This is a genomic window from Brevundimonas sp. Soil_N_31 (assembly GCF_057655995.1).
This window is the reverse complement of record NZ_JBDGLE010000010.1, coordinates 1-55885: the sequence shown is the minus strand read 5'-3', so window position 1 is coordinate 55885 and position 55885 is coordinate 1. Positions and strand designations below refer to the sequence as shown.

The window sequence follows — 55885 nt, the reverse complement described above, 5'->3', positions numbered from 1 at the left end:
AATGTCCCGACGCTATCGCGTCAGGTAAAGGGCGCCGGCACAGGCTGCCGGGCAGCGATGATGATGACGCCACGTCGCGGGTTCAGCAGCGGCCATATCTGTGATCTTCTCTAGGTCCTGCGACCGGCGAGCCTCAATATCCGGCGCCATCTTAGAGGCGTGCGGCGATTATCTGCGGCGGCGTCAGGACCCTCTGGCCGGCATCCGGGCTCTAGGGGGCGTTGATCGTGTCGATCCCCTCGTTTGACGGCGGCAAACCAGATCACAGCGACCCAGGGCGTTCCGACGCCTGACTACACGAAGACGTTGGCTCGCGCCCGGGAACGCTCAGCTCATCCAGGGTCTCATTCGGACCGTATCAGGCTCCGCCCGAAGATTCTCTCCAGACCCAGTGCACGACTGCAGTTTCCGAGTTCAATGATGACCCGTACGTCCCGCCTTACCGAACTCCGCCGGCTCCAACTCAATGCCGAAAACATGGCGAGGTTGTCGCCCTTCAAGGCTGATCGTGAGAGGTTCGCAAGGGTCGCCGAGCGGGACAGACGAGAGGCCGATGCCCTGGAGCATGAAAGCGAGCCCGGGGCTACCTGCCGATAGGAGGGCGCTTGAACGGCGGCCGAGGCGTTTGCCATGTCGGCTGGCCGCGGGCGCCGACAGGGCGGCTCAGGCCTCGATCATGGTTGTGACCTTGGCCGCCAGATCCATCATCGCGAATGGCTTCGTCATGACCTCCATGCCGGGCTCCAGCAGTCCGTTGCCTACGGCGGCGTTCTCGGCATAGCCCGTGATGAACAGGACCTTGAGCTCCGGGCGCCTCATGCGCGCGGCGTCCGCCACCTGACGCCCGTTCAGGCCGCCAGGAAGACCGACATCGGTGACCAGAAGATCGATCCGGTGCTCGCTCTCCAGGATGCGCAAGCCCGAAGGCCCGTCGCCCGCTACCAGCGTGGCGTAGCCATGCTCGCGCAGAACCTCTGCGACGAGGCTTCGGACAGAGGGCTCGTCGTCGATGACCAGCACGGTTTCACCATGACCGGACCCTGGTTCCGGACTCGCGACGAGCGGGTCTGGTTCGGCCAGACTTCCGTGATGGCGCGGCAGGTAGAGGCACATGGTGGTGCCCAGACCCGGTTCGGAATAGACGCGGATCTGTCCGCCGGACTGCCTCACGAAGCCGTGGATCATGGACAGACCCAGGCCGGTGCCCTGTCCGATCGGCTTGGTGGTGAAGAAGGGTTCGAAAATCCTCTCGATGATTTCGGGGGACATCCCCGAGCCTGTATCCGTGACACAGATGGAAATGTACTGCCCGGCAGCGAGATCGCGCTCGCGGGCATGACGATCGTCGAGCCACTTGTTCGCCGTTTCGATCGTCAGCCGTCCTCCGCCGGGGGCCATGGCGTCGCGGGCGTTGATGCAGAGGTTGAGCAAGGCGTTCTCAAGCTGGGATTGATCAATCTCGGTCAACCAGAGACCGCCTGCGCCGACGACCTCGAGGTCGATGGCAGGCCCGACTGTACGACGGATCAGATCCTCCATGCCGCCGATCAGGCGGTTCGCATCCGTCGGGCGAGGGGCCAGGGTCTGGCGGCGGGAAAAGGCCAGAAGGCGTTGGGTGAGGGTGGCCGCCCGCTGCGCGGCGCCCTGCGCCGCTTCGACGTAGCGCCCGATTTCGGCTCCGCGGCCTTGCGCCATCCGTTTGGCGATCAATTCCAGGCTGCCGGAAATTCCGGCCAGAAGATTGTTGAAGTCGTGAGCTATGCCGCCCGTCAACTGACCGACAGCCTCCATCTTCTGGCTCTGACGCAAGGCGGCATGAGCGGACTGCAATTCTTCGGTCCGCGCCTCGACCCGGGCTTCGAGCGAGGCGTTGAGATCCGCCAGCGCTCTTTCAGCCCGTTTTTTCGCCGTCAGGTCCTTGAAGAGAACGGCGACCTGACGACCTCCGGCCGGTCCGACCTTGAAGGCGGCCAGTTCCAGCCATCGGCCGGTGGCTTCCAGTTCCTTTTCAAAACGGATCGGCCGGCCTGTTTCGAGCACGTCCCGATAAAGCGAAACCCAGCTGTCGGCCTCGGCCGGAACCATGTCGCGGACCCGGCGGCCGACCACGTCGCCGATCCCGGCGTGTTCGGCGTAGGCGGCGTTGGCTTCGACATGGACGTAGTCGCTGAGCGGCCCGTCGGGCCCATCGATGAATTCGATGACGCAAAACCCCTCGTCCATGGTGTCGAACAGGGTCTGGTAGCGTTGCTGGCTTTCGGTGCGCTCGGCTTCGGCGCGAAGACGTTCCAGGACGTTCCGGGTTCGGGCGGCTACATCCTGCAGGAAGTCCAGATCGAGTTGGCTCCAGGCGCGAGGGCGGGCGTCTGTGACGAACAGCATGGCGACCAGTTGGTCCCGCTCCAGCAGGGGCACGGCTGCGAAGCCGTGGATGTCCGCAGCGGTCAGGGCGGCGCCCTCGCCGCGCGTGAGGGCGTCCTGAACGACATCGGCGACAGCGACGGCGCGCCCCTGGGCCAAGGTCGCGAATACCTCGGGATGCTCTCGCGGCGACCAGGCCGGCCTCGGCGGCTTCGCGCCCGGCGCCACGGTCCGATCCGGCTCAGACCCGCAAGGCTTCGCGCCCCTGTCGAGCGAGACATAGGCCGCAGCCAGGTTCAGAGTTTCGCCGACGACGCGAGCGGCGGCGGCCGGGATCTGCTCCGGGTGGTCCAGGGCGGTGAGTTCGTCGTGCAGGCGGAGCAGGGCGGCTTGCCTGATCTCGACCTGCTTGCGCTCGCTGATGTCGAAGCTGACGCCCGGAAGACGGCGGAGACGTCCCTCGGCGTCAAAAACGCACCGCCCCTCGGCGACGACCCACACCGTTTCGCCATCGGGCTGGACCAGACGGTATTCTTCGCTGAAGGCCGAGCGGGCCTCAATGGCCCGCGCAATAGCCGCCTGGACCGCCGGAAGATCCTGGGGATGGATGGCGCTGAAGAAGACCTCAAGCGGAGCGCCTTCTCGGGCGACAACGGGATCGACGCCGTAGAGACGGGCGAAGCGTTCATCGGCGCGGACGAGGTCGGAGGCGATGTCCCAATCCCACGCCCCGACGCCGCGACCGGCCGACAGCGCCAGCTCGAGCCGTTCAACCGCCTCGGCCTCGTGAGCGGCGAGACGGATGCGTTCGGTGATTTCGGACACGAAGACCATGACGCCGGCGGGCTGGCCGCTTTCATCGGGGACAGGAGCGTAGTGGAGGTCAAGCCAGGCGGATTCCGGACCGGCTCCCCGATCCAGCACCAGCTCCTGCCGCTCAAGCGACCAGGACTGTCCTGCGAGGCCGCGTCGAATATTGGCGTCGTTGAAATCCGCGATTTCAGGCCAGCCCTCGCGGGCGCCCATCCCCAGGAGCTCAGGATGCCTCTTGCCGGCGAAACGCGCATAGCCGTCATTGTAGAGGAGGACGCCCGACGCGCCCCAGAGCAGAACCATGGGGTTCGGGGCAGCGATCATCATGCCGACCATGGTGGTCAGACTCTGCGGCCATGCAGACCTGGCGCCGAGCGGCGTCGTCGACCAGTCATGATCCCGGATGAGCCGGGCCATTTCGCCCGGACCATTCAGGAAGCTCGTGTCTGCAGCCGTGTGAATCACAAATCCCCCTGATCGCGCGCGACCGTCCGTCTACGTGGTTTCGCCGATCAGGCTGTCGAAAGCTCTCGCCATATTCTCCAGGGTGTAGGGCTTTTGCACGATCGGGCGCCCCCTGTGCTCGATCGGCGGGTTTGCCTGTTCGCCGTAGCCGGTCGCGAAGATGAAGGGAACGCCGACTTCGGCCAGCCTGTCGGCGATCGGATAGCTGTGCCGGTCGCCGAGATTGATGTCCAGCATGGCCACGGTGGGCCGAGCGGCGTCGATGAATTCGAGCGCGCCTTCCACGGTGGCGGCCGTGGTGACGGAGGCCGCGCCCAGGCGATGGGCGATATCCTCGGCGTCCAGCGCGATGATCAGACTGTCCTCGACCAGCAGAATGTCGTGATTGGCCAGGACCGCGTCCGGAAGGAGCTGGGGGTGGCCGATGGCGGGACGCGGGTATTTGATCGTCTTGGCTCCGTCCGTGGAGCGCGGTTCCGACAGATGGCGCGCCGGGATGCGGAACACGGCGTGCACGCCCCCTGGCTCATAGGCGACGTCGGCTGATCCGCCGAGATCATAGGGAACCGACCGGCTGATGATGGTGGTGCCGAAGCCCTGGCGCGTGGGCGGGGTCACCGGCGGTCCGCCGATCTCCCGCCACTCCATGACCAGATCTTCGGCCGCATTGCGGCTCCAGCCGATCACCACCCGCCCGTCCTGCGTCGAAAGACTGCCGTACTTGTTGGAGTTTGTGACCAGTTCGTGCAGGACCAGAGCCATGGTCGAGTAGGCGTTCGGGTTCAGGAGAACCGGTTCTCCCTGAAGGGTGATGCGTCCTCGCTCATCGACGAAGGCGGCCGCTTCCGCGTCGATCAGCGCCTGGAGGGGCGCGGGTCCCCAGTGGTCGTCGGTGATCTGGTTATGGGCGCGCGCCAAGGCGTGGATGCGTCCGTCCACGACCTTGACGAAGTCGGCGATGCTGGCGCTGGTCGGTTCCGACTGGCGGATCAATCCCCGTATCAGGCCCAGAATATTGCGCACCCGATGATTGAGTTCCGCAATCAGCAGCTCTTGGCGAGCGCTGGATTGCTGGCGCTCGGCGGAAGCTTCGTCGGCGAGACGCAAGACGACCTCGATGAGGGTCGCCCTCAGAGTTTCCGCCACCCGGATTTCTGAGGCCGTGAACGGCTGGGATCGTCCCTCAACCAGTTCTTTCCACTCTGCAAAGCTCTCACGCGGCGTCAGGCGAGGGCCGTTGGGTCCAAAGCTCACCGGCTTGTGCGGGTCGCCGCCCCAGCGCACGGAATGGACCAGCTCCCGGCGGAAGAGGATGACGTAATCGCGCGGCGAGCGAGAGATGGGAATGGCCAGAAGGCCGGCCGCACCCGACGCGAAGGCGCGCGCCTCCGGGACCAGCGCCCCGATGTGATCCGTCGCGAACACGCGGCCTGCGGCCGTGCCGTTCAGCGCGCGCACGATGCGACGGAAATCCTCCAGAGGGGGCGTCTCGCCGGAAAAGGCGTGGTTGCCGCCCAGCCAAACGCCGACGCCGTCGGCCGGTATGGCGTGGGTGAGAATGTCTGCGAGCCAGTCAGGATCCTTCAACAGGGTTTCGTCCGACGCCACGGCCCCCAACAACTGATCGGAAATGTCTCGCGCGCGACGTTCGTACTCGACGGTCTCCTTACGCTCGCGGCTTTCCAGGCGCATGGAGAACATCTGGGCGAACAACTCGCTGACCGATCGCCGCTCGAAGGTGGGGCGGCGCGCGGCGTAGTGATGGCAGGCGAACAGACCCCAGAGCTTGCCGTCCACGATGATGGAAATCGACAGCGAGGCGCCGACGCCCATGTTCTTGAGATATTCAATGTGGATCGGTGAGACCGAGCGAAGCGTCGACAGGGAAAGATCGAGCGGGCGGCCGTCCTGGTTGCGCGCGGGAATGATGGGCACCGGCACGGCGTTCACGTCCGTGATCAATCTCAGGAGATTGCGTCTGTACAGTTCCCGCGCCTGGGCGGGGATGTCGGTCGCTGGATAGCGAAGCCCCATGAACCGACCGATGCCTGACCGAGCCGCTTCAGCCACGACCTCGCCGGACCCATCCTCGGCGAACCGATAGACCATCACCCGATCATAGCCGAGCAGGGCGCGAACCTGTCGGGCGCCTTCTCTATAGAAGGCGGGAAAATCTGCTGCCTGATCCAGTCGCGACATCATGGATCGGACGGCGCCGCTGGCGTCGCCGTGTTCGCCGGACGCCGGCTCGGCTTCAATCACGACCTCCCCGGCGGAGACATGAACCGCGACGTCGAAGGCCGGGCCGCCGTCCACGAGCACGCAGCTGAAGAGGCGTTCAACAGCGTCGCGGCCGCCCAGCATGGCGACCCGGTTGCGCAGGTCGTGAACCGCCTTGGGCGTGAACAGGTCCTGGATCAAAGCTCCGAGCACAGCCTCCGGCGACTCATCCAGGAAATCCCCGACGTTCGCGGAGACGCGCGCCACCTGCCAGTCGGCGGTTAAAGCGACCAGGAAGCCGATCGGTTGGATGGCTCCGGGGATGTGGATGGGTTCGCGATCGCAATTGGTCAGGTCGACCGAGGCGGCGGGGGTCGTCACTTTCGGTCGGCTCCGGGATAGGCGCGTGCGGCGTTTTCGAACACGGCGAACACCGAACAGGCCGCCCTTGCGGCGCTGTCGAAGCGGTCCGGCGAACTAAGCCGTTCATCAAGAACAGACGCTAATGCGCGCCAGGCGGCCGGGTTCCCGGACGAGAGGAAGGATTTCGGAAGACCATCGGGAACCGAGCGGATGAGAACGGCGCCGCCGAGACGAGAGCCTTCAAGGACATAGATCGCGCCCAGGACCTCCGCCTCTCCGCGAAAAGGCGTGACCTGGGCCGGTTCAGGGAAGGCCAGGCCCATCAGGTTCAGGTCGGATCGCAGCGCAATTGTGCGGCGCCGTTCATGCCAGTCCGGCAGATGGGTTTCGGCGTCGGCTTCATCGAGAGCGGCCTCGACGCCCATGAAGGCGCCGGCCTGCGCCTGGAGAAAGGCGCCATAGTCGGCGCGACAGGTCAGATCATAGCGAGACATCCATCCGTCCAGACGGTCATGGGCGGCGGCGGTGGCCGCCTTGAGCTTGAAGCGCGCGCTGATTGCGGGGGCCGGTCCAGAGGAATTGAGCAGGCTGGCTTCCTTTCCGTTTTCCAGGGGCGCCCACTATTGGGAACGCTCTCGTTGGAGAGTCTTACGGTTTATCAAATGCTTGACCGGAACAAGGCCGGAACCTCGCCAGCCGTTGCCTCGCAGGGATGTTCAGGAGGCGGTTGAACGTCCACCGAAGCATCTTCGGGCAGCTGGTCCCCGCCATCGGCAATACCTGTCAGACCTCGAACACACGATATGGAAGGTCGCCCAGGGTCCGCAGAACGGGCAAGGCGACATTGTAGACGGGGACGCCTCGTGCCGTGCGGCCTTCAGGCGCGCCGCGGTGAGCATGGCCGTGGACCACAAGTTTGACGTTCTCGTAGCGATCCACGACCTCCCCCAGGCGAGAGGAGCCGAGGAAGGGGTGAATCTCCGGCGGCTCGCCGATCACCGTGTCCACGATAGGCGCGTAGTGCAGCAGCACCACGCTGCGTTCGGTACGAAGGGTGCGGATGGAATTCTCGATCAGGTTGGCGTCTTCGACCGCCTCCTGGACGAACTGCTTGATCGAAGCCTCTCCGAACGAACTGAGCATGTAACGACCGAAGCCGCCGACGAAGCCCTTGCCGCCGGCGAAACCGACGCCCCCGATCTCATAGGACTCTCCGGTCAGCATCCTGACGCCCGCCTCGGACATCAGTCGGGCGACTTCGTCGGGCTGGCCGCATTCATGCTCATGATTGCCGAGAACCCCAACCATGGGGATGCGGCAGGCGCGCAGGTCTTCGAGCAGGTTCTCGACCTCGCCTGTCTTGCCGAAGTTGACCAGGTCGCCGCAAAGGCAGAGGACGTCCGCGTCTTCGTGAACGCGGTCGAAGAGGTCGCGATAGACACGGTGCGAAGTCTCGCCCACGTGCAGGTCGCCAACGGCGGCGATACGCAGCTTCCTTCCTGGTCCGGCCTCCATGCCGGGTTGAGGCGTCTGGATGTCAGGCGACGGGGTCATGGCGTTCCTCCAGGCCTTTGCCGACAACGTCGCCGAAGCCCCATTCGCTGATGTCGGCGATATAGTCGCGAGGGCTGAACAGACGGCCGCGACAGACCCTGACGCGCGGCGTGGGCAGATCGACCTGGGCCTGAAGTCGTTCCAGGAGCTCAGTCATCAGCCATGCCGGCACACGGCCGCGCTCTGTGGGATAGGCGAAGCGGAAGTTCAGGAGGTGAGCCATCAGGACCTCCCAATAGAGGTCCATCTGATCCAGCATGGACTTCCAGTCGATGGCGTCGGACTGCTTCAGGATGACGTGGTTCACGTCGGCGCCGTCGTATCGATACCGATCCTGGATGAAGACCTTGGACAGGATCAGGGCTGTCGGCGACGTGATCATGACCTCATGGCCGTAGACCGTGATCCGGTCCTCGCCAAACCAGCTGTCCGACACCGCGATGGTGCCGTTCGACATGGCGAAGATGACGTCGAAGAAGTGCTTGTCGTCCTTCCAGACCTTGGCGATCCAGCGCTCGTCCTCGACATCCGTCCGGTAACCGCGGGTCTGGAAGTAGGCGAGAATGCGAGGGTAATCGCCAGGCTTGCAGAAGACGTCCAGGTCCTTGGTGGGACGGCGGATGCCGGTGTAGGCCGTCACCGCATACGTGCCGGAGAGCAGGAAAGGCACGCCGGATTCCTTCAAAAGCCGCAGGCTCTCCTCGTAAAAGGCCATGGCCTCAGGCGGAGGTTCAAATGCGGGCTCGGAGACGGTGTCAGACATGCAGCGGGTTCCTGAACAAGGTCAGGGAAACGGAGGCGCAAAGGCGAGGGTTCTCTCCCGGCAAGCTCTGACCAAAACCGGCATGGTCGATGATCAGCACCTCACCCGGGGACGCCGGTCGCCGTCTGAGAGAGGACAAGGCGCCGCTAGCCGCGCCCGCCGCGATCGAAACCGGTCGAAACGCCGTCGGGCTCAACTGACCAGACCCATTCTACCGAGCGGTTGAACCATCTCGCGGCCAAGCAGTTAGCCAAAGCCAGGCTTTAGGGAGAGGGCGACATGACCATCGATGAACGATCCGGCGGGGTGGTGCGACCCCTGCACCGCATATTGCTGGCGTTTCCGATCAGCCTCTTCACCTTCGCCCTGTTCACCGACATCGCCTATCTGAAGACGGCGGAGATTCAGTGGACGAACTTCTCGGCCTGGCTGATCACCGGGGCACTGGTGTTCGGCGGGATCGCAGGCGTCTTCTCCATCATCGATTATGTCGTTCGCGCGCGGCGGGGTCGGTCCCGCCTCAGCCTGATCCATCTGGTTGCGCTTGCCCTGGCCTGGGCGCTGGGGCTGGTCAACGCCTTCAAGCACAGCCAGGACGCGTGGAGCTCGGTCGGCGCTTTTGGCCTGATCCTGTCCCTCCTATGCACATTGCTGGTCATGATCGCCGGCTGGATCGCCTATTCCGCGCGGGAGACAATCTGATGGACAAGAACCTGCTCGCCGCCAGCGCCGCGACCCTTACAATGGCTCTAACCGTCGCGTCCTGCGGCAACGCCAGCGATCCCAAGCTGAGCCAGACCGGACAGAATCCTGATCTGCCCAAGGTGAACGAGACCCTGGTCCCAGCGATGAAGATCAGCCCGCCCGCCGGCTGGAACGGAGAGGCGCCGACCGTTCCGCAGGGCTTTACCGTCAGCGCCTTCGCGACCGACCTCAAGATCCCGCGTCAGATGCTGGTCCTGCCGAACGGCGACGTGCTGGTGGCCGAAGGGCGTGGCGGTCACGCGCCGCCCTTGCGCCCCAAAGACGTGATCGCCGGTTTCATCAAGAAACAGGGCAACACCAAGATCAGCGGCGGCGACCGCATCACCCTGCTGCGCGACGCCGATAACGACGGCGTCCCCGAACTGCGCGCCGTCCTGGTCGATAATCTGGATGCGCCATACGGTCTGGCCTATGTCGAGGGCTACCTCTACGTCGCCGAGCAGGGCGCGCTGACCCGTTTCGCCTTCCAGCCCGGCCAGACGGGTATCGCGACCCCGCCCGAGCGGGTCACAGCTCTGCCCTCGCGCGTGAATCACCACTGGACCAAGTCCCTGGCGGTCAGCCCGGACGGGACCAAACTCTATGTCGGCATCGGCTCCAACTCCAATATCGGCGAACGCGGCATGGCCTTGGAAGAGGAGCGGGCCGTGGTCTGGGAAATCGACCGCGCGACCGGGGCGCGTCGCACGATCGCCACCGGCATTCGTAATCCGACCGCTCTGGCGATTGAGCCGACCACCGGTCTCCTGTGGTCGGTCGTCAACGAGCGTGACGAACTCGGCCCTCAACTGGTGCCTGACTATCTGACCCAGGTTCGCGACGGCGCCTTCTATGGTTGGCCCTACAGCTACTGGGGCCAGAACGTCGATCCGCGCGTGATGCCGCAAAAGCCGGACATGGTCGCCAAGGCCGTCAAGCCCGACTACGCCCTGGGCTCGCACGTCGCGGCGCTTGGTCTTGATTTCGCGCGCAGCGGCGGCTTCGGCGGCCAGTACGCCGACGGCGCCTTCATCGGCATGCATGGGAGCTGGAACCGTCAGGACCCGTCCGGGTACAAGGTCGCCTGGGTCCCGTTCAGCGGCGGCCGTCCCGTGGGACAGCCCGTCGATTTCGCCACCGGCTTCCTCAAGGACGGCGAGGCCCGTGGCCGTCCGGTCGGCGTGGCCTTTGACCCGGCGAAAAGGATACTTCTGGTGGCAGACGACCTGTCCAATACGGTCTGGCGGATCGCCCCCTCGCGGTGAGGGCGTCACGGTCGCGAAGCAGGATTGAACCGTCGCCGTTCCGGGTCGTTAGCCGACTATGACGATGACGCCCTGGACGCCCTATTGCGGGCCCGCGCCCGATCCCGAGGATGTGCTGGGACGCTGGAACGGCGATCCGGTGCTTCTGGTGGCGCTGGGGCTCCTCGTGGCGTGCGGCGTGTTTCTTGCGGTGCAGAGGCGTCCCGGATCGCCGTTCTTGCTGGGTGCGGCGGGGGTGCTGGTTCTCGTCTTTATCTCGCCGCTGTGCGCACTGAGTTCCGCCCTGTTCACGGCCCGTACGCTGCACCATCTGTTGCTCCTGCTCGCTGCGGCGCCCTTGGCGGCTCTGTGGCTGCCCAGGCTGAGGGCGCCGCGACTGGCCTTGGCGACGGCTGTCCAGGCCGTCGTCTTCTGGGCCTGGCACGCGCCTGATCTCTACGCTGCGGCCCTGTCGAACGACCTGGTCTATTGGGTCATGCAACTGACCATTCTGGGCAGCGCCGTCTGGTTCTGGGCGGCGGTGCGGGCGTCCAACGCGGCCGCCGCCGTGGCGGGCCTGCTGGCGGCCATGCTGTTGATGGGCTTGCTGGGGGCGCTGATCGTGTTTGCGGGTGAGCCGCTGTATACGCCGCACTTCGCCACGACCCTGGCCTGGGGCATGAGCCCGCTGGAGGATCAGCAGGCGGCGGGCCTGATCATGTGGGCGCCCGCGGCGGCGGCCTATCTCCTGGTCGCGCTCTGGCGGATCAGCGAGCTGTTCAGGCGCGGGGAGGCGGCGCGTACGGCATGATTGACCGGTTGATCGCACAGGCGCTGGAATGGGCGGCGGGCCATCACGACGAAGGCCGCTATTCGCCGGTCGCCATCGTCTTTCACTGGACCATGGCGGGCCTGGTCTTCTTCCAGCTCGGGTGGGGCTGGTGGATGGGGCGGCTGCCGGTGGGCGGGGCCAAGGCGGCGGCCTATGACGTGCATTTCGCCATCGGCCTGCTGATGCTGATGCTGGTCATCGGGCGGCTGTCCTGGCGACTGGCGGCGCCCAATCTGATCAATGACGCGGATAAGCCGGGCTGGGAGAGCCTGGCGGCGCACATCACCCATTATGTCTTCTACATCTGCCTGTTCGGTCTGCCGCTGTCAGGATGGGCCATGATCTCCGCCACCGCGCGAGACACCCAGCTGGCTGCGGCGGGTTTTATCCCCTGGCCCTTGCTGCCGATGCAGGAGGTCTCCAACACCCAGCGATGGGCGATCGAGGCCGGGGCCGAATGGATGCACTGGGCCATGGTGGCGGCCTTGCTGCTGATGATCCCGATTCACGCGGGCGCGGCGCTCAAACACCATCTGATCGATCGGGACGACGTGTTTCACGCGATGCTGCCGGTCGCGCCGCAGCTGCGGCCGAAACGGACGCGCTGGCAGAGGCGCTGGCGGGCGTTGGAGAAACAGATTGGCCGGACAGCCACTGGGCTATGGCGCGCGCTTCTGCGTCCGTCAGCCTCTGGACGGCGGCGGCCATGACGCCGCGTGGATCGTTGCGGCGCTTGCCGGACTTCCAGCGGTCGATCTGCTCGAGCGTATAGGCGAGAGGCTGGCCGGCCACGATCGGCTGGCCTTCGCCCGCGCCCTGTCCATTGGGGCCGTGACAGGATGAGCAGGCCGTGATTCCGCGAGAGGCATCGCCCGTCCGCCAGACCGGCGGAGGTGCGGCGGCTGAAGGGGAAGCGCTTGTCGACGTCGACGACGGCAAGCCGGCGTAGAAGAGGGCGACGGCGCGACGGCTGTCGGGATCGAGCCCCTTGGCGATGCGGCTCATCACATCATCCGGCCGCAGGCCGCTGGCGTAGTCCTCCATCTGTTTTTGCAGATAGCCGGCGTCCAGCCCGGCCAGGCGCGGCGTCGAGACGCCGTCGCCCTGACCCTGAAGTCCATGACAGGTGAAGCAGGCGTTCGCCGCTCCGCCCGCGCCGCCGCTCATGGCGATGACCTTTCCCGAAGACGAGAAGACGCGGTCGGTCTCGCCGGGCGCGGCGTCGCACGCGACAAGTCCGGAGCCGGTCAGGATGAGGCCGAGAAGCGTGAGGGGAGGGAGAGCGCGCACCCTGTCCCAACACCGACTTATGGTCTCGGTTCCGGGGCGGGAACCCCTCAGGCTGCGAAGGATTGGGTTCTGGTGAAGCTGAAGAGGGGCGGGATGCGATCATGTTCGGACGATGCGGACCATAGAGACCTTGCTGCTGGCGACGGGGCTGTGCGCCGCCGTGACGGCCTGCGCCGACAAGGCGAATGCGCCGCGCCCCCTGGCCCAGGCCGATGCAGCAGAGGGGCTCAGACTGATCGAACGTCATGGCTGCGCCGCCTGCCATGCCATACCGGGCGTTCGGTGGCCGCAAGGCCGTACGGGCGGGGACCTGACAGGTGTGGCGTCGCGACCGATGATCGCGGGGCGACTGCCCAACCAACCCGCAGTGATGGCGGCCTTGGTTCGGGACGCGCCAGCCCTGCTGCCCGATACGGGAATGCCGCCCATGCCTCTGACCGACGCCGAAGCCCGCGATGTGGCGGCCTATCTCTATACGCTCGATGACGATTGAGACGCCCGCCGTTCTCAGCGGCTGGCCGCCGCCTGTGCTGGATCCGGCCGGCCCCTTCGCCGGGCCGGTGGCCACGGTCGCCTGGGTCCTGTTCATCATGGGCGCCGTGGTGCTGACCCTGGTGCTGATCGCGCTCGGCGTCGCCCTGTTCGGACCCCCTAGATGGAAGCGGCGGGTCGCGGGCGAGAAGCTGGTCTGGATCGGCGGCCTGGCCTTTCCCGTCGTCGTGCTGACCGGCCTTCTGATCTACGGGCTGAGCGTGACAGCCCGCGTGGCTGACGCCCCGCGCGCCGGTGAAATGCGGGTGCGCGTCACGGGCGAGATGTGGTGGTGGCGAGTGGCCTATCTCGATGATCAGGGCCGCGAACTCGTCCAGGACGCCAACGAAGTCCATATTCCCGCCGGTCGTCCGGTGGTTCTGGAACTGGAAAGCGCGGATGTGATCCACAGCGTCTGGATTCCGCGTCTGGGCGGCAAGACCGACATGATCCCCGGCCGGCGCAACTTCATGCGTCTGCAGGCCGACGCGCCGGGCGTCTATGCGGGCCAGTGCGCGGAATACTGCGGCGGTCCCCACGCCCTGATGGGACTGGTGGTGGTGGCCCATTCGCCGGCTGATTTTGCGGCATGGCGTCTCAAACAGGCCGCTCCGGCGGCGGTGTCGGGCTTGCCTGGCGCAGCGGTGTTCACCGCCTCGGGCTGCGGCGCGTGCCATACGATCCGGGGGACGGAGGCCAATGGTCTGGCTGGGCCGGACCTGACCCATGTGGGATCGCGGCAGACCCTGGGGGCGGGCATCCTGCCCAATAATCAGGGCACGATGGCGGGCTGGATCGCCGACAGCCAGGGCATCAAGCCCGGCAACCGCATGCCCTCCTATTCCGTCCTGAGCGGACAGGAGCTGCGTGATGTCGCGGCCTATCTGGAAAGCCTGAAATGACGTCGGAAACCGGCTTCGACGTCGACAAGTACGACCGCTTCCCGACCACGGAACCCCGGCCCGAGGGGGAGCTGGAGCAGCTGGAACAGGCCTGGTGCGGGCCGCGCTCGCCGTGGGAATGGATCACGGCCACCAATAACAACATCATCGGCGTCTATTATGTCGGCGCGGCCATGCTGTTCTTCGTGCTGGCCGGGGTCCTGGCCCTGTTGATGCGAACGCAGCTGGCCCTGCCGATGACAGGCTTCCTGGCCCAGGACACCTACAACCAGATCTTCACCATGCACGGTACGGTGATGATGTTCCTGTTCGCCGTGCCGGCGGTCGAGGCCCTGGGCGTCCTGCTGTTGCCGCAGATGCTGGGGGCGCGCGACCTACCGTTTCCACGCCTGGGGGCCTACGCCTTCTGGGCCTATCTGATCGGGGGTCTGGCCTTCTTCTGTTCGCTGTTCTTCGGCCTGGCGCCGGACGGGGGCTGGTTCATGTACCCGCCGCTGACCAGCACCACCTATTCGCCGGGCATCAACGCGGACTTCTGGCTGCTGGGGATCGGCTTCATCGAGATTTCGGCCATCGCGGGGGCCATCGAGATCATCGTCGGGGTGTTGAAGACGCGGGCGCCGGGCATGACCCTGGACAAGCTGCCGGTCTTCGCCTGGGCCATGCTGATCTTCGCCTGCATGATCATCATCGCCTTCCCGTCCATCATCCTGGCGACCCTGTTGCTGGAGCTGGAAAGGGCGCTCGGCTGGCCCTTCTTCGACCCGCTCAAGGGCGGCGACCCCATGCTGTGGCAGCACCTCTTCTGGTTCTTCGGCCACCCGGAGGTCTACATCATCTTCCTGCCGGCGGCGGGGGCCATGTCGACCATCATTCCGGCCATGGCGCGCACGCCTCTGGTCGGACACCCGCTGGTGGTCATGGCCATGCTGGCGACGGGCTTCATCAGCTTCGGCGTCTGGGCCCACCACATGTTCACCACGGGCATGCCGCAGATCAGCATCAACTATTTCAGCGCGGCCTCCATGGCGGTCAGCGTGCCGGCGGGGGTTCAGGTCTTCGCCTGGATCGCGACCATAGCGGCGGGCAGGATGCGGTTCTCCACGCCGGGTTTGTTCGCCGTCGGCGGCATGGTCATCTTCGTCATGGGCGGGCTGACAGGCGTCATGGTCGCCATGGTGCCCTTCGACTGGCAGGCCCACGACAGCTACTTCATCGTCGCCCACCTGCATTACGTCCTGATCGGCGGCATGGTCTTCCCGCTGTTCGCCGCCATCTACTATTGGCTGCCCATGTCCAGCGCGCGGCCCCTGAGCGAACCTTGGGGGAAGTGGATCTTCTGGCTGATGTTCGCCGGGCACAACCTGGCCTTCATGCCCATGCACCTGACCGGGCTGATGGGGATGCCGAGGCGGGTCTATACCTACCTGCCGGGGCGAGGCTGGGATCTGCCCAATTTCATCTCGACCATCGGCGCCTTCATGTTCGGTCTGGCCGTCCTGCTGTGGGTCATCGACATGATCCGCAACTTCCGGCCGTTCGGCCCCCGCGAGGCCGGCAACATCCACGACGGTCCAGGGCTGGAGTGGCTGCCCAGCGGCTTCTATTCGGTCCGGTCGATCCCTGTGGTGAAGAGCCTCTATCCCTTGTGGGATCAGAAGGGGCTGGCGGAAGACGTCGCAGCGGGCCGCTATTTCCTGCCGGGCGCGGCCCGGGGCGAGCGGCAGACCCTGGTGACCAGCCCATTGAACGCGGAGCCGCAGTATGTGCTGCGCATCCCTCGTCCTTCAGGCTGGCATCTTTTCGGCGCGGTCTTCACGGCGGGCTTCTTCCTGATCCTGACCATCCAGGCCTATGCTGCCGCCGTCATCAGCGGCGTGCTGGCCATCTATTGCATCATGCGCTGGTGCTGGTTCCTGGACGCGCCGCATGCGCGCAAGACGACGGAGATCGGTGCAGGCATCCGCGTGCCCAACTATGTATCTGGTCCGTCCAGCCACGGCTGGTGGGCCATGGTGATCGTCCTGATCGTCGGGGGGATGGTCTGCCTGCTGGCGGGTTTCTCCTATGTCTTCCTGTGGAGCCGACGGCCGGACCTGTGGCAGGCCCCGCCGCCTATCAGTTCGCTCCTGGTTTCCGTCGGCTTGCTGGCCGTGGCCGGCGTTTGCGCGCTCGCCGCGCCGCGGGCCGTGAGAATGGCGCGCGACGGCGCGGTCTCGGCCGCAACAGGATTGCTGGTGCTGGCCTCCGCCGGGGTGATCGCGGCTTCAATCGTGGAGGGGCGGGCGTGGTGGACGACGGGCTTGCAACCGGACGTCTCCAGCCAGGGCGCTTCGGTCTACGCCCTTCTGAGCTGGGCTGGGACCTTCGCCGCCATCGGCGGCCTGATGGGGCTTTATATCGTACTGAGGCGTTTGTTCAGTCGCCTGGCGGCGGAGCGTCCCTCGACGGTGGACCTGATCAGCCTCTTCCTCGCCTTCACCGCAGCGCAGTCGATCGGCGTCATCCTCCTGGTCCGCCTGTTCCCGGGCAGCGGCCTATGACGCGCTGGCTGAGGATGACCGGCGGTCTGCTGATCTGGGCGGCTCACTTTATCGGCCTCTATCTGATGTCCAGCGCGGCTGACGTCTGGTCGTCGAGCGAGGCTGCCGGCGCACGTTGGATGGGCCTGGTCTTCAGCCTGGGCTGTCTGCTCGCGCTCATCGCCATGGCGGTCTGGCTCGGCCAAGAGCGAAGTAAGGGAGGTCCGGAAGCATGGGAACGGCGCGTGGGTCTGACAGGCGTTCTGGTCGCCGGCGTCAGCATCCTGTGGCAGACGGTCCCGCTGGCGTTCTGAATCCGGGCAGGCGGACGTCGGCCCGACCTATCTAGGGCTCAGAAGAGCCCCGGTTTAGAAGTGTCTATCTGGGGGCGTCGATGATCAGGCCCGCCGGTCGACCCAGGCTGCGGTACCTGCCTAGCGACATGCGTCCGGGATCCTGGGGGACCGCGTGACCCTCCAGAACCGCCAGTCTCTCTTTCAAATCCGTCTCGGGCATAGTCGCATGTGGCTGCAAGGCGGCAATCCAGGTAGCGCAGTCCGGCGAGCATGAAGTGAAAGCCTTATAAACAGGCTCCGGGTCAAACCCGCCCGCCATCGTCCGGCGCCCCCAGTCGGTCACTTCCGCACCAGAACCCAGGATCAGGCTCCTCCGACCCGCGCCCGCTGACGGCCAGCGCGAAGACCCGCGTTGCAGGTGCGGGCGCTCGCCGTCAGGGGGCGGCGGCCGAGTTCGACCGCCGTGAGATTACCGGGCCAGACCCATCGCCTCTGCGTTGATCGCAGCATCCGCTATCGTGGTCAGATCCTCATCGGTCTGTGATTCCTCCTGCAACGTCTCGTCAAGCAGGGCGGCGGCGTCATTCAGTCCGAGCACCAGGGCCCAGCGTTTAAGCGTGCCATAGCGGGTGATCTCGTAGTGTTCGACCGCCTGGGCGGCGGCGAGGAGGCCGGCGTCCAGCGCAGCGGTGTCTTTGTACTCCTCAGCGATTTCGTCCCCCTCGGCCAGAATCCCGTCGATGGCGTCACAGGTCTTGCCGCGGGGCGCCTTGCCGATGATCTCGAACACCTGCTGAAGGCGCTCGATCTGACCTTCAGTCTGGTCCTTGTGTTTCTCGAATGCGGCCTGGAGCTCGGGCGACTGGGCGGCGCGAGCCATCTTGGGCAGGGACTTCAGGATTTTCCGCTCGGCGTAGTAGATGTCGCGGAGCGTGTCGTGGAACAGATTGTCGAGCGTTTTCTCAGCCATGAGTGAATCCTTGATTGTGCGCCCAGTGCGCCGGACCGCAACGGCTTCCCGCTGGATCGGCTCCAGGCGCCGCTGTTCTGTCCTGTATGCGACCTGGGGCCAGGGCGACGCCTTTGAGGTGGGGACACCCTTGGCGCGGGCCGTTTCTCAAGATTTTTCAGCTTCGCGCTGCCTAATAGGGTCGGGGCCGACCCTCGGCGACGCGGCCGGTCAACTTAACGCAGAGACCTGCATGGGGTGGTCGGCGCTGGGTTACGCCGCCTCGACCAGAGCGTTATCGCTCGCCTCGGCGCTGGGTTCGCCTGTCGATAGAACCGGAGCCGATGAGCGTGCAGCGAAGGCTTGCGGCTTTGCCGCCGCGATGGGCCCGGACGTGAAGACGTAGAAGCCGCGATTAGCCAGCGCGGCGAAGAAGTCGTCATCATAAACCCCATCCGCAGACATCGAATTCCCCTGTCTCCTTGCTGTTCAGTCGGCAGGCGGTAACTCGATTGGGCGCAGCACGTTCCATAAGCCCGATAGGCGACCCAAGGGGTCGCGTCAGTTGACAGTCAAAACGCCTCCGGCGCGCTCAAGCGGCGCCTCCGCGCCCGTCATTCTCGGATCGGGCCGCTTCTCCTGATTTCTCAAAAACCCTGTCAGAGCTGTGCCGAGGTAGACGAGCAGCAGCAGCAGCAAAAGGAGCCCGGTGAAGCGGAGCAGCCGCCGAGGGTTGCGCAGGACAGGGGGCTTGTCGGCGGGTTTCATGCGAGGGCGGTCCTTCGAGCAGAGGCGGCGGCATGGGTTACAAGCCTCGAAAGGCGGCGCCTGTTCCCGATAACTCCGATCCCGCCCCTGCCGTCAGACGCTCGGAACGGCTTGGCGAGCGGCGCGCTAACCCAGACAGTCAGGGCGCTGGATTCGACGCTGGATCACGCCCGGAACCGATGAGGACCGATATGAAATTCTATGAGATCATCGTCGCCGACGCCCATGGCGCCGAACGGAGATTGAGGGTGCCGTCCCCGACGGACGCCCAGGCCGTAGACGCGGCCGCGCCCCTGTTGAAAAGCGGCGAATCCATACTCTCGATCCGCCAGACGCCCGACGATGGTCTCCAGCAGACGGACGGTCCCCCGCCCAAGACCCAGGCTGAGGAACTCGCGCCGGCCACCCCGGGCACGGCGGCGCGACGCGACGCGTCGTGATCCAGGCGGTCTGTCGCCCGGCGCTGAGCCTCTCGGGTCGGAGGGAATGAAGATCCGGATCGGCACAGCAGGCTGGGCCATTCCGGCGGAGGTGAGAGACCGGTTTCCTGTCACGGGCAGCGGGCTGGAGCGCTACGCCGCGCGCCTCGGCGCGGTCGAGATCAACACGACCTTCTACCGCCGCCATCGCCCCTCCACGTTCGCGCGCTGGGCCGCCGCGACGCCTCGGGACTTTCGCTTTTCGGTCAAGGCGCCGCGCGAGATCACCCACCTTCGGAAGCTGGAGAACTGCGACGACCTGCTCGCGGAACTGGCCAGCGATCTGGAGAGCCTGGGCGACCGACTGGGCCCGATCCTCGTGCAGACGCCGCCGAGCCTTCTCTTCAACGACGCCAGGATAGCGGTCTTTCTGGACGCCTTTCGGGCTCGCTTCGAAACGCCGGTCGTCATCGAGCCCCGTCACCCGTCCTGGTTCACGGAAGCGGCGGATAGACTCCTCGCTGACCACGGGGCGGCGCGCGTCGCGGCGGACCCGGAGCCCGCGCCAGGCGCGGGCCTGCCTGGCGGCGATGGATGCGTCTATGTCCGTCTTCACGGTAGTCCGGCCATGTATCGGTCAGCCTATGGACGGGACCGGCTCGAGACCATTCGCGACAGGGTGCGGGCTTGGGGAACGCGTGATCGCGATCTCTGGGTTATCTTCGATAATACCGCCCTGGGAGAGGCGGTCGGTGACGCGCTTGCGCTCGCGCAGATGACGGACGGCGCCTAGTCGTCAGCCTGGAGAGCCTCCACACGAAGGTGGAGGAGGCGCTTCTGCTTTCGTCGGAGGTTAAGGCGGCGGCGCGTAAGATGATGGACGGGACCAAGGCTTCCTCGCACAGCGTCGTCCTGGCTCAGCGCCTTGAGAGAGGCGTAGCCGGGCGGCTGCTCGAACGGGACGGCGGAGCGAGCGCGCGGGCCGTCTGGCGCTTTCCGCGAGCCCAGATTCCCGGGGTCGCCTGGCGCGGTCCCAACGCCGCTCCGAGACGCGGACCCTGTGTCGGCTTTCGGACAGTGGGCCTGCCCGCCCGTCGCGCCGGGCTCCGAGGGCCTTGGCGCCGCGCCCGCGCCCGGTCTGAGGAAACCCGATGGCGTCGGAGGCGCTTTGTCCTCCATATCAATCAGGAGATGACCAACATGCGCCACGCCTCGATCCTTGTCGCCGCCGCTGCGGCCGCCGCCCTTCTGTCCGCCTGCAGCCCACGGGACGGGAATGAAGCCGTCAACAAGGCCCAGGACGCGGTGTCCGCGCCGGTAGGCCAGACCTCGGCCGCTACGATGGGGGCAAACCTGGTCAGCGCCTATGTGCCGGCCGCAGCCATGGGGGACATGTATGAAATCCAGGCCGCCGATATAGCGCTGGATCGAGCCAGCCGGGCCGACGTCAAGGCCTTGGCCCAGATGATCAAGACGGATCACACCGCCGCCAGCGCGGCGTTCAAGGCGGCCGCCTCAACCGCGGCCCCGAACGTGACCCCGCCTGCGGAACTCGATCAGCGGCGCAAGGGGCTGATCGACAACCTGAGGTCCGCCGGCGCTGCCGATTTCGACAAGGTCTACATCGATCAGCAGGTCGCGGCTCATCAGGAGGCGGTGACCCTGCACCGCGGCTTCTCGGACAACGCGGAGGCGCCCGCCCTGGCGACGCGCGCGCGCACCGTCCTGCCCAAGATCGAAGCCCATCTGCAGAAGGCCGAGGAAGTCCAGAAGTCGATTTCCGGCGAATAGCATGGCCCCCAGGCTGAAGGTCTTTGAATGGTCGGACGGCTTCCATCGCTTTACGGTGGCGGCCGCCTCCCGGCCCAAGGCCCTGGCCGCCTGGGGCATCCACCAGGACATCTTCGCTTCGGGCCTCGCCAGGGAAGCCCCTGAAGCGGAGGACGCCGAAGCGGCTCGGGCGCGACCCGGAGAGGTCGTCGAGCGGGGGCTGGCGGTCGATGTCGGGAAGGCCGGTCCCCGAGCGGCGCGCGTGACGGCGCGCAAAGGGCCGACCGCCGCCGAGAAACGTCGCGTCGAGCGCCTTGCAGACGAACTGGAGGCGTTCGAGCGGGCTTACGCCGACAGCGCGGAGGCTGTTCGGGTCGAGATGAGAAGCCTCGAAGCCCGGGCCGCCGAAGAGAAGACGCGGTTTGACCAGACGCGGACCAAGCTTGTTCGCGACCTCGCCAAGGCGCGCGAAAAACTATGAGCCGCGGGGCGGCCGCGCCGCCCCGGAACCGGAGAGAACCCATGCAGACGCAGCCGAGAACCACTGACGCGAATATGGCGTCGACAGGATTTCTGAACGACGACGTCCACGACGGGGATCATGCCTCGTCGTCCATCCAGGCGGTCATGATCAACCGGCCCCGATCCGAGCTCTACGCCTTCTGGCGTGAGTTCCGGAATCTTCCCCTTTTCATGGCCAATGTCCGGTCCGTCAGCAGCGACGGACGCGACTGGGTCATTGCCGGGCCCGGCGGGATGGATGTCGAACTGGAAACCGAGATCGTGGAAGACCGACCGGGCGAAAAGATCGCCTGGCGCTCGACGGAGGCGGCGGACATCGATCACGAAGGCTGGGTCGAGTTCCGCGACAACGCCTTCGGGCGAGGGACCGAGGTCCGCGTCATGATCAGCTATGACCCGCCGGCCGGCGCCGTGGGGAAGCTCGTGGCCAAGGTGATGCAGCGCGAACCGCGCGTCCAGGCCCGACGCGAGCTCCGCCGTTTCAAGCAACTGATGGAGACAGGCGAGGTCTCGACCTCCCGGGCTCCCGACGCCGCGCCGCGCGGCTGATTATTCAAGGACGAAATTCATGCGCGCACTGACATGGCACGGAAAACATGATGTTCGGGTGGACACGGTGCCCGACCCCGAGATCATCAATCCCCGGGACGCCATCATCAAGATCACGGCCACGGCCATTTGCGGTTCGGATCTGCACCTCTACGACAGCGTCATCCCGGGCATGCACCGCGGCGATATTCTCGGCCATGAGTTCATGGGCGAGGTCGTCGAGGTGGGGCGGGGCAATACGAGTCTCAGGATCGGGCAGAAGGTGGTGGTGCCCTTTGTCATCGCCTGCGGCCAGTGCTTCTTCTGCGGCAAGGAGCAGTATTCGGCCTGCGACAACTCCAACCCGGCCGACAAGTCCGATGCTTCCGAGGTGGCCTATGGCTACCCCGCCGCCGGGCTGTTCGGCTACTCGCACCTGACGGGCGGTTACGCAGGCGGGCAGGCGGAGTATGCGCGCATTCCCTATTCGGACTTCGGGCCCATCGTCGTGCCTGACGGTATCGAAGACGAGCGCGTGCTCTTCCTTTCGGACATCTTTCCGACGGGTTGGATGGCGGCTGAAAACGCCGGGATCGAGCCGGGCGACACGGTGGTGGTCTGGGGCTGCGGCCCGGTCGGGCTGTTCACGATCAAGAGCGCCATCCACATGGGGGCGGCGCGGGTGATCGCCATCGACCACCATCCGCGCCGCCTCGCCCTGGCGAAGCAGAACGGCGCCGAGGTCCTCAACTATCATGAGGTCAAGATTCTTGAGGCCCTCAAGGAAATGACGGCGGGCATCGGCCCCGACGCCTGTATCGACGCGGTGGGCATGGAGGCGCACGGTTTCGCTCCGGACAACATCATCGACGCGGTCAAGCAGGAGACGAAACTGGGGACGGACCGCCAGCATGTCCTGCGCGAGGCCATCATGGCCTGCCGCAAAGGCGGCCGCATCTCCATGCCGGGGGTTTACGGCGGGATCGGCGACAAGCTGCCGATCGGCGCCTTCATGCAGAAGGGGCTCACCCTGAAAACCGGTCAGACCCATGTGCAGAAATACCTGCCCAAACTACTGGCGCTTGTGATGGACGGCCAGATCGACACCACGGACCTGATTAGTCATCGCTTGCCGCTCGAGGAGGCCGCAGCGGCCTACAAGAATTTCCACGACAACCCCAATGAGTGGACCAAGGTGGTCCTCAAGCCCTGAAGGCGAGAGTGTTCAGGCGGCGCCTTCTGAACAGTGCCCGCCATTAAGACGGCGGATCGCCGCAGCCGCGTCGCCTGCCTCTGCCTGGCGGAGGGAACGCCTTTGGCGGATGAACCATTGAGGAAGCGGGGCAGTGATGCGCTCCATCCTTCGGCGGGCAGGCGTCGCCTCCAAAACGCGCGACGCCTGCCAGTCCCGACCTCAGGGGCCGGCCCCCGAGTTTCCATAGAGACGACGTGGCCAAGGGGCAGGCCCGCACGCTCCAGGGGCCGGGTCAGGCGGTTCATGAGCTTGGGTTTGGTCGCCTGACGCCATGCCGCGGCCCAGAAGCGAGCCTCAATTTCTTGAACTTGGAGAGGAAGCCATGTCTGACCGCTTTGAAGACGCCCCGTCCGAACACACGGGCGGCCCAGCTGCGATCAGGGCCCGCAACGCCCGTCAGGGACGCCGAGGGAGCCGCATACTGACGGTCCTCCTCTCAGGCCTGGGGCTTACAGCGATCGGCTTTGCGATCGTCTGGGCCTTTTGGGCCGGCCCCTTTGCTCAGGCTCCGGTCGACAATGGCGCTCAGGTCGAGGACGCTGCGGCCTTCCGGGACAGCGCGACGCAAGCCCCAAATGAGATGACAAGTTCAGGCGTCGAGTGAGACCGTGCTTTCAACCAGGACGCACTGTGACCGTCGTGGCTCATGGGTGACATCCGGGACAGGCGGCGGGCGTTTGTCCCTGCCCCTGATCCGCAGGTTCCCGGTCAGGGCCGCCCCGATTTTTGAAAAACCGCGCAGCTCGGCGGGGCCGTTATTGGGGTTGTCGAATGCGCGGATGACTGCGCGAACAAAGGGTTGGAGGCGCAGGCCGAGCGCTTTCCCGGCTCGGTCAGCCCGGTTCTCCGCGCAAGGGAAAACGCGACAAGGCCGAGGCCTGTGACAGAGCGCGGGGCCGGAGTCTGCCGGCGGGCTCTGTGGGAAATGCGTGAGATCGCGGCGGCCGCCTCATTGACGGACAGCCCCATGACCGATCAGGAGGCTCTCCACACGCTTTCGGCCATTGCAGCCTGGGTCGAGGCGGAGGCTCCCAGAGACGGCGCAGCCTGTCGGGCGGTCATCCATCTTGTGATCGAGTTGACCGGGGCGGTCGACATCGAAGCCCTGGATGACGGGGAGGCGCAGACTCTTTTTCACCAGGTTGAAGAAGAGCTCGGAGCCTCTAGCCGAGCCTGACGCGGGGCGTGTCCGCATCGCGGTCAGCTGTCATGGCGTTCAGGCCAGCCTGTTCCGGCGCGCTGGGGCATTGAGCGTAACGCGGCGGCGGCGAGGCTGAAGACGAAACCGGTCTCCCGGCTCGCCCATCGCTCCGCCAGGGATTCGGCGGCGAACCTCACGTCTTCGATCGGCCGCGGCGTGCTGGAAGGAGTGAAGGCGTTCGGCGGCGCGCTGTCTTGGAGGGTCGCCGGTTGCCGAGGTCCCTCTATGCGCTAAGCGCTGTTCCTGATTTGTTCCTTTTCTGCTACGCGTGGGTCATGGGAATCGCGACGCCTCGCAAGATCATCCATGTCGATATGGACGCCTTCTTCGCCTCGGTGGAGCAGAGGGACGATCCTGCGCTGCGCGGCCGGCCGGTGGCCGTGGGCCACGCCGCTTCGCGCGGCGTGGTGGCCGCCGCCAGCTATGAGGCGCGCAGGTTCGGAGTGCGGTCGGCCATGCCGTCAAGCACTGCGCTGAGGCGCTGCCCGGAGTTGATCTTCACGCCGCCCCGGTTCGAGGTCTATCGCGCCGTCTCGGCCCAAATCCACGCCGTCTTCGCCGACTACACGGATCTGATAGAGCCGCTGTCGCTTGACGAGGCCTATCTCGATGTCACCGCCAACCTCAGGGGTCTGCCGACAGCCACCGCCACCGCTGATGAGGTCCGCGCCCGCATCCTGGAAGAGACGGGGCTGACGGCCTCGGCCGGGATTTCCTACAACAAATTCCTGGCCAAGCTGGCGTCGGATCAGCGCAAACCGAACGGCCAGTTCGTGGTGCCGCCGGGCCGAGGAGAGGCCTTTGTCAGGGACCTGCCGGTCAAGCGCTTCCATGGCGTCGGCCCGGTGACGGCGGAGAGATGACCCGGTTGGGCATCGAAACGGGGGCGGACCTGCGTCGCCAGTCGCTCGCCTTTCTCCAACATCATTTCGGCAAGTCGGGCTCCTGGTACTACGCCATCGCGCGCGGCGAGGATCATCGGCCGGTCAATCCGGACCGTGAGCGCAAGTCCAGCGGCTCGGAGACCACCTTCGCGCGGGACCTCGTTGAGCCAGCGGCGATCGAGGCCGGCGTCGAGGAGATGGCCGACGAGGTCTGGGCCTGGTGCGAGAAGGCCGGTTCGCTAGGGCGGACCGTGACGGTGAAGGTCAAATGGGCCGACTTTCAGCAATCGACGCGCAGCCGGTCCTTCGCCGAGCCGGTCGCCTCGAAGGCCCGCCTCAGGGAAATCAGCCGCCTGCTGATCAGGTCGCTCTATCCGCCGGCCAAGGGGATTCGCCTGGTCGGGGTCACCATCTCCAACCTCGAGAAGGCGACGGCCCAGCCCGCTGTGGGCGAACTGGCGCTGTCATGACAGCGGTCCAGGCCGACCTGTTCGGCCATGCGCCTGCGCCGACGACGAAACCGGACGGGTTCGACTACCGGCCCGACGTATTGACCGCCGATGAGCAGGCTGAGCTGGCGTCGGAGCTCCAGAGTTTGAGCTTCAAACCTTATGAGCACCTCGGCTACCTCGCCTTCCGGCGCATCGCCGCCTTCGGACGGCGCTACGACGTGGAACGGGGCAGGCTGGATGTCGCCGATCCGTGGCCGGATTTCCTGGAGGACTTGTTGGCCCGTCTTGCCGAGCGGGTAGGCCTGAAGCGCGACGACTTCGTTCAGGCCCTCGTCAATGAATACGCCCCGGGGGCCGGGATCGGCTGGCATCGGGATCGGCCTGTCTATGGCGAGATTCTAGGCGTCTCTCTGCTGGCGCCCTGTGTGATGCGCCTGCGCCAGAAGGATGGGACGGGGTGGCGCCGGTCAGCCGCGCCGCTGGAGCCCGGGTCGGTCTATCGGCTTTTCGGCGAGGCCCGGCGGGAATGGGAGCATTCGATCCTGCCGATGACGGCGCTGCGCTATTCGATCACCTTCAGGACGCTGGCCTGAACAATCAGGCCTGGCATCCTGGGATTTCGACCGCTTTCGGCAGGTGGAGACGCGTTGTCGGGGCTGATCTAGACCGCCAGGTTTCCCTCGGGGGCCGAGCTCAAGCGGGCCGGGCGAGGACGTTGGACGTGGGATCGCCGTGAGGCTCGCCTTGTCCTGCCGTCGGTAGTTTCGGACCACGACGAACGCTTCAGGTTCGCCTGGGCGGGGGCGTCCGGAAGCGCTCGAGGCGTCGACGCCGCCGGGGGCCGAGCAGTATGTCAGCTTGAACAAGGGGCGGCTCAGGAATGGGCGGCCTTCGGACCGTCGTCCCGGAAGCGCCACTTCATGAACAGAACGCCTGACGCCATCGCCAGGGCGCAGGCGTTCGCGATCGTGACGGGCCATGCCTCTGTCATGACGCCGTAGATCACCCAAAGGATGAAGCAGGTGACCGTCAGTGCGTAGGTCTTCAAACTGATAGCCGAGGCGTCCTTCTCCTTCCAGATCTTTACCCCTTGAGGCGCAAAACTGGTGATGGAGCAGACGGCCGCCGCCGAGCCCACGATATTGGCAACGAGTTCGCTCATGAAGCCGCAACGTGCCCGTTTAACCGCTGTTCCCCTGAGTTCAGAAGGTTGCCTATCACTCTGACGGCGCTGGTCGCATCGCTCTGTATTCGGACGGGGCTCGGCCTTCAGGATCTAAGCTTTAGCCTGCAGCGTATCGTGGTCCTGCTCGCGCAGCCAGTTGTGAGCCTTTGTCGCCGCTATGGCGCCGTGGCCCATGGCGACGCTGATCTGATCAAGCCCTTCCACCACGTCTCCGGCGGCGAAGACGCCGGGAACGCCGCTATCGGCGACGCCGGCGGCGGACACGCAACCGGCTCCGGTCAAACCGATGCCGAGCTGCTCCGCCAGAACTGACCGCGGCCGACACCCCAGGGCCGGATAGACGACGTCGAACTCCAGAGGCGCGCGCCCTTCAAGCCGGACGCCGATGCGGTCCGCAACCGGTTCCAGAGCGAGCAGGGCGCCCGTTTCCAAGCTGACGCCAGATGCCGCCAGCTCCTGCACCTGGGCGGGGGAAACCTCGGGATGGCTGAGGGGCATCAGGGTGACGTCGTCGGAGTATTGCCGCAGGAAGAGGGCTTCGGCCGCGCCGTTGCTGTCGCAGCCGATCACGCCGATCCGTCTGTCCGTGTGCTCATAGCCGTCGCACACCGGGCAATAGCGCAGCACGCTCGCTCGGATCGCCGCCTCATGAACTGCGTCCGGCAGATCGACCTGATTGAGCTCTATGCCTGTGGCGAGGATGACCGCGCGGCTCGCTCGCGTAGAGCCGTCCTTGAGGCGGAGGTGAAATCCGTCGGCGACAGCGTCGATCATGACCACTTCGGCCTCCTCGACGGCGGCGCCGTACTGGACGGCATGGCGCGTCATCCGGGCGATCAGCTCCGGTCCGCGAATTCCGTCCGGAAATCCCGGCGCATTGTGGGTTAGGGGAATCCTCAACGCGCGGCTCTTGCCGTCATGCAGCACCAGAATGTCCCGACGATATCGCCCCAGATACAGGGCTGCGGCCAGGCCAGCCGGGCCGGCGCCGATGACGACGACATCGCGTCGAGCATTCAGTTCTGCGGCCACGTCTTTGCTCTTCTCGAGTTGATACGCCAGCGAACAAAGCACGCAGGGCGAGGTTGCGTTCCCAGCGACCACAGCCTTGCCTTAAGGACTGGGTGAGGACCCCGTCCGGGTCGGTCACAAGGGAGCGCGAGGTCGGAACGGGCCGGGAGGCGACGGCATTAGATCGGCATGGTAGCGCGCCGCCTGACGTCGCGCGCCTCCTCACAAGGATGACCCGATGACAGATCGCCTCGCCATGCAGGATCCCCGCAGCCAGTACCCCCGACCGCCTTTTCCCCGCCAGCCGCAGCCCGAGCCGGGGCTAGCGGGCCGCATGAGCCCCAGGCCGGATCACGGCGAAGACAGCTATGTCGGCCATGGTCGACTAAAGGGGCGCAAGGCCCTGATCACGGGCGGAGATTCCGGCATAGGGCGGGCGATCGCCATCGCCTTCGCCCGCGAGGGCGCTGACGTGGCGATCGGCTATTTTTCGTCCGAGGCGGCGGACGCCAGGGAGGTGATCGCCCTGATCGAGAAAGCCGGGGTCAGGGCGCTGGCGTTGCCGGGCGACATCCGCGACGAGGCCTGGAACGCGACCATGGTCGAGCGCGTCGTCGAGGCCTTCGGCGGACTGGATATTCTCGTCGTCAACGCCGGACATCAACAATACCGAGAAGACGTCTCAAAGGTCTCGACCGAGGATTTCGACGCGACGATGAAAACCAACCTCTACGGGCTGCACTGGCTGTGTCAGGCTGCGGCGCCGCACCTGCCTCCGGGGGCGTCCATCATCACCACCGCCTCGATACAGGCCTATGAGCCGTCGGACATCCTGCTGGACTACGCCACGACCAAGGCTGGTATCGTCGCTTACACCAAGGCCCTGGCCAAACAGATGATCGACAAGGGCGTGCGTGTGAACGCCGTAGCGCCCGGGCCCTTCTGGACCGTGCTGCAGCCCAGCGGCGGCCAGCCGCAGGAGAAGGTCGAGCAGTTCGGCGCCCATAGCGCTTTCGGCCGTCCGGGACAGCCCGTGGAGATCGCCCCTGTTTATGTGCTGCTGGCCTCACAGGAAGCCAGTTTTGTCACGGGAGAGGTCTGGGGCGTGACCGGCGGGGCGGGGGTCGGGTGAGACATCCGAAAAGCCGGGTGGTCGACAGAGAGGAACAGCAAGGCTGGGTCGACGTTGGCTCCAGGCACGCTTGAGACTGCGCGGTTCAGCGACGGCTTACGGAAGGCGCATCGCGTCGAAGCACGACGCCGGAGATGAGGGGGAAGGATGGAAGCTGCGGTTCACGGGGCTAGATCGGAGCTGAACTATCTCGCGGATCTCGGCCGCGCCTTCGGCGGGGCCCTGTTGTTCAGTCTGCCCCTCCTGATGACGATGGAGATGTGGGCTCTGGGCGTGTCCGCGCCCCCCTTGCGACGCCTCGCCTTCGTGCTCGGGGCGCTGCCGGTGCTTTACGGTCTCGCGCATTACGCGGGCTTTTCGGCGCGCAGGGGTCTGATGAACAACACCCTGGACACCCTGGTCGCGCTCGCCGTCGGCTACGTGACCTCGGCCGCGCTCCTGGCTCTGTTCAATGTCCTTGATTACGCTTCCCTGACGTCGGCGACCGGACAGATATCCCTTCAGGCGGCGCCGGCGGCTCTGGGCGCCCTGGTGGCCCGCCGCCAGCTTTCCGGCGACGGCAAAGAGGGGGACGAGGACGAGGCCTCCTACCCGGGCGAGCTGTTTCTCATGCTGGCGGGTGCGCTCTATTTCGCCATGAATCTCGCGCCGACCGAGGAAATGCGGCTGATCGCCTATCTGACCACGCCGTTGGGCGCTCTGGGGCTGATGTTCGTCTCCATGGTCCTCCTGCATGTCATCGTCTTCGAAGCAGGCTTTGCAGGCCAGGAAGAGAAGGAAACGCCGCTTCGCGCCTTCCTGCACTTCACCCTGCCGGGCTACGCCCTCTGTCTGGCGGCGAGCTTCGCCATGCTGTGGGCCTTCGCCGCTGTCGATGGGCATGGGGCGGGGGCGGTCATGGCTAATGTGGTCGTGCTGGCTTTCCCGGCGGCTCTGGGGGCCGCGGCGGCCCGGCTTCTGGTGTGAGGATGATGACCAGGATGAAGAGCCGCAGAACATCTGACGGAGGGACGCCGTCCCGGTTGCAGGGCTTGTGCGCCCTTCTGGGTCTCGTCGTCACCCTGGCCGCTATCGTGGTGCTTGCACGCTCCGCATTCGCCCATCAGTCGCCGCCGGATCTCTCTGTCAGACCGGAAGCCCCTCGGCCCGTCGCATCGGGTTGGGCTGTGGAGGTCAGGGTTCTCAACAAGGGCGACATGACGGCGGCCGCTGTCGAGATAGAAGGCGAATCCGAAGGGGATCGGGCCCGGGCCAGCCTCGACTACGTGCCTGGGCGCGGTGAAAAACGGGTGACCCTGGTGTTTTCCTCCAGTGTGAAACCCCAGGCGCGCGTCCGGGTCATGGGATGGAGCGACCCCTGAGACATGGGAGAAGCCTGCGGCCTGCCTTGACGGCGCCTCTGCCGGCAGACGCCGAAGCCCTGAGCTTTTCAGGCGGCAAGCCGCATCTCTTGCCGGACTGGGCGTGGATGGACGTTGCGAGGCAGGTCAGCGATCGGTCGCCTCTTACCCCGCCGTGCCGAGCGCTCGACGCTTCAGCGCCGCACCTTGGCCCGGGTCTCGAGTTCGCCGACGCGCCGTTCCAGATAGGTCCGGTCATCCGCCGACGGGGCAAGGCGTTCATAAGCCGCAGCGAGTCGGTCAAGGTCGCCGTGCTCGATGCGCAGTTGCGTCTGGGCGGCGGTGGAAAGGCCCGAATAGGGCAGGCTCCGAAGGACGGCGTCCAGACGAACGCGCGGGGTCTGAACCGTTGTCCCGCTCCCGTATCCCACGTCGCCGACGCGGGTGTCGAGGGCGTCCAGCCGGGAATCGAGATCCTCGCGTTCGCGAGCCGTGATCTGGCCGTCGCGCAGATATCCCGCTTCGACCTGGATCAGGGCGGCGTAGTCGCCCTTGAGCCGCGACCCTTCCGTACGGCTCAGGCGACGCGCCGACACGGCTGTATCGACCCGGCGGTCAAAGTCCGGCTTGCCGGCGACGACCGAAGCGACCTCCGACGAGGGGTCGGCATAGCGGCCGTCCGAGAGCACGCGGGTCAGGGCTTCGTAGCGGCTGGCCAGGTCCGCGCGTTCTTCCGCTGTAAAGCGACGATCAGATCCGTAGCGGGTTTCGAGATCCACAAGCGCCGCATAGTCGCTCTTGAGTCGGGTTCCGGTCGTTTGATTGATCGCGCCGGAGCGGACATCAGAATCAATACGAGCGGTGAACTGGTTGCGTTGGGTCAGGAGCGGCGTACGTCCTGCCGCCCATTGGGCTTCGATCGACGTCGTAACGCCCAATCGGTCGCCGAAAAGCGCGCCAAGAATCGCTCCGATCCGATCCTGCTGCTGGGAAGGCGCGTCGCCGGTGTTCTGAGCTGCAGCTGGGGATGCGGCGAGAGCGACAGCAAGAGCGGCGGCTGGCAGGCAGCGGATTGAGGTCATGGTGTGCTCGTCAAGGTGAAGGTTCCGCGATGAACGGCTTCGCGGGCTGTCGGTTGCTCCCGGGCCTCCGACGTTCGGGTGGGAACCTCGCAGCGCCGGGCGACGCTCCACCCGTATGAACACCCTAGCCGCCTTTCTCATTGTCTTCGTCTTCGCGGTTCCGGTGGCTGTTGGACTGGTCCTCGCCGGCAATGTCTTCAAACGCTTCGGGCGAGGTTGGAGTGTGGGACGAGACGGAACATGAACTATGTTCTGATTGCGCTTTGCCTGCTGTTTACGGCCGTCGCCGTGGCGGCCATCAGGCATAGCCGCCGTCCCACGGCAATCCTCCGGCAGTTGAGATCGGCGAGACCGAAGCCGTAAACGGACGGTCGGATCGCCGGACCTGATACGGACAAGACGCCCTGTTTTGCGCGACCTTCAATCTCGGGCGGCCTATGGCTTCAAGGCTTGTCCTCGTCGAGGGCCCCTCGGTCCGCCAGCAGTCTCTCGGCCTTCACGCGCACAGTGGCGATCAGACCTTCCGGGCTCCACTGGTAATCAATAGACCCGCGCAGCTTGCGAGTGACGATCCGGTCAAGCAGGCGGCTGCCGAATCCAGAAGCATTCGCCGGCGGGCTGACGGCGGGGCCGCCACGCTCGGTCCAGACCATGACGACTTCGTCCTCGGCTAATGTGCACGTCAGGTCGAGCAGACCGCTGGCGCTCGAGAGCGCACCGTACTTGAGTGAGTTCGTCGCCAGTTCATGGATAACCAACGCCAGATCGGTGGCGGCGGCCTCGTCCACGCCCATCCGCGGGGCAGCCACCCGAATGCGCCCGCTGAACGCGCCAGGATCGTCGTAGGGATTCAGCAGGATGGACATAAGATCCGCGAGAAGGGCGGCGTTTTCAGTCTGGCCCGGTACAGGACGAACGAGGTCGTGCGCGCGGCCCAGGGCGGCGAGGCGACTGGTCAGTTCGCTCGCCATCTCTTCCTTGGTGCCCGGAGCCCTCGACGACATCGAAGTGAGGGCGCCGGCGATGGCGATCAGGTTCTTGACCCGATGACTCATCTCGCCCGCCAGAAGCTCGTGGGCTTCTTCGGCCTGCTTGCGACCTGTCACATCGAGGAAGACGCCGTACATGACGCTGCCCACGATGCCCTCGTCGTCGCCTCGCCCACGGGCGGAAATCCACCGCACCTCATCCTCGACGAGAATCCTGAAATCAATCTCATAAGGGCCAACGATCGCCCGCGTCGCATTGAACGCGGCCCGCACACGATCCCTGTCCGCGGGATGGATGTGTCTGGAGAGATCTTCAAAAGCAACCTCGACGTTTTCGGGAACATTCCACAGGGCATAGCCCATGGCATCCATGGTGAGACGGTCGGTATCGACGTTCCAGGACCATAGGGCCACGCCCGCGGCCCGTATGCCCAGCCGTAGATGCTGCGGGGCCCAGACGGGAGCGGTCGGCTGGTTCATGGCTTGGCGTCCGGTATCCCTTTCGGGACGGTCAAGTTTACTGGACCCGATCAAGGCCTCAGAGCAAGCGCCAAGCGATGCGACCCAGGGGGCCGGGAGATCAGTCCCTGCGACAGGCTCGTTGTCTCCGCCATTGGAAATTCAGGCTTGCGACGGCGGCGGCAACGAAGCTGCCGCGCGGTCCGGGAGAAGGAAAATCGGCCCTCTAGGCCTGCTTTTCCGCCTCTTCGCGGTAGCGCTGTGCGATTCTGTTGAATCGGTCGCGGTCGGCGGAGAAAGGCGAGAGCCGGGCCATCCTCTCAGCCTCCTGTTGAAGAGCGCGAAGGGCAGCCGGCGTGGCGATGTTACGGGGCATGCGTCATATACTCATGAACAGGGCGGGCGGTGGTTGATGATCCCTGTCACCGCAAAGCGGCGCGAGGCGCCGGGTGTTCCTGCCGAAGATCAACTTTTGCGCGTCGTGCCATTTGCGCCGCAAGGCTGTTTTTCAGCAGAAATCCCGGGACCTCACCTTGATCGTCTCCAGAGAGAAGTCGGGAATATAGATGTCGCGGGCCTGACCTGCCCGTGGACGCGCGCAGCGGGGATCGGGGCCGCTGGCTTTATGGGCCTCGTCGCCGCGGCCGTGGGGAAGAGGGAAGGCCTGGCCTCTCTCGCCTATAGAAGCCAGCAGGTCTGAGCCGTCATGGAGCCTGGTGGCGACGATGTGGACGACCTCGCCCTCGCGCTGGACCTTGCCGTCGACGACCAGCAGGCTTGAAGAGAGGACGACACGGCGCTGGGCCTCGTAGAGGCTGGGCCAGATGACGAGATTGGCGACCCCTGTCTCGTCCTCGATAGTGATGAACATCACCCCCTTGGCGCTGCCGGGCTTCTGTCGCACCAGGACCAGGCCGGCGATCCGTGTCAGGCGGCGATCGCGCATGGCCGTGCCCTCGGCGCAGGTCATGACGTGTCGCCGCTGAAGATCGCCCCGAATGAAGCTCAGGGGATGTTCGCGCAGCGTCAGGCCCAGGTGGCCGTAATCTTCCACCACTTCCCGACCGGGCGTCATCGGTTTCAGGTCAGGCGTGGCTTCGGGCACTTCCGCCTGGACCGATCCCTCCCGAGCGTCCGCGGCCGCGAAAAGGGGCAGAGGCGCTTCCCGAAGGGCCTTGATGGCCCAGAGCGCCTCGCGCCGTTCCAGCCCCAACGAAGGGCGGAAGGCGTCGGCCTCGGCCAGGCGGACCAGGCTGGCGGCGGGCGCGGCCGCGCGGCGCCAGAGATCGTCCACGGAGGCGAAGGGACGTTCCGACCGCGCCGCCGTGATGCGGGCCGCGTCGGCATTGGCGAGGCCTCGCACCATCCGCAGGCCCAGCCGCACGGCGAAACGACTGTCGCTGGTCTTTTCGAGGGTGCAGTCCCAGCGGCTGGCGTTGATACAGGCGGGGCGGATCTCGACGCCGTGTTCCCGGGCGTCGCGGACGATCTGCGCCGGGGCGTAGAAGCCCATGGGCTGGGCGTTCAGGAGGGCGGCGCAGAAGACGTCCGGGTGATGACGCTTGAGCCAGGACGAGGCATAGGCGATCAGGGCGAAGGAGGCGGCGTGGCTTTCAGGAAAGCCGTAGGAGCCGAAGCCCTCAAGCTGGCTGAAGGTCTTTTCCGCGAACTCGGCCGCATAGCCGCGCTCGACCATGCCCCCCACCAACTTGTCCTTGAAGTGGCTGACCCCGCCCGTGAACTTGAACGTGGCCATGGCGCGGCGGAGCTGGTCGGCCTCGGAGGCGGTGAAGCCGGCGCATTCAATGGCGACCCTCATGGCCTGCTCCTGGAAGAGGGGGACGCCGAGGGTCTTGCCCAGCACCTTCTCCAGCTCGGGCCGGGGATAGTCCACCGCCTCGCGGCCTTCGCGACGCCGCAGATACGGATGGACCATGTCGCCCTGGATGGGACCGGGCCGGACGATGGCCACCTGGATGACCAGATCATAGAAGGTGCGCGGCTTGATCCGAGGCAGCATGGCCATCTGGGCGCGGCTTTCGATCTGGAAGACGCCCAGGGTGTCGGCCTTTCGGATCATGGCGTAGGTCAGGGGGTCCTCAGCCGGAATAGTCGCAAGGTCGAGGGCGACGCCCTTATGTTCGGCCAGGAGATCGAAGCCGCGTTTCATGCAGCTCAGCATGCCGAGGGCCAGGACGTCGACCTTCATGAACTTCAGGGCGTCGATGTCGTCCTTGTCCCATTCGATGACCTGGCGATCCTTCATCGCCGCCGGCTCGATGGGAACCAGGTCGTCCAGGCGGTCGTGGGTCAGGACGAAGCCGCCGGGGTGCTGGCTAAGGTGTCGCGGGAAGCCGATCAACTGACGCGACAGATCAAGGGCCAGCCGCAGACGGCGATCGGCGAGGTTGAGGTTGAGCGCTTCGACGTGCCGGTCCTCGACGCCCTCGCTGGAATAGCTCCAGACCTGGGACGACAGGCCCTTGATGATGTCTTCGGACAGTCCCAGGGCCTTTCCCACGTCGCGAAGCGCGCCCCGCGACCGGTAGCGGATGACGGTAGAGCACAGGGCGGCGTGGCGACGCCCGTAGGTCTCGAATATCCACTGGATGACGACCTCGCGACGCTCATGCTCGAAATCGACGTCGATGTCCGGAGGTTCCTTGCGCTCCTGGCTGATGAAGCGTTCGAACAGGAGGTCGTTGCGTTCAGGGTCGATAGAGGTGACGCCCAGCACATAGCAGACCGCTGAATTGGCGGCAGAGCCCCGGCCCTGGCAAAGAATGTCCTGGCTGCGGGCGAAACGAACAATGGAGTGGACCGTCAGGAAGTAGGGGGCGTATTCGAGCGTCGCAATCAGGCGCAGCTCATGCTCCAGGCTCTTCCGGACCTTTTCGGGCAGGCCCTCCGGATAGCGGGTCTTCGCGCCCTCCCAGGTGAGGTGCTCTAGCGCCTGCTGGGGCGTCATTCCGGGGAGGCCGGCCTCTTCAGGGTACTGGTAGGCAAGCTCGTCGAGCGAGAAGCGGCACCGGTCGGCGATCTCCAGGGTTCGGGCCAAAGCTTCGGGCCAGGCCCGGAACAGGCGGTGCATCTCGACGGCCTGCTTCAGATGCCGGTCGGCGGAACGCTCGCGGCGAAAGCCGACGCTGTCGATGGTGCAACCTTCCCGGATGCAGGTGAGGACATCCTGCAGGATGCGGCGGTCCGGATGGTGGTAGAGGACGTCGTTGACGACCACGGTCGCGACGCCGGTTTCAGCCGCCAGGCATGACAGCTCATGAAGGCGCATCTGGTCTCGCGGACGTCGACGCAGGGCGAGGGCGACGTGGGCGTTCCGGCCGAAGACCGCCTTCATCCGCTCGAGCCGACGGCGGGCCGCGGCGTCCGGCCGGTCGGGCGCCAGTATGGCCACCAGGCCTTCGGCATGACCGGCGAGATCCTCCCAGTCCAGCAAGCAGCGGCCCTTGCCGCCTCTCTGCTTGCCAAGGGTCAGCAGGCGGGTCAGGCGCGAATAGGCGGTCCGATCGGTCGGATAGACGAGGACCACGGCGCCGTCGGTCAGCTCCAGACTGCAGCCGACGATCAGGCGCACCCCCGCGGCCTTGGCCGCTTCATGGGCGCGAACGATCCCGGCCAGGCTGTTGCGATCAGTCACCGCCAGGGCGTCGAGACCGCAGGCGGCCGCCTCGGCGAACAACTCCTCGCAAGCGCTGGCCCCCCTCAGAAAAGAGAAGTGGGAGGCGCACTGGAGCTCGGCGTACCTCATCCGAACCGCCCGTGGATGAACCAGGCCTGGGAGCCGGTCCGGGCGTCGAGGCCGTCGCCCGCCCGGAACAGCCAGAAGCGTTCACCGGCCTCGTCCTCGACCTGGAAATAGTCCCGGACAGCCCACATCTCGGCGTCGCGCCGGCCCCACTCGCCGTAGATCCGCTCCGGCCCGTCGGCCCGCCGAATGCGTCGCCGCACGCCGCGCCACGTAAAATGGGTCGGGGGATTGTCGGGCAGGAGCGCCATGGTCTGGACCGGCTCGGGCGAAGGAAAGAGACGCACCGGCCGCGGCCAGTCCGGAGCCCAGGCGGCCAGGGAGGGGCCCGCGAGCGGGGCCGTCTTGCGGACGGATCGTTCCGGGACGTCGCTCTCTGCAGGCGCCATGCGGTAAAGGCTGCGGGCGCCGATGCGATTGGCCAGCAGATCGACCAGGCCCGAGACGTCAGGTGCCGCCTCATCCGCCAGGCTGGAGGGGCTTGGCCGCCAGTCCAGGGGTTCGGCGATCGAGGCCGTCAGCGTCATCCGCTCAATGCCGAAGCCGGGCGAAACGGTCTCGATCTTGTCCTGCAGCAGTCGGATCAGGCGTCGACGGTCCCGCACAGGCCGGGCCGTACCGACGCGGACGGCCTCAATGCGATGATCGACACGATGACAGAGCCAGTCGAGGCGGCGTACGCCCAGGCCCTGTCGTTCCAGCTGCGCGCAAAGCGCGTCTGTCAGGAGACCGACGTAGCGCGCCAAGGTCTCGGGCGCGCCTATGGGGTCGGCGAAGACCTGCTCCACCCGGGGCTGTTCGGTCTCGATGACGGGAATGATCGGTTCGAAGGTCCGACCAAAGGCCTGGTCCAGGCGCTTGCCGGCCTCGGGCCCGAAGCGGAGCGTCAGGGGGCCGCGGGGCTGGCGTTCCAGATCCAGGATGGTCTCGAAGCCCATGCGGCCCAAGGACTGGATGAGGTCCGGCGAAAGGCGCAGGGCGGCGAGGGGCAGGTTGGACAGAGACTGGCCGATCTCGCCCTCGGCGATGACGGCGGGGCCGCCATGACGTGCGGCGGCATGGGCCGCGCCATAGGTGGGAGCGACGACCGCCCTGGCGCGGACGCCGGCTTCCTCCAGGCGCGTTTCCATGTCGGCCAGGAGTTTCTCCTCTCCACCCCGGAGATGGGCGGCGCCCGTGACGTCGATGGCGAGACCGTCGGGCGCATCCGCCGCGCAGACCGGGGCGTAGCGGCGCAGCGCCCACAGGGCGAGCCGCTCAAGCGCCGCTGCGTCTTCTGCGGGAGCGGCGTCAAAGGGCTCCAGGCCGGGGACAAGGGCATGGGCCTGGGCCGAGGCCATGCCGGGGCGCAGGCCCAGGGCCCGGGCGGCTGGATTGCAGGCCGTAAGGATCCGTCGACGGCGATCCCGCCCGACAAGAACGGTCGGCGTCTCAGGCGGCGGTGCGGCGGACCCCAGCCGCCGGCGCAGCCGATCGATCGGCCAGTTCGGGAGGTAGAGCGAGACGACCCTTTTCATCACAGGCTTCCAGAGAGAAATCGGCGCAGTCGCCGGAGCGACAGCGGAGGAGTTCGACGAACCATCGCGGGCGGCCGACGCCAGGCGCGGGGAGGGGCGAGGAGGGCTGGGCGGTCACCCGCCATCGGGTGACCGCCGCTGTTGGTTGACCGAAGTCGGCGGCTTCGCTCGCGCGCCGCCAGCGCCGGACGGCGATGGCGGTGACCCCCGAGCTTTCGGCGGCGAGCTGGAGGCGGCGCGAGGCGGTCATGGAGAGGCGAGCGGTCTCGGCGACAACGGCGGCCAGGCCGCCGTGTCGCAGGCCTTCCTCGAAACAGGCCATCAGGCTCTTCTCGTCGCCGGCCTCCAGATAGAGGACCCGGTCCGGGGCGAGCCCGACCTGCTGCAGGGCCGGGGCGAAGAGATCAGGTCGGGTCAGGCACCAGAGCACCTGGCCCGGCAGGCGGGCGGCTATGCCGGCGGCGAAGAGGGCGGCGATCGCGCCGTCCACCGCTCCGTCGCCGCCGCCGGCCACCTCGTGCAAGGCGCCGAGAGCCAGCCCGCCCTGGGGCAGGGCGGCGTCGACGATAGGGACGCCGAAGGGCAGGACGCCGGCGCGGGACCGACCGGGTGTCTCCAGGCTTTCAATGCGGGCGCGCAAGGCGGCCAGCTCGGCGACAGGCCGGACGTGCATGACGGCCTCCTTTCCGAGGTCTATAATGTTCCTGTTATGTTCTGGTTCTCATTCCGGGACGGAGTCAATCAGGAGAAAGGCTTATCCCCGGACGAATCATGGAATCCTTTTGTCGCCTGCCGCATTCACTTGAGGAGGAGAGCCCATGGTCGAAGCTGCACAGCATCGCTATTTCGCCTATGCCGAGGGCGTGGGACGGGCCCACGGACATGTCATAGAGGCGCCGAGTTTCGAGGCCGCCGCCGTCGGCTACACGGAAATCTATGCGCCGCCCGTGGACGCCGACGACGAGATCCGGGTCTTTGTGGCGGAGATGGAGGGCGGTCAGGAACACTGCTTCGTCATCGACCTCGGCGACGGTCAGGCCGAACCCTGCGGCTGACGCCGGCCGGTCTGCGACCCTGAAATCGGGACGGAGCGAATTCCGGGGGACGGTGTTGAATCCGAGGTGGCGAGCCTGATGTTCGCCAGGAGTTCGGATCATGGCCTTTCGCCCCACATGGCAGGGACACCTGCGTCTGTCTCTCGTGACCTGTCCGGTCTCCCTCTATACGGCCAGCAATTCGGGAGGGGAGGTTCATTTCAACCTCATCAATCCGGAGACCAATAACCGTATCCGCATGGTGACGACGGATCCCGACACCGGGCCCGTGGAGCGGTCGTCTCTGGTCAAGGGCTATGCCGTCGCCAAGGACGAGTATATCCTGCTCACCGACGAGGAGATCAAGTCGGTCAAGCTCGAGAGCACCAAGACGATCGACATCGAGCGGTTCGTCCCCGCCGACGAGATTGATCGGCTCTACTGGGACAACCCCTATTATCTCGCTCCCGCCGGGGCGATCGCCGAAGAAGCCTTCGGCGTGATCCGCGAGGCCATGCGGTCGGAAGGCAAGATCGCCCTGGGCCGGGTGGTGCTTTCGACACGCGAGCGCCTTCTGGCTCTGGAGCCTCGCGACCAAGGCATTCTGGCCTATTCCCTGCGCACCCGTGGGGAGGTGCGCGACACTCGGGACGTCTTTGGAGCGATATCGGACAAGCCGCCCGATCCCGCCATGATCGACATCGCCCGGCGCATCATCGAGCAGCAGGCCGGACCCTTTGATCCTGACCAGTTCGTTGATCGCTACGAGGAGGCGCTCAAGGCCCTGATCGCGGCCAAGCAGAAGGGCCAGAAGCCGGTTCGCTCGGCCGAGCCCGAAGACACCAATGTCGTGGACCTCATGGCCGCCCTTCGCGCCAGTCTCCAGGGGGCCGCTCCGCGGACCAAGGGACGTGGACGCACGCCCAAGTCGCCCGCGCCGGCCAAGGCGTCTCGAGCCTCGCCGCGCCGTCGCGCCAGTTGAGGGACGATCACCCCCATCCCGTTACGCCGGACGGGCGGTATTTCGTCGTGCGGGGGCGACTGTGGCGATGTTCCAACCCGTCTCTCGCCCCAGAGGCGCGCCAGCGTCTCGTAGATGACCTGATGCGCGCCCGCAGGGCGGTGCGGGACGCCGTGCGGGCAGGGGATGAACAGGCCCTTTCGCTCGCTCGCAAAGAGGTGGAGGCGGCCAAGGTCTCACTCGGCGAAAGGGGGCCGCCGTGGTGGAGCGACGGCGCGCCTGACGTCAATCGTCGCCTGGCGCGCAATACCGGCTATGCGGCCTGGTTCGCCGGCCAGGAAGAATGAGGGGGCGCGGCTTCAGGCCGCCTCGGCCCATGGCGTCGGGTCTTGCGGGAGGGCCAGTGCGTCCTGGGGGAAGCCCAGGGCAGGATTGCTCAGCACCTGGATGAAGCGTTCACCCTGATAGAGGCAGATGGTGTCGAAGCCGATCCATTCGTCCGCGACAGCGGCCAGCGCCTGTATGGCCGAGGCGTCGTCGCGCACGTCCAGCACCCTGATTTCGCGCGCGGGAACGCCGGGCATGTTAACAATGCAAAAGTATGAATTCACGCCGCTTACCTCGATTTGGCGCATCAAACGATCCGGCCGACTCGGGGTTCCGCTAAATCGCATGCCGGGCGCCCTCGCGGTGCGTTCGGTCGGACGGCCGGCGGTAAAGCGGCTGCTCCCACTTCGCCGCGACTAGGCCTGGGCGGCGTCCGCTGACCGGGTCGAAGGCGCGGATTGTTCGGCCGCCCGGGTCAGCGCCGCGTACAGGCGATCCGGCTGTATGGGCTTACCGACGAAGTCATCCATCCCCGCAGCCGCATATTCTACCTGCTGGTGCTGCAGGGCGTTGGCCGTGAGAGCGATGATGGGCGTTCGCCGGCGGCCGCGGAAAGCTTCCTCCGAACGGATGGCGCGGGTCGCGGCGAGGCCGTCCATCACAGGCATCTGCACGTCCATCAGGATGATGTCCCAGTCCTGCCCGCGCCAGGCCTCGACCGCTTCCTGGCCGTTCTCCACGAACCGACAGTGCACGCCGCTCGGCTCGAGCAGGAGTTCGAGAACCTTGCGATTGGTGGGGTGATCTTCGGCGGCAAGAACCCATAGCGGCGCGCCGTCGCCGTCGCCGACGGCCGGCGCAGCCGGCTTGAGGGTCGGGGTCTCGGCGAAATCGGTCTGACCGGTCTTCAGCGGCAGGAGAACGACGAACTCCATGCCGCCGCCCGGCCTGCGTCGGGCCTGGACCTCGCCCTTCATCAGGGAGGTGAGATCCGCGCACAGGGCGAGGCCGAGTCCCGTGCCGCCACGGCGACGGGTGGAGGATTCGTCGAGCTGGACGAATTTCTGGAAGAGACGATCCATCTGGGCGGGATCTATGCCCGGGCCCGTGTCGACGACGGCGAGCCGAAGCCCCGCGAAGGCTGCCGATCCGCTGGAGCCGCCTGCGGGGGCCGCGCTTACGACCAGGCCTCCCGTACTCGTGAACTTGACCGCGTTCGAGACCAGATTGGAAAGGATCTGACGAATGCGCGCCTCGTCGCCGATCCAGGTCCGGGCCAGGCCGGGTGCGATCTCGAGGCCGATCGTCAATCCCTTGGCGGCGGCCGCTGGTTCGAAGAGGCGGGTGACGCCCTCGAGCATCGGGCGGAGAGCGAAGGGACGGGCGTCGATCGTCAGCTTGCCGGCCTCGATCTTGGAGAGGTCCAGCATGTCGTTGAGCAGGACGCGGAGGGCTTCGCCGGAATCGACCAGCAGGAGACTTTGCTCCTTTTCACGAGGGGGCAGGTCGGCATGGGACAGGGCGCGCGCCATGCCGATCACCCCATTGAGGGGCGTCCGGATCTCGTGGCTCATATTGGCGATGAAATCACTCTTGGCGCGGCTGGCCGCTTCGGCCAGACGACGCGCGGCGACGGCCGTCGCCTCGGCTGTCCGGCGCTGGGCGAGGGCGGCGGACAGGCCGCGTACAGCCGCGACCGTAGCCGCCGCCAGCAGCAGGCCGGCGACCAGAAGCTGCAGGGCAGGCAGGAGCTGGTCGTACCGGATGCGCATGAAGACGGGCAGGGCCGCAAGCGCGCACAGATGAGGACCCAGCGTCACTGCCGTGATCGTCCGGGAACCGGCGGTCACCATGAGGCCGTTGATCAGGGCGCCGGACAGCAAAAGAGCGGCGCAGACCAGGCCCTGGGTCTCCAGGGTCATGGCCTGGCGCAGGGCGAAGACGGCGAAGAGGAGGTTGCTGGAGAGGACCAGGCTGACGCCGATCGGAGCGAGCCGGCGCCTCAGCCGCGGCGAAGCGGTCCAGACCGCTGTCACGAACCTTTCCCCTGCCTGGACCAGGACATAGGCGACGGTCCAGATCAGGGCGAAGCGCAGACCGACCATGGGCCAGAAGGCCAGGGCTATAAGCAGGCTGAAGCCTATGCGCGTGCGCCATTGCCCGGCTCGCTGCCTGAGCGCCTCCCCGATCCGCCGCCTCTTCTTGGGGGTCATGACCGTTTCTCCCTTTTGCGCGATCCTGAGACCGCCTTCGTCAACAAAGCCTCAAGGCCCCGGAGGGTCCGGGGAATGTGAGTCTGCCTCGGTCCAGCGGCGATCGGGAGGAGGAGGAAGGGAGCCAGGGGGCGTTCCAAACCGGAGCGGCGACGAGGACCCTCAGATGAGCATCAAGCCCCATGCCGGCGACGCGCCGGGAAACGCCCTGCCCGTGACCACGCGAAACGCCCGGCGATCACGAAGCGCCCGGCCGGACCATCCCGATCTTGAAATCCTGGCAGGATTTCTGGAAACGAGGCTGGGCGCCAAGCGCGCCCGTCTCGTCGGTGGACGGCTGCTTGCGCGAACTGGCTCCCTCGCCGGGGTGGCGGCGACAACAGGCCCGATCCTGCGCGCTCAGGGACTTTCCGACGCGGCGGTCTCCGACATCGCCAGAGCGAGATCTCTGGCTTCGGCCATGGCGCGCGATCTGGCCTGCCGGGGTCCCGTCCTGTCTTCCTGGAGCGCGCTCGTGGACTATCTCCGGGTCGCCCTGGCCCATCTTCCCCGGGAAGAGTTCCGGGTCCTCTATCTCGACAAACGCAATGTCCTGATGCGCGAGGAGCATCGGGCGCCGGGCACGACCGACCACGCGCCCGTTTACGTCAAAGAGGTCTTGAGAACGGCGCTCGAAATGTCCGCCTCGGCCATGATCCTGGTTCATAATCATCCTTCCGGCGATCCGACGCCGTCGCGGGCGGATATCGAGATGACCCGGAGGATTCTCGAGGCCGCACGCATCTTCGACATCGAGGTCCACGACCATGTGGTCGTCGGCCGGGAAGGGACGAAGAGCTTTCGCGCCCTCGGCCTGATGTGAGGACGTCATGATCCTCGCCACGGGGCTCCATGACATCGTCGCCGCCCTTGGCGGCGACCTTCACCACGGTGGACGAACCGCCAGCGTGCCGGCGCCGGGTCACAGCAGGGCGGACCGGTCAGTCTCCCTCTTGCTGGACCAGGATCGAGTCGTGATCCACGGTTTTGGTTCGACGGGCTGGCGCGAGGTTCGAGCCCATCTCGTCGGTCTGGGCCTGATCGACGCCGCTGGGCGCCTGACCGGCGCAACGACTGGCGAAGTCGGGCGGGCGTCGGTCATGCCCGTACGACCGCCGCCTCGCAGGCGGATGGCTGTCGCCCAGAGGGTCTGGGGCGAGGCCTTGCCGCTCGCGGAAGGCGATCTCTGCCTTCGCTACTTCAGACACCGCGGGCTCCGTCTCCGATCCATGCCCGAGGATCTGCGCCGCCACCCCGCCGCGCCGGTGTCGGTGTTTCGGCCTGACAGCCCGACTTGTCCGGCCATGATTGCGGCGATCCGCGCCCCGGACGATGAAATGCGCGCTGTGGAGATCGCCTATCTGGATCCGGACGGCCGGGCGGCGCGCCGGATTCGACTTCCGCGCAAGACGGTCGGATCGGCGCCGGGCGGGGTGGCGGTTCGTCTCTCGCCGCTGGAGGCCGAAATGGTCGTCGGCGAGGGGGTTGTGACGACGCTCTCGGCCATGGCGCGCTTCGATCTCCCCGGCTGGGCCCTGCTGTCCGCCGGCAACCTGGCGCGTTGGTCGCCCCCCTTGGGCGTACGCCGCGTCTTGATCGCGGGGGATCGCGGCCGGGCGGGCGAGGGGGCGGCGGCGGCGCTTTGCACGCGTTTGCGGAGCGAGGGCGTAGCGGCCTCCATCCGTCTGCCGCCTGCCCCTTTCGGGGACTGGAACGAGGCCGAGGCCGCTGTTCGGGAGAAGGAGGAAGGGCGGAGCGGGGCGCCGGCAAGGCGGGGATAGGCCTCGCCGAACCGGCGGGAGAAGACCCATGACCCGTTTCGCTTCACAGGCCGCCGCTGCGGGGGCTCCGGCTTCGACGCCTTCACCCTCAGGGCCTGCCGCGTCGCCACGCCGCCAGGCTGTCGTCCGTCTCGGCGACCTCGACATCGCCCCCGAAAACCTCCGCTATGGCGAGGCGCCGGACGACGACATTCCGCAGCTGGCCGACACCATCACCGCCGCCGGCCTGCTGCAGCTTCCGACGGTACGGCCGGGCCGGGGCGAGGAGGCCGCCTTCATGGTCCTGGACGGGCGTCGTCGGTTGCTGGCGCTCCGGCTGCTGCGTGACGGCGGTTTCATCGACGACGACCATTCGGTGGAGGTCTTCGTCGAGACGGACCGGAAGCGCCAGGCTGCGGCGGTCGTCCTGACCAACACCGCCGCCCCGGTCCACGTCGCCGACGTCATCGCCGCCATTGGCCGGATGCTGAAGGAAAGACTGGGCGTAAAGGTCATCGCCCGCGCCTTGGGCTATGGCGAGGTCGAGATCCGCCGTCTGGCGGCCCTCTCGAAGCTTCCCGCCGTCGCCCTGGAGGCGCTGAAGGCCGGCAAGATCACCCTGCGCCAGGCCAGGTTGCTGGCGCGCCTGAAGGACAAGGCCCAGCAGGTGGAAATGGCTCAAGGCGTCCTCGACGGACAGGGTCTGGCGGAGTGGCGCATCCAGGAACAGCTGGGCGAGGGCCGGATCACGGACCGGGATCCCCGCTGCGGCCTGGTCACGCCTGCGCTTTACGCGGCAGAGGGCGGGCGGACGGAGGCTGACCTGTTCGGGGAGATGCCGCCGGTCCTGCTGGACCCCGAGGCCCTGACGCGGGCCTGGCTCAAACGCGCGGCGGAGATTGCGGCGCCATTTGAGGCAGAGGGCCTGACCGTACGCCTCCGTCCCGGCGACGACGGGATGGAGCTGCCTGAGGACCTGGAGCAGCTGTACTACGCCTATGGCGCCCTGTCCGAGGAAGCGACCCTTGTTTATCGTGAGGCTCGCGACCGCACCCAGGCGGCGGCTGAGGCCGTGGCGGCGATTGAACCGGTAGCGCCCGATGCGGTCCGTGCGGGAGGCCTGGAAACCTTTGTACGGGCGCGGATCGTCCAGGATCAGGCCGGCGCCGGGCAACGGCTGGCCACCGTGCTGGTCCTGCGTCCGTCGCTGCGGACCGGCGTCGAGGTCGATTGCTACGGGCCGGTCGAGGCCGAGGTCGATCCTGTCAGGTCGACGGATCACGAGGCCGGGGAGACTGGCGTAGAGACGATGGAGGCTCCGGGACGACCGGTGGCTCGCAGCGCTTATGCGCCGCCTCGTGCGCAGGCCCCGGCGCCCGAGGTCGACGGGGTCAGTCATGTCCTGCACGCGACCCGCACGGACATGGCGACGCGCGGTCTGATCCGCGCCCTGGCGGACGCGCCGGAGGTCGCGCTCACGGCCCTGATCGCCCGGCTGTTCGGGGCCGTGGCGATCTGGCCGTCGATCGGACGGACTGAGGCGGCCCTCGCCGTCACAGCCTCGATGTTCAGCCCGACGGGGGGGCGCATCATCGAGGCCCTGGACGGCGCGGTGCGCGAACGTCTCGATGAGCGGCGTCGCGCCTGGGAGGCGTCGGGCCTGACGATCATCGCCTGGGTCCACGCCATGGAGCTGGGCGACAGGCTGGGCCTGCTGGCGGAACTGACGGCCGTCAGCCTCGACCTGCGAGAGGACCGAATCAGCCTCGTGCGGAAGGCGGCGAGGACCGAGGCCGCCGAGATCGCCGACCTCTGCGATGCGGACATTGCCCGTTGGTGGACGCCGGATGGAGCCTATCTGCGTCCACATTCCCGCGAGCAGTTGCTGACCATGCTGGAGCGGATGGGGGGCGAGACCGAGGCCCCGGCCCGCCTGAGGAAGGGCGACCTCGTCGCCTGGACCGAGGACCAGGCGAAGGCGCGGACCTGGGCGCCGGCCTGCCTGTCATGGAGGCTGGCGCTGGAGGACGCGGACGACGTCCGCGATGCGGACGAAGCGCCTGACGAGGGCGGCGCCGACGCTGACGATCCGGAGACTGGCGGCGAAGCTGATGACCGAGAGGGGACATGGGGCGTCGGCGTCTTCGTGGTGACGCCGGCCGGGGAGGCGGCCCTGGTTGACGGCGCCCAGAGTGCGGCGGCGACCGACGCGGCCTGACCGGAAAGCCGGTTTCGTCGGGGCGCGCCCGGCGGAACCGGTTCCGGAGGGAGGAAGGGCTCAGGAGGGCGAGGCGGAACGGGGGAGAAGGTCTTCCCGGCCTCGGATCACAAGGAGACTGACATGCAGTCCATGGTGTTCACCGGCCGGTTGGCGGCCGATCCCCAGATCAGCGCCGACTTCGCCAAGGCGGTGTTCCGATTGCTAGAGAAACGCGGCGTGGACGCCGGCGGCAAGGACAGAATCGTCGGCGTCAACTGCGTCAGCTGGGCGAAGGGCCTCAACGAGAAGGTCATCGCCCGAGGCCTGGCCAGGGGTTGCGAGGCCCTGGTCGTGGGGGCCTTCGTCGACACGAGCTATACGGCGAGGGACGGGACCGAACGCGCCGCCAAGGAGCTGGTGGTGAACCGGCTGAACGTCCTCGATTGGTCGGGCGACCGGGCCGCGGAACCCGAAGCGGAAGGTTCGGCGGACAAGGCTGACGAAACCGCTGAGACGGCCCGCACTCGCAAGCGGGGCCGCGCGGCGGCCTGAATCCTCACCCTCATATCAAGGAGACTGACCATGCAGACCCTCGTCATCGAAGGCTATCTGGCCGCCGACCCGTCCATCCTCTCCGCCCAGGGGTCGGGCCGCAAACGCGCGAGCTTCCGCGTCCTGGAGACGACCCGCTATCGGCGCGCCGACGGCGAACAGGGGGAGCGGACGACCGGCTTCAACTGCGTCTGCTTCAATGAGGCGACGACGGAAAACTACATCGCTCCCTATGCCCGCAAGGGCAGCCGGGTTGTCCTTCAGGGCCATGTCGAGAATGACAGCTGGACCGGCAAGGACGGTGTCGAACACTACGACCTGCGGGTGGTGGTCGACGACATGCGGTTGAAGAACCGGCGCGACGCCCGCTCGAACCGAGAGCCGGCCGCCGGTGACGCCGGCCTGGATGCGGCGTCCGGCTATGATCTGAACGACGACATCCCCTTCTGACCGCAACCTGATCGGAGGGTGGGCGGCAGGGCCCGGCGCAGACGCGCCGGGCCATTGTCATCGCCGGTCCTTGAAAGCGGGAGGAAGGGCGGTCGGGGGCGAGCCGATTGGGCTCGCTGACGATGAGCATCCCCATGACCTCCTCCATCTGGACCGAGGATCGCATTCTCCGCCTGACCGCTCTGTGGCTGGAGGGCCGGAGCGCCGCCGCCATCGCGCGCGAGCTCGGCCGTGGCGTGTCGCGCTGCGCCGTGCTCGGCAAGGTCCATCGCCTGGGTCTGGCCCGTGGACCCGAGGTCAGGCGCGCGCGAACGGCGGCGCCGCCCCGGCCGAAGCCGCCTCGGGAGGCGGTCGACGCTTCGCCGCCCGCTGCGAGGTCGCCTGCGGCCGTGCAGGTCCGATCGACGGTGGGGACGCCGGCGGCCTTGGGGGCTGCGCCGCCCACGCCGACGGCCACCATCCTGTCCGTAGGGGCCGGCCAGTGCCGCTGGCCCTACGGCTCTTCCGGCGAGGCGGGTTTCGGTCTGTGCGGGCGTCCGGTGACGCGCGGCGCCTTTTGCGCGCCTCATGCCGCCGTGGGCTACCAGAAGCGGCCCTGTTCGGCCGAGAGCCTGATGAGAATGGTCGGCGTCGATTGACGTCTGATGCGCCCAGGGCGACCGCAGCCGAGATGGAGGCGACGCCGGCGCGGCCGTCGTCGCAGTGCAGGGCGGCCGCATGTCTTCCGTCGCTATCGGCGCGACGGCGTGAATGGGGTCCTCGCCCCGAGGGGGCGAGGACATGCCCCCACACAACGACTTCCCATCCTGACACGTCACCCCGGCCGTCAACGGCTTCGCCGTTTCCCTTCGCGGCCCGCAAGGGCGGACCGCTGCGGTGACCGCCGGGGACCCCGACGTGGCCAGGAATGGGGTCGTTGCGCATGGGGCGCTTCGGCCTTTCAGAACGGGAACGATACGATGCACACTTCGAACACCGGCTCGGCCATGGCCGTCACCGCGACATCAGACTCCGCCTTCGACCTTGGCGCAGCGTTCGGCGATCAACGCCCGCAGGCCTCCGAGGAAGCCCTGGTCCAGCTTGGGCGAGCGCTCATGACCGAACTTTTGGACGTGATCGCGGACACGGCGCTGGAGGACTTCCAGACGCTCCTCGGCGAAGCTCTGATCGGGGCCTTTCATTCGGCGGCCGGGCGGATCGAACGGGAGGCTGATCGGGCGCGCGATGTGATGCGCCGGCTCGACCGCGACTTCGATGGATCGGAGGCGGCGGACGTAGAGCTGCAGGAAGCGACCGCCAAGGCCCGGGCGGGCGATGCGGCGGCGCTGGCGGCGGAGCGGATACGGGACGCGGCCTCGGACGCCTGGACGGTTTCCACCGGCGAGGTTTGGACGGCCTGGAAGGGCAGCCGCAGGGGGAGCTTCCTGACGGCGGCGCAACTGGAGGCCAAGCAAGCCATCCGGGCGGTTCGCGAGCGGAGGGCGGGCGACGCACGCCACCGGGGCGCCGTGGTGGCCTTCCGGGGCGCGCCGTCGGCGGATGGCGCGGAGGACGCGGCGCGCATCTTTGACGCCCTCAACTGGGCCTTGGCGGAATGGCCGGACATGGCGCTCGCGACGACCGGCGCGAAAGGCGCGGAGAAGCTCGCCATCCGATGGGCTCAGCAGAAGGGGGTGACGCTCATCCTCGCACGGGCGGATTTCGACGCTCACGGCAAGGCGGCGCCCTTCAGGGCCAACGACGAGTTAATCGCGCTCGAGCCGGAAGTCTGCCTCACCCTGGCCCGTTCGGTCGGTCGGGCGCGGGAGGATCAACGTCCGTTCGGACCGGCGCTGAATCTCGGGCAGAAGGCGATGGAGTCCGGGCTGCGACACGTCGCCGTCAAGGCGCGAGCCGCCTGACAATCTGCATCCCGACAACGCCTCGCTCGGTATCACCGGACGAGTCATTCCATGGAGAGGGTGATGACCTCCGACATTTCCGACCACGACGAGCCGGACCCCATCGAATGGGAAGCCGAGCAGAACGAGATGGCGATCCGCCTCTCAGCCGCCGATCTCTGGGACGACTATTGCATCCGCAGACTGGATCCCTGCGATCCGGCCTACTGGGACGACGAACCCGACCGTCCGGCAGACTGAATGAACGACCCGCTCGGCTTCGGCCGGGCGGGTTTTTCTTTGTCATGCGGCGGCGGCATTTGGCCAAGCGAAAAGCGGTTGAGCGCTCCCGCCTTTGGCAGCGGAGACCGTGATCGCATTTGATCGGGTGTCCGAAGCTTTGCTGAGGATGTCTGGAAATCTGCGAAAAGAGGCCCAGGGCAAGATAAAAGGCGGTATTGGCGCGGCCTTCTTTTCGCTATTCTTTCGGTGGGTTAGCCGATGAAGGTCGGGCTCTGGATGACTTGCGGAGAGTTGTCGGGCTCGGACGGCTCGGCGGCCTTATCGGGAGGCGCTCATGCTCGTCCGCGAGGCGATCGAGAACCGGCTGGCGATGAATGCAGGACCAGACCGCGAGGGCGTCGAGGTCCGGCTCCCCCTGTCCCTGAAGACCGATCGGGCGCCGGTACGCACAGGCCTGTTCCAGAGGCTGGCGGCGTCGCGTCAGTTCGCCTTAGGAGATCGTTCGGGCGTGCTCAGGGCGGCAGAGGGACGGTCGGGCCGGACCTTCCGTATGGATGTCCGCCAGCGTGTGATCGTGAAAGCCCTGGTGTCGCGACATGTCGGAAAACCCGTGGCGCGGGCCGGGGCGCTGGCGGCGCATATCGCCTATCTCGGCCGGTCGGGGGCGGGCGTCGAGGGGGCGCGTCCGGACTTCTTCGACCGGGCGGACGACGGGGTTGAGGCGGCCCTGGAAACGCGCGGATGGAGCGCTGACCGCCATCATTTCCGCTTCATCATCTCGCCCGAGCACGGCGATCGGATCGCTGATCTGAGGGGCTATGTGCGGGAGGTGATGGCGCGGGTGTCAGCCGATCGGGGCGAGCCAAGTCTGCGCTGGGTCGCGACCTGCCATTACGACACCGACCAACCGCACGCCCATGTCCTGGTGAGAGGGCGGCGTGGGGATGGACGGGACCTGGTCATTCCTCGCCACTACATGGGCTACGGCTTTCGAGCCCGTGCCCAGGAGGTCGCACAGGAAAGGCTGGGGGATCTGTCGCGTGTCGACGCCGAGCGGCGGGTCTGGAAGGAGACCCAGGCGGATCGTTTCACCGGATTGGACAGGCGACTGCTGGCGGCGGCGGATGCAGACGGCATGGTCGATGACGGGGAGGGAGGGACCGGCGCTTGGGCGGCGTTGAGCCGGGGGAGGCTACGGCATCTTGAGAGGCTGGGGCTCGCCATGCGCGCAGGCCGTCGATACCGGCTCGATCCAGAGATGGAGATGAAGCTGCGAACCCTACAAATGCGGCGGGACATCATCAGGATGATGAACCAACGCCGGCTGGAGGGCGCGCGCGAGGTGCGGCTGTTGGGGCGCGAGAAGGTGGCTGGGGTGGTGGTGAAGACGGGGTTTCACGATGAGGCGGGGGCGGCGGCCTTTGTCGTGGTGCGCGATGCCCTGGGCGTGGAGCATTATGGGCGGCTGAAGGTGGGCGGGCCGGCGTTGGCGGTTGGGGATGCGGTGGGGCTGTCGCCTTTGGGGCAGGGGATGGCGGTGGCGGTTGCCGTGAAAGGGCAGCATCACGAATTGTGAAGGTGGGGCGATAGGCTGCTTGTGACTCATTGTGGACCTTGGAAGAGTCCGCTTGGAGGTGGCTCGAATGCTTGCGATTACTCGCGCGTGGTGTCCGACATGGACAAGGAGCCAGTTCGGCTGGACGTAGTTGCGTCACCGAATGCGCCGCGTGTGGGGCCCAGTCCTGGATTTTCAGGCGGTTGTTTACGTGTTTGGCAGCACGGCCCAAATGGCCCAATAGAGGCGGGCCGATGAATCTTGGCGCCGCGAACGGCCTTTCGCCTCCCCAAACTGGACGGATGTAGATGTCTGAAGAACTTAAGCTATCGAAGTTGGACCGCATCTTGATGGTCAATCAGCTTCGTATCCTCGAGGCCTTGTACCCAGACGAAGCATCTCAAATTAGCGTCCAACGCGAGGCGTTGGAGCGGGGATATGAGATGCTCTACACGCTGGACTTCGAGTACATCTACGACGGCGACGATAAGATGACTTCCGAGGAGTCCCGCGAGGTATGGGACACTTTGGACATGTTCGACGCCATCGGACGGGCCATGCCAGCAGACTTGGACGTGTCCAGCTATCCGGTGACGAAGTTCGCAGGATATGACGGAAACAACGAGACGAAGTTTCTTTCTTTCGCTCAATTCACCGTCGAGAGGTTGAATCGTTTCCAGTACGTACCGATGCAGAAGCCGGGGCATTGGAACTCCCACATGCCGGTCAGGCCGGTCTACCGCCGAATGCTCGACGTCTGGAAGAGACAGCCGAGCCCGGAACGGTTCACCCTATCAAAAGAGCGGCTGGTTGAAGTTCTCACTGCAGCGACCCATCAGGAGAACCGCTAGCTATGGATGGAGTTGGGTTGGGCGGGCTGGTCCTGTCCGCGATCGGTGTCGGGCTATCGATCTGGGCCCTCGCGAAGGCAGAAAGCGCCAAACAAGCCGTAAGCAGAGTCATCCAGAAGAGCGGCGACCAGACCGCACGGGATGACGCGCGACGGCTACTGGCAGTGATTAGCGACGCTCGAGAAGCTGCGATGGCGCACCGCCGAGATGCTCCACTGTTGGCGTCAGCCGGTCGGGTCAAGGATAATGACGTGCTAGCAGTTCAGAAGGCTCAGGACGCATTGGCAACTTTGAATGTGACCGAAAATCGGCTCGTCATAACGACGCTCCGCCGAGCAGGAACGGAACTCGACAAGGCGTTGCAGGAAATCAATGCCGACGGCGCGCGTGACGGCTGGGCCGATGCGCTTGCTGTCCTCCAAGGCGTCACTTCTCAAGTGGATTCGCTACAGCGAGGCCTCGGAACGCAAGCGCTGAAGTAGTCCGTGGTCCGCTCAGCGACCCTTGATCGCTTTGAACCGTTGCCGGAAGTCACGTCCCTCTCGCGGTACTAATGCCTGGACAGCGGCGCGTGCCGCATTGCTCGCGCGCAGGGGTGCCCAAACGCGGCCGCTCGCATCAAGTACGAACACATACGACCGGTGTGTGAACACGCCGCTGCTTCCCGCTCGCGGCGATCCTCGCTTGTGATAGCGCTGTAGCTTGACCAAGCCGACAAGGGTCAGCCCCGTCTTGCCGAGCAGACCCAGCAAGCGAGATCGCTCGACGCTGATCCGTTCGCCGTATTTCTCCCAGGCGTACTCACCGCGGCCGCCTGTGGCGCCCCAGGACTCCGCGGTAAAGGCCCGCCCGGCTGCGTCCGACCAGCTGCGACCGACCGGGTCATCTTGGCGCAGCGTCAGGAGCTTGCGCACCCACCCGGCCGGGGACGGCCGATTGAGAGCCGTTTTGGCGGCATAGGGATCGTGGTGGTCAAACTGACGTTCGGCGTGCTGGACCGTGTCGATCCACGCGCGCATCGAATGGCCATGGCGTCCGAAGTCTCTGGGAATTTCTTCGTCGTCGCGCGGGAGCCACCGGAAGAACGGCTCATCCGTCAGGGCCGTCATCAGAGCGGCTCGCGCGTCCTCGCGCCCGCCGAGCACGGTGCTGAGGCTTAGGCTCGTTTCGTCGGTCAATGACCAGCGGCCCATCACCGGCATCCATGGCGCGCCCAGCATTCCGCCGGCGATTCCGACCAAGGGCGCCAGCAAGGCGTGATCTTCCCGTTCGTTCACCCTGGCGTCCGCCTCCGGCATGGGAAGGTCCTCGCCCTTAGGAAGATCAAGCGGAAATGGATCTGTCGCTTCCGACAGCCAAAGACCGTCGGAACGCGAAAGGCGATACTCCGCGAGGAAGTGCTTCCAGCTGTCGCCGCCCCAGTCGCGGCCCGTGACGGGACGCGAGGCCGCCATCTCGCCCGCCACGAGCATGAGCGCATGCCAGCCCAAGTATCCGCCGTAGTTGTCCACTACCGGGACCGAGCCGGACGACCACGACCGATCCTCGCGATCACTTCCTCGCGGACAGTCGTACATTCCGGGGACAATCTCATCCCAACGCCGAACCCAGCGGGTGATGGCGTCCTCGATCTCCCACCCGCCGCAGCCGAATACATGGCAGAGCCGCTCGGTCTGGTATTTGTTGAAATCATAATCCAGGTGGAAGGCGTCGGGTGGACGCTCGGCGTCCTCCGGCCTGGGCGCATAGCGCCCGGTCGTGAAGCCCTCCTTGGGTCGAGGCGGAAGCGCCGGCTTGTTGACGGTCTTCAGTTTCGCCAGAAGGGTCTTTCGATCGCGAGCGCCCAGCCTTGGGGCGATGGCGCTCAGGGCGTCCGCGGCGAACGCGCGCAAGACGACGTGTGGAAATTCTTCCGAAAACGCGATGCGCTCGAACAGGGCAGAATGGTGCCGGAGCTGGTCGGGCCAGTCCTTGGCCGCCCGAGCCAGGGCGATGAGCAGCCAGAGCCGCGCGTGCAGCGGATATGACGGCAGTTTCGCATCCCCGAAGGGCATGACGGTCCGCGTCTCGTAGCGGTCGACCAAGCGCCCGATCACATCGAACCGCCCTGCTTCTGCCAGTCGGCGCACGGCATGGGCGGCCCGCCAGCGCATCGCCGCATGACCGTGACCGAGCCGGGACCAGATCAGCCCGGCGGCGACGTCAACCGGGTCGTCGCTGACCACGAAACGATCATCCCATGCACCGTCGCCTACCTCAGCGGGGAGGGGATCGCCGCTGAGCGACAGAAATCGCTCGAGCCCTTCGCCCAACGCAGAGGAGCCGGAGTGTGGTGCCAGTTTGGCGGCGAGCGCGAGCCAGGAATCGCCCGCCACTTCGCTCGCAACACCGGCCAGTGCCGTGACTACCCTTTCGACCGCAGCGGGCCGATCGACGTCAAAACAGGTGTGAAGGGTGCGCCAGCTCGACCATGCGGCGGAGTCGGAGCTGACCAGTTCTGACGCGTGCTTTTCGGCCAGGACCAAAGCGAGGCGCGGGAGATCATCCTTCAGCGCGAGGGAGGTCGCGCTCCACTGCGGGAGGTGGTCCTCGAGCGCATGCAATTTGTCACTCAGGTTGGCCGCGCTGGCGCCCGCCACCGCGTTTACGAAGGCCAGCCGCACCGCCGGTTTGCGTGCGGCCCCGGCCAGGTCTGAAAGCGTGCGTTGGGGCCAGCGGCGTCCGGAGGGGCCGATGTCTTCCTGCAAAATGGCCCGGTCGATGGCCTCGGGATCGCCAAGGGCCGTCTCGCTCAGCTCCGGACTCGACCCGTTCGGGGCGGTCTTTTCGAATGACGGAGTCTCTCCGGGCGCTCTACGGGCGACAAGGGCGGCGATGCGGATCCGCGAAGGCGAGTTCGCGGGCAAATGGGTCTCGGCCAAGGCGAGCAGTTCTTTTGCCGTGTCACGCGACGGGGCAAGTTGGTCATCGCGGTCGATCTCGACAACGATGAGGCCAAAGAGCCACTCGCGCCGCTCCGGCGCCAAGCCTGGCAGAACGGCCTTGACGAAGTCGGATGTTCGCCACGTCCAGCTCTCGCCGGGGGCCGCCAGTCCGAACAGGGATGCGGCCACATCGGATGGGATCCTGTTGTAGCGAAGGAGGACGGTGAGCGCCGGACCAAGGGAGAGTCCGAGGTCGGCCTTTTCGCGGTCATCCAGTCGGGCCGTCATGGCCAGGATGTCGAGACCGGCCACCGGGACCATGGTCTGTGCGTATTCGACCCATGGGAATTTGGAGTCCTCGTTTTGATTGAGTTCCAAAATCCGCGCGAGATCGTGCCCTGCCCGAGGCGACAGCCGTGGACCGGCATAGTGGCTGGCCAGTTCCAGTAGATGATTGGTCCGATCGAAATCGTCCGAACCGATTGCATCGGCGAGATCGAGCGTGCGGCGGAAATAGGCCGCGGACTCGTGGATCGAGACGCGCCAGACGGCGCGGGCAAGGGCCCCATAGGACGACACCCGACTGCCGATGTCGGTGTCGAGGAGAATCTGCTTTTCCGCATGGGCGGCGAGGACCAGCGCCGCGTCATGGCACGCCGGTTCGCGCGACAGGCGGGTGATCACCGCCAGGATGTTCGGCGTCAGCGCCTTTGGCACAGATCTGGGGTTGCGGATAATGGAGGGATTGGGTCTCGTCGCAGTGACGTAA

At 66.4% G+C, this 55885-nt stretch carries 52 protein-coding genes and 1 pseudogene; 34 read left to right on the top strand and 19 right to left on the bottom strand.

Going from position 1 to position 55885, the window contains the following annotated elements; genetic code table 11:
* Window positions 1-663: 663 nt before the first annotated feature.
* From AC3A3G_RS15055 to AC3A3G_RS15035, 5 genes are all read right to left on the bottom strand, one after another.
* A complete protein-coding gene (locus tag AC3A3G_RS15055) occupies window positions 664-3591 on the bottom strand; it encodes a PAS domain-containing protein (RefSeq protein ID WP_487488597.1) in 2928 nt (975 codons plus the stop codon).
* Window positions 3592-3669: 78 nt separating this feature from the next.
* On the bottom strand, window positions 3670-6240 hold the full coding sequence (locus AC3A3G_RS15050) for an HWE histidine kinase domain-containing protein (RefSeq protein WP_487488596.1): 2571 nt from the start codon (window positions 6238-6240) through the stop codon (window positions 3670-3672).
* A complete protein-coding gene (locus AC3A3G_RS15045) occupies window positions 6237-6716 on the bottom strand; it encodes a biliverdin-producing heme oxygenase (protein WP_487488595.1) in 480 nt (159 codons plus the stop codon). The genes AC3A3G_RS15050 and AC3A3G_RS15045 overlap by 4 nt, the downstream gene beginning before the upstream one ends.
* A gap of 289 nt (window positions 6717-7005) precedes the next feature.
* Window positions 7006-7776, bottom strand: coding sequence for a metallophosphoesterase family protein (locus AC3A3G_RS15040; protein WP_487488594.1), 771 nt, complete (start codon window positions 7774-7776; stop codon window positions 7006-7008).
* Window positions 7760-8539: a nucleotidyltransferase family protein gene (locus AC3A3G_RS15035; RefSeq protein WP_487488593.1), complete on the bottom strand. Its 780-nt coding sequence runs from the start codon at window positions 8537-8539 to the stop codon at window positions 7760-7762. Before AC3A3G_RS15035 ends, AC3A3G_RS15040 begins: the two co-directional genes overlap by 17 nt.
* 279 nt (window positions 8540-8818) lie before the next feature.
* On the opposite strand from AC3A3G_RS15035, the gene AC3A3G_RS15030 reads away from it, so the two are divergent.
* From AC3A3G_RS15030 to AC3A3G_RS15015, 4 genes are read left to right on the top strand one after another with little or no spacing between them, the layout of a single operon-like run.
* A complete protein-coding gene (locus AC3A3G_RS15030) occupies window positions 8819-9241 on the top strand; it encodes a DUF2231 domain-containing protein (RefSeq protein ID WP_487488592.1) in 423 nt (140 codons plus the stop codon).
* 41 nt (window positions 9242-9282) lie between these two features.
* A complete protein-coding gene (locus AC3A3G_RS15025) occupies window positions 9283-10548 on the top strand; it encodes a PQQ-dependent sugar dehydrogenase (RefSeq protein WP_487488602.1) in 1266 nt (421 codons plus the stop codon).
* Between the two features lie 58 nt (window positions 10549-10606).
* Window positions 10607-11338: a cytochrome c oxidase assembly protein gene (locus AC3A3G_RS15020; RefSeq protein WP_487488591.1), complete on the top strand. Its 732-nt coding sequence runs from the start codon at window positions 10607-10609 to the stop codon at window positions 11336-11338.
* Window positions 11335-12069, top strand: coding sequence for a cytochrome b (locus AC3A3G_RS15015; protein WP_487488590.1), 735 nt, complete (start codon window positions 11335-11337; stop codon window positions 12067-12069). The genes AC3A3G_RS15020 and AC3A3G_RS15015 overlap by 4 nt, the downstream gene beginning before the upstream one ends.
* Here the strand turns inward: AC3A3G_RS15015 and AC3A3G_RS15010 are convergent.
* Window positions 12065-12526: pseudogene (locus tag AC3A3G_RS15010) on the bottom strand (c-type cytochrome); the annotation flags it as partial. The gene AC3A3G_RS15015 and the pseudogene AC3A3G_RS15010 sit on opposite strands and share 5 nt — an antisense overlap.
* A 235-nt stretch (window positions 12527-12761) precedes the next feature.
* Here AC3A3G_RS15010 and AC3A3G_RS15005 point away from each other — a divergent pair.
* The 4 genes from AC3A3G_RS15005 to AC3A3G_RS14990 are packed head-to-tail and all read left to right on the top strand — an operon-like array spanning window position 12762 to window position 16918.
* A complete protein-coding gene (locus AC3A3G_RS15005) occupies window positions 12762-13142 on the top strand; it encodes a c-type cytochrome (protein ID WP_487488589.1) in 381 nt (126 codons plus the stop codon).
* Window positions 13132-14082 (top strand): cytochrome c oxidase subunit II, encoded by a 951-nt coding sequence (locus AC3A3G_RS15000; protein ID WP_487488588.1) that lies wholly within the window; start codon window positions 13132-13134, stop codon window positions 14080-14082. Before AC3A3G_RS15005 ends, AC3A3G_RS15000 begins: the two co-directional genes overlap by 11 nt.
* Window positions 14079-16625, top strand: coding sequence for a cbb3-type cytochrome c oxidase subunit I (locus AC3A3G_RS14995; protein ID WP_487488587.1), 2547 nt, complete (start codon window positions 14079-14081; stop codon window positions 16623-16625). Before AC3A3G_RS15000 ends, AC3A3G_RS14995 begins: the two co-directional genes overlap by 4 nt.
* Window positions 16622-16918 (top strand): hypothetical protein, encoded by a 297-nt coding sequence (locus AC3A3G_RS14990; protein ID WP_487488586.1) that lies wholly within the window; start codon window positions 16622-16624, stop codon window positions 16916-16918. Before AC3A3G_RS14995 ends, AC3A3G_RS14990 begins: the two co-directional genes overlap by 4 nt.
* 451 nt (window positions 16919-17369) lie before the next feature.
* Here the strand turns inward: AC3A3G_RS14990 and AC3A3G_RS14985 are convergent, their stop codons facing one another.
* From AC3A3G_RS14985 to AC3A3G_RS14975, 3 genes are all read right to left on the bottom strand, one after another.
* Entirely contained in the window at window positions 17370-17870 is a 501-nt protein-coding gene (locus tag AC3A3G_RS14985; protein WP_487488585.1) for a YciE/YciF ferroxidase family protein, read from the bottom strand.
* 252 nt (window positions 17871-18122) lie between these two features.
* Window positions 18123-18314 (bottom strand): hypothetical protein, encoded by a 192-nt coding sequence (locus tag AC3A3G_RS14980; RefSeq protein ID WP_487488584.1) that lies wholly within the window; start codon window positions 18312-18314, stop codon window positions 18123-18125.
* Window positions 18315-18410: 96 nt separating this feature from the next.
* Complete coding sequence (locus tag AC3A3G_RS14975; protein WP_211306011.1) at window positions 18411-18617, bottom strand: hypothetical protein; 207 nt, start codon at window positions 18615-18617, stop codon at window positions 18411-18413.
* Window positions 18618-18808: 191 nt separating this feature from the next.
* Here AC3A3G_RS14975 and AC3A3G_RS14970 point away from each other — a divergent pair, with 191 nt between their 5' ends.
* The 10 genes from AC3A3G_RS14970 (at window position 18809) to AC3A3G_RS14925 (ending at window position 26241) form a co-directional block, all read left to right on the top strand.
* On the top strand, window positions 18809-19057 hold the full coding sequence (locus tag AC3A3G_RS14970) for a hypothetical protein (RefSeq protein ID WP_487488583.1): 249 nt from the start codon (window positions 18809-18811) through the stop codon (window positions 19055-19057).
* A 46-nt stretch (window positions 19058-19103) separates the two neighbouring features.
* Complete coding sequence (locus AC3A3G_RS14965) at window positions 19104-19829, top strand: DUF72 domain-containing protein (RefSeq protein WP_487488582.1); 726 nt, start codon at window positions 19104-19106, stop codon at window positions 19827-19829.
* Between the two features lie 407 nt (window positions 19830-20236).
* Window positions 20237-20827: a DUF4142 domain-containing protein gene (locus AC3A3G_RS14960; protein ID WP_487488581.1), complete on the top strand. Its 591-nt coding sequence runs from the start codon at window positions 20237-20239 to the stop codon at window positions 20825-20827.
* Window position 20828: 1 nt separating this feature from the next.
* Window positions 20829-21287 (top strand): hypothetical protein, encoded by a 459-nt coding sequence (locus tag AC3A3G_RS14955; protein WP_487488580.1) that lies wholly within the window; start codon window positions 20829-20831, stop codon window positions 21285-21287.
* A gap of 41 nt (window positions 21288-21328) precedes the next feature.
* Window positions 21329-21877 (top strand): SRPBCC family protein, encoded by a 549-nt coding sequence (locus AC3A3G_RS14950; protein ID WP_487488579.1) that lies wholly within the window; start codon window positions 21329-21331, stop codon window positions 21875-21877.
* A gap of 19 nt (window positions 21878-21896) precedes the next feature.
* Entirely contained in the window at window positions 21897-23069 is a 1173-nt protein-coding gene (locus tag AC3A3G_RS14945; RefSeq protein WP_114817681.1) for a zinc-dependent alcohol dehydrogenase, read from the top strand.
* Window positions 23070-24078: 1009 nt separating this feature from the next.
* Window positions 24079-24288 (top strand): hypothetical protein, encoded by a 210-nt coding sequence (locus AC3A3G_RS14940; protein WP_162790630.1) that lies wholly within the window; start codon window positions 24079-24081, stop codon window positions 24286-24288.
* Between the two features lie 299 nt (window positions 24289-24587).
* Window positions 24588-25175: a DNA polymerase IV gene (dinB, locus tag AC3A3G_RS14935; protein ID WP_487488578.1), complete on the top strand. Its 588-nt coding sequence runs from the start codon at window positions 24588-24590 to the stop codon at window positions 25173-25175.
* Window positions 25172-25666, top strand: a complete 495-nt coding sequence (locus AC3A3G_RS14930; RefSeq protein ID WP_487488577.1) for a DinB/UmuC family translesion DNA polymerase — start codon at window positions 25172-25174, stop codon at window positions 25664-25666. Before dinB ends, AC3A3G_RS14930 begins: the two co-directional genes overlap by 4 nt.
* Window positions 25663-26241, top strand: a complete 579-nt coding sequence (locus AC3A3G_RS14925; protein WP_487488576.1) for an alpha-ketoglutarate-dependent dioxygenase AlkB — start codon at window positions 25663-25665, stop codon at window positions 26239-26241. The genes AC3A3G_RS14930 and AC3A3G_RS14925 overlap by 4 nt, the downstream gene beginning before the upstream one ends.
* Before the next feature lie 281 nt (window positions 26242-26522).
* Here AC3A3G_RS14925 and AC3A3G_RS14920 read toward each other — a convergent pair whose 3' ends face one another.
* Together AC3A3G_RS14920 and AC3A3G_RS14915 are read right to left on the bottom strand one after the other, a co-directional pair.
* Window positions 26523-26810 (bottom strand): SemiSWEET family sugar transporter, encoded by a 288-nt coding sequence (locus tag AC3A3G_RS14920; protein ID WP_487488575.1) that lies wholly within the window; start codon window positions 26808-26810, stop codon window positions 26523-26525.
* Window positions 26811-26924: 114 nt separating this feature from the next.
* A complete protein-coding gene (locus AC3A3G_RS14915) occupies window positions 26925-27938 on the bottom strand; it encodes an NAD(P)/FAD-dependent oxidoreductase (protein ID WP_487488574.1) in 1014 nt (337 codons plus the stop codon).
* Window positions 27939-28083: 145 nt separating this feature from the next.
* Between AC3A3G_RS14915 and AC3A3G_RS14910 the strand changes: the two genes are divergently transcribed.
* Together AC3A3G_RS14910 and AC3A3G_RS14905 are read left to right on the top strand one after the other, a co-directional pair.
* Window positions 28084-28977 (top strand): SDR family oxidoreductase, encoded by an 894-nt coding sequence (locus tag AC3A3G_RS14910; RefSeq protein ID WP_487488573.1) that lies wholly within the window; start codon window positions 28084-28086, stop codon window positions 28975-28977.
* A gap of 147 nt (window positions 28978-29124) precedes the next feature.
* Window positions 29125-29943, top strand: coding sequence for a TIGR02587 family membrane protein (locus tag AC3A3G_RS14905; protein ID WP_487488572.1), 819 nt, complete (start codon window positions 29125-29127; stop codon window positions 29941-29943).
* A 568-nt stretch (window positions 29944-30511) separates the two neighbouring features.
* On the opposite strand, the gene AC3A3G_RS14900 is transcribed toward AC3A3G_RS14905, so the two are convergent.
* The 5 genes from AC3A3G_RS14900 to AC3A3G_RS14880 all read right to left on the bottom strand — a co-directional run bounded on the left by AC3A3G_RS14900 (window position 30512) and on the right by AC3A3G_RS14880 (window position 38800).
* Entirely contained in the window at window positions 30512-31399 is an 888-nt protein-coding gene (locus AC3A3G_RS14900) for a hypothetical protein (RefSeq protein WP_487488571.1), read from the bottom strand.
* Between the two features lie 443 nt (window positions 31400-31842).
* Entirely contained in the window at window positions 31843-32868 is a 1026-nt protein-coding gene (locus AC3A3G_RS14895) for a sensor histidine kinase (RefSeq protein ID WP_487488570.1), read from the bottom strand.
* A 487-nt stretch (window positions 32869-33355) separates the two neighbouring features.
* Entirely contained in the window at window positions 33356-36613 is a 3258-nt protein-coding gene (locus tag AC3A3G_RS14890) for an error-prone DNA polymerase (RefSeq protein WP_487488569.1), read from the bottom strand.
* Entirely contained in the window at window positions 36610-38127 is a 1518-nt protein-coding gene (locus tag AC3A3G_RS14885) for a Y-family DNA polymerase (protein WP_487488568.1), read from the bottom strand. Before AC3A3G_RS14885 ends, AC3A3G_RS14890 begins: the two co-directional genes overlap by 4 nt.
* Window positions 38042-38800 (bottom strand): ImuA family protein, encoded by a 759-nt coding sequence (locus tag AC3A3G_RS14880; RefSeq protein ID WP_487488567.1) that lies wholly within the window; start codon window positions 38798-38800, stop codon window positions 38042-38044. The genes AC3A3G_RS14885 and AC3A3G_RS14880 overlap by 86 nt, the downstream gene beginning before the upstream one ends.
* 145 nt (window positions 38801-38945) lie before the next feature.
* Between AC3A3G_RS14880 and AC3A3G_RS14875 the strand changes: the two genes are divergently transcribed.
* From AC3A3G_RS14875 to AC3A3G_RS14865, 3 genes are all read left to right on the top strand, one after another.
* Window positions 38946-39182 (top strand): DUF5961 family protein, encoded by a 237-nt coding sequence (locus AC3A3G_RS14875; protein WP_487488566.1) that lies wholly within the window; start codon window positions 38946-38948, stop codon window positions 39180-39182.
* Between the two features lie 100 nt (window positions 39183-39282).
* Window positions 39283-40143, top strand: coding sequence for a non-homologous end joining protein Ku (ku, locus tag AC3A3G_RS14870; RefSeq protein WP_487488565.1), 861 nt, complete (start codon window positions 39283-39285; stop codon window positions 40141-40143).
* A 122-nt stretch (window positions 40144-40265) separates the two neighbouring features.
* The gene (locus tag AC3A3G_RS14865; protein WP_487488564.1) at window positions 40266-40469 is read left to right on the top strand and encodes a hypothetical protein; all 204 of its coding nucleotides are present in this window, start codon (window positions 40266-40268) and stop codon (window positions 40467-40469) included.
* Window positions 40470-40481: 12 nt separating this feature from the next.
* Here the strand turns inward: AC3A3G_RS14865 and AC3A3G_RS14860 are convergent, their stop codons facing one another.
* Window positions 40482-40706, bottom strand: coding sequence for a hypothetical protein (locus tag AC3A3G_RS14860; protein ID WP_487488563.1), 225 nt, complete (start codon window positions 40704-40706; stop codon window positions 40482-40484).
* Between the two features lie 159 nt (window positions 40707-40865).
* Window positions 40866-42662, bottom strand: coding sequence for an ATP-binding protein (locus AC3A3G_RS14855; RefSeq protein WP_487488562.1), 1797 nt, complete (start codon window positions 42660-42662; stop codon window positions 40866-40868).
* On the opposite strand from AC3A3G_RS14855, the gene AC3A3G_RS14850 reads away from it, so the two are divergent.
* The 11 genes from AC3A3G_RS14850 to AC3A3G_RS14800 all read left to right on the top strand — a co-directional run bounded on the left by AC3A3G_RS14850 (window position 42553) and on the right by AC3A3G_RS14800 (window position 52674).
* Window positions 42553-43524, top strand: coding sequence for a JAB domain-containing protein (locus AC3A3G_RS14850; protein WP_487488561.1), 972 nt, complete (start codon window positions 42553-42555; stop codon window positions 43522-43524). The genes AC3A3G_RS14855 and AC3A3G_RS14850 overlap by 110 nt on opposite strands.
* A gap of 7 nt (window positions 43525-43531) precedes the next feature.
* A complete protein-coding gene (locus AC3A3G_RS14845) occupies window positions 43532-44482 on the top strand; it encodes a DUF7146 domain-containing protein (RefSeq protein ID WP_487488560.1) in 951 nt (316 codons plus the stop codon).
* A 28-nt stretch (window positions 44483-44510) separates the two neighbouring features.
* Window positions 44511-46679: a ParB/RepB/Spo0J family partition protein gene (locus tag AC3A3G_RS14840; RefSeq protein ID WP_487488559.1), complete on the top strand. Its 2169-nt coding sequence runs from the start codon at window positions 44511-44513 to the stop codon at window positions 46677-46679.
* Between the two features lie 123 nt (window positions 46680-46802).
* Complete coding sequence (locus AC3A3G_RS14835; RefSeq protein WP_487488558.1) at window positions 46803-47213, top strand: single-stranded DNA-binding protein; 411 nt, start codon at window positions 46803-46805, stop codon at window positions 47211-47213.
* 30 nt (window positions 47214-47243) lie between these two features.
* Complete coding sequence (locus AC3A3G_RS14830) at window positions 47244-47663, top strand: single-stranded DNA-binding protein (protein WP_487488557.1); 420 nt, start codon at window positions 47244-47246, stop codon at window positions 47661-47663.
* Between the two features lie 134 nt (window positions 47664-47797).
* Entirely contained in the window at window positions 47798-48301 is a 504-nt protein-coding gene (locus AC3A3G_RS14825) for a GcrA family cell cycle regulator (protein WP_487488556.1), read from the top strand.
* 348 nt (window positions 48302-48649) lie between these two features.
* On the top strand, window positions 48650-49564 hold the full coding sequence (locus tag AC3A3G_RS14820) for a DUF2493 domain-containing protein (RefSeq protein ID WP_487488555.1): 915 nt from the start codon (window positions 48650-48652) through the stop codon (window positions 49562-49564).
* Window positions 49565-49627: 63 nt separating this feature from the next.
* Window positions 49628-49804 carry a hypothetical protein gene (locus AC3A3G_RS14815; protein ID WP_487488554.1) on the top strand — a complete coding sequence of 59 codons (177 nt, stop codon included), beginning with the start codon at window positions 49628-49630 and terminating at the stop codon, window positions 49802-49804.
* Between the two features lie 316 nt (window positions 49805-50120).
* Complete coding sequence (locus tag AC3A3G_RS14810; protein ID WP_487488553.1) at window positions 50121-51362, top strand: DUF3363 domain-containing protein; 1242 nt, start codon at window positions 50121-50123, stop codon at window positions 51360-51362.
* 287 nt (window positions 51363-51649) lie between these two features.
* Window positions 51650-52192 (top strand): YfbU family protein, encoded by a 543-nt coding sequence (locus AC3A3G_RS14805; RefSeq protein WP_487488552.1) that lies wholly within the window; start codon window positions 51650-51652, stop codon window positions 52190-52192.
* A 17-nt stretch (window positions 52193-52209) separates the two neighbouring features.
* Window positions 52210-52674 (top strand): hypothetical protein, encoded by a 465-nt coding sequence (locus tag AC3A3G_RS14800; RefSeq protein ID WP_487488551.1) that lies wholly within the window; start codon window positions 52210-52212, stop codon window positions 52672-52674.
* A 12-nt stretch (window positions 52675-52686) separates the two neighbouring features.
* Here the strand turns inward: AC3A3G_RS14800 and AC3A3G_RS14795 are convergent, their stop codons facing one another.
* Window positions 52687-55833, bottom strand: a complete 3147-nt coding sequence (locus tag AC3A3G_RS14795; protein ID WP_487488550.1) for a hypothetical protein — start codon at window positions 55831-55833, stop codon at window positions 52687-52689.
* Window positions 55834-55885 lie beyond the last annotated feature (52 nt).

Coding starts and splice junctions, on each gene's coding strand:
- AC3A3G_RS15045 (WP_487488595.1), bottom strand. CDS start 6,716: ATGTCTCGCTATGATCTGACCTGTCGCGCCGACTATGGCGCCTTTCTC.
- AC3A3G_RS15020 (WP_487488591.1), top strand. CDS start 10,607: ATGACGATGACGCCCTGGACGCCCTATTGCGGGCCCGCGCCCGATCCC.
- AC3A3G_RS14960 (WP_487488581.1), top strand. CDS start 20,237: ATGCGCCACGCCTCGATCCTTGTCGCCGCCGCTGCGGCCGCCGCCCTT.
- AC3A3G_RS15055 (WP_487488597.1), bottom strand. CDS start 3,591: ATGGCCCGGCTCATCCGGGATCATGACTGGTCGACGACGCCGCTCGGC.
- AC3A3G_RS14830 (WP_487488557.1), top strand. CDS start 47,244: ATGCAGACCCTCGTCATCGAAGGCTATCTGGCCGCCGACCCGTCCATC.
- AC3A3G_RS14955 (WP_487488580.1), top strand. CDS start 20,829: ATGGCCCCCAGGCTGAAGGTCTTTGAATGGTCGGACGGCTTCCATCGC.
- AC3A3G_RS15005 (WP_487488589.1), top strand. CDS start 12,762: ATGCGGACCATAGAGACCTTGCTGCTGGCGACGGGGCTGTGCGCCGCC.
- ku (WP_487488565.1), top strand. CDS start 39,283: ATGGCCTTTCGCCCCACATGGCAGGGACACCTGCGTCTGTCTCTCGTG.
- AC3A3G_RS14995 (WP_487488587.1), top strand. CDS start 14,079: ATGACGTCGGAAACCGGCTTCGACGTCGACAAGTACGACCGCTTCCCG.
- AC3A3G_RS14820 (WP_487488555.1), top strand. CDS start 48,650: ATGGCCGTCACCGCGACATCAGACTCCGCCTTCGACCTTGGCGCAGCG.
- AC3A3G_RS14825 (WP_487488556.1), top strand. CDS start 47,798: ATGACCTCCTCCATCTGGACCGAGGATCGCATTCTCCGCCTGACCGCT.
- AC3A3G_RS14970 (WP_487488583.1), top strand. CDS start 18,809: ATGAAATTCTATGAGATCATCGTCGCCGACGCCCATGGCGCCGAACGG.
- AC3A3G_RS14895 (WP_487488570.1), bottom strand. CDS start 32,868: ATGAACCAGCCGACCGCTCCCGTCTGGGCCCCGCAGCATCTACGGCTG.
- AC3A3G_RS14925 (WP_487488576.1), top strand. CDS start 25,663: ATGACAGCGGTCCAGGCCGACCTGTTCGGCCATGCGCCTGCGCCGACG.
- AC3A3G_RS14840 (WP_487488559.1), top strand. CDS start 44,511: ATGACCCGTTTCGCTTCACAGGCCGCCGCTGCGGGGGCTCCGGCTTCG.
- AC3A3G_RS14810 (WP_487488553.1), top strand. CDS start 50,121: ATGCTCGTCCGCGAGGCGATCGAGAACCGGCTGGCGATGAATGCAGGA.
- AC3A3G_RS14985 (WP_487488585.1), bottom strand. CDS start 17,870: ATGGCTGAGAAAACGCTCGACAATCTGTTCCACGACACGCTCCGCGAC.
- AC3A3G_RS14905 (WP_487488572.1), top strand. CDS start 29,125: ATGGAAGCTGCGGTTCACGGGGCTAGATCGGAGCTGAACTATCTCGCG.
- AC3A3G_RS15030 (WP_487488592.1), top strand. CDS start 8,819: ATGACCATCGATGAACGATCCGGCGGGGTGGTGCGACCCCTGCACCGC.
- AC3A3G_RS14880 (WP_487488567.1), bottom strand. CDS start 38,800: ATGCACGTCCGGCCTGTCGCCGAGCTGGCCGCCTTGCGCGCCCGCATT.
- AC3A3G_RS14980 (WP_487488584.1), bottom strand. CDS start 18,314: ATGTCTGCGGATGGGGTTTATGATGACGACTTCTTCGCCGCGCTGGCT.
- AC3A3G_RS14950 (WP_487488579.1), top strand. CDS start 21,329: ATGCAGACGCAGCCGAGAACCACTGACGCGAATATGGCGTCGACAGGA.
- AC3A3G_RS14845 (WP_487488560.1), top strand. CDS start 43,532: ATGATCCTCGCCACGGGGCTCCATGACATCGTCGCCGCCCTTGGCGGC.
- AC3A3G_RS14860 (WP_487488563.1), bottom strand. CDS start 40,706: ATGCCCGGCGTTCCCGCGCGCGAAATCAGGGTGCTGGACGTGCGCGAC.
- AC3A3G_RS15025 (WP_487488602.1), top strand. CDS start 9,283: ATGGCTCTAACCGTCGCGTCCTGCGGCAACGCCAGCGATCCCAAGCTG.
- AC3A3G_RS14900 (WP_487488571.1), bottom strand. CDS start 31,399: ATGACCTCAATCCGCTGCCTGCCAGCCGCCGCTCTTGCTGTCGCTCTC.
- AC3A3G_RS14835 (WP_487488558.1), top strand. CDS start 46,803: ATGCAGTCCATGGTGTTCACCGGCCGGTTGGCGGCCGATCCCCAGATC.
- AC3A3G_RS14815 (WP_487488554.1), top strand. CDS start 49,628: ATGACCTCCGACATTTCCGACCACGACGAGCCGGACCCCATCGAATGG.
- AC3A3G_RS14855 (WP_487488562.1), bottom strand. CDS start 42,662: ATGACCCCCAAGAAGAGGCGGCGGATCGGGGAGGCGCTCAGGCAGCGA.
- AC3A3G_RS14875 (WP_487488566.1), top strand. CDS start 38,946: ATGGTCGAAGCTGCACAGCATCGCTATTTCGCCTATGCCGAGGGCGTG.
- AC3A3G_RS14990 (WP_487488586.1), top strand. CDS start 16,622: ATGACGCGCTGGCTGAGGATGACCGGCGGTCTGCTGATCTGGGCGGCT.
- AC3A3G_RS14850 (WP_487488561.1), top strand. CDS start 42,553: ATGGGCCAGAAGGCCAGGGCTATAAGCAGGCTGAAGCCTATGCGCGTG.
- dinB (WP_487488578.1), top strand. CDS start 24,588: ATGGGAATCGCGACGCCTCGCAAGATCATCCATGTCGATATGGACGCC.
- AC3A3G_RS14865 (WP_487488564.1), top strand. CDS start 40,266: ATGCGCGCCCGCAGGGCGGTGCGGGACGCCGTGCGGGCAGGGGATGAA.
- AC3A3G_RS14940 (WP_162790630.1), top strand. CDS start 24,079: ATGACCGATCAGGAGGCTCTCCACACGCTTTCGGCCATTGCAGCCTGG.
- AC3A3G_RS15035 (WP_487488593.1), bottom strand. CDS start 8,539: ATGTCTGACACCGTCTCCGAGCCCGCATTTGAACCTCCGCCTGAGGCC.
- AC3A3G_RS14930 (WP_487488577.1), top strand. CDS start 25,172: ATGACCCGGTTGGGCATCGAAACGGGGGCGGACCTGCGTCGCCAGTCG.
- AC3A3G_RS14910 (WP_487488573.1), top strand. CDS start 28,084: ATGACAGATCGCCTCGCCATGCAGGATCCCCGCAGCCAGTACCCCCGA.
- AC3A3G_RS14885 (WP_487488568.1), bottom strand. CDS start 38,127: ATGAAAAGGGTCGTCTCGCTCTACCTCCCGAACTGGCCGATCGATCGG.
- AC3A3G_RS14920 (WP_487488575.1), bottom strand. CDS start 26,810: ATGAGCGAACTCGTTGCCAATATCGTGGGCTCGGCGGCGGCCGTCTGC.
- AC3A3G_RS14890 (WP_487488569.1), bottom strand. CDS start 36,613: ATGAGGTACGCCGAGCTCCAGTGCGCCTCCCACTTCTCTTTTCTGAGG.
- AC3A3G_RS14945 (WP_114817681.1), top strand. CDS start 21,897: ATGCGCGCACTGACATGGCACGGAAAACATGATGTTCGGGTGGACACG.
- AC3A3G_RS14975 (WP_211306011.1), bottom strand. CDS start 18,617: ATGAAACCCGCCGACAAGCCCCCTGTCCTGCGCAACCCTCGGCGGCTG.
- AC3A3G_RS15015 (WP_487488590.1), top strand. CDS start 11,335: ATGATTGACCGGTTGATCGCACAGGCGCTGGAATGGGCGGCGGGCCAT.
- AC3A3G_RS14805 (WP_487488552.1), top strand. CDS start 51,650: ATGTCTGAAGAACTTAAGCTATCGAAGTTGGACCGCATCTTGATGGTC.
- AC3A3G_RS14965 (WP_487488582.1), top strand. CDS start 19,104: ATGAAGATCCGGATCGGCACAGCAGGCTGGGCCATTCCGGCGGAGGTG.
- AC3A3G_RS15040 (WP_487488594.1), bottom strand. CDS start 7,776: ATGACCCCGTCGCCTGACATCCAGACGCCTCAACCCGGCATGGAGGCC.
- AC3A3G_RS15000 (WP_487488588.1), top strand. CDS start 13,132: ATGACGATTGAGACGCCCGCCGTTCTCAGCGGCTGGCCGCCGCCTGTG.